Origin of the sequence: Paenibacillus sp. BGI2013 (assembly GCF_002843485.1) — a bacterium.
GTDB lineage: Bacteria > Bacillota > Bacilli > Paenibacillales > Paenibacillaceae > Paenibacillus > Paenibacillus amylolyticus.
In genome coordinates this window covers 1-57,671 of record NZ_PJFA01000003.1, presented here as the reverse complement: position 1 = coordinate 57,671, position 57,671 = coordinate 1, and the positions used below count along the sequence as shown (strand labels likewise).

At 44.9% G+C, this 57,671-nt stretch carries 53 protein-coding genes and 1 tRNA gene (1 of these 54 running past the window's edge); 10 read left to right on the top strand and 44 right to left on the bottom strand.

Annotated features, from left to right (window positions below):
• Positions 1 to 3,094, top strand: partial view of a transglycosylase domain-containing protein gene (locus CXK86_RS07645; protein WP_101313585.1) — the 3' portion only. It extends 2 nt beyond the left edge of the window; only the last 3,094 of its 3,096 coding nucleotides appear in the window; only part of the start codon is in view: it crosses the left edge, with 1 base visible at position 1; its stop codon occupies positions 3,092 to 3,094.
• Between the two features lie 242 nt (positions 3,095 to 3,336).
• Here the strand turns inward: CXK86_RS07645 and acsA are convergent, their stop codons facing one another.
• On the bottom strand, positions 3,337 to 5,061 hold the full coding sequence (acsA, locus tag CXK86_RS07640; RefSeq protein ID WP_101313584.1) for an acetate--CoA ligase: 1,725 nt from the start codon (positions 5,059 to 5,061) through the stop codon (positions 3,337 to 3,339).
• A 298-nt stretch (positions 5,062 to 5,359) separates the two neighbouring features.
• On the opposite strand from acsA, the gene CXK86_RS07635 reads away from it, so the two are divergent.
• Positions 5,360 to 5,992: a GNAT family N-acetyltransferase gene (locus CXK86_RS07635; protein ID WP_101313583.1), complete on the top strand. Its 633-nt coding sequence runs from the start codon at positions 5,360 to 5,362 to the stop codon at positions 5,990 to 5,992.
• A gap of 137 nt (positions 5,993 to 6,129) precedes the next feature.
• Here the strand turns inward: CXK86_RS07635 and CXK86_RS07630 are convergent, their stop codons facing one another.
• From CXK86_RS07630 to CXK86_RS07615, 4 genes are all read right to left on the bottom strand, one after another.
• Complete coding sequence (locus CXK86_RS07630) at positions 6,130 to 6,825, bottom strand: 5'-methylthioadenosine/adenosylhomocysteine nucleosidase (RefSeq protein ID WP_100527101.1); 696 nt, start codon at positions 6,823 to 6,825, stop codon at positions 6,130 to 6,132.
• A 119-nt stretch (positions 6,826 to 6,944) separates the two neighbouring features.
• Positions 6,945 to 7,958 carry a catabolite control protein A gene (gene ccpA, locus CXK86_RS07625; protein ID WP_036674877.1) on the bottom strand — a complete coding sequence of 338 codons (1,014 nt, stop codon included), beginning with the start codon at positions 7,956 to 7,958 and terminating at the stop codon, positions 6,945 to 6,947.
• 92 nt (positions 7,959 to 8,050) lie between these two features.
• Positions 8,051 to 8,398, bottom strand: a complete 348-nt coding sequence (gene ytxJ, locus CXK86_RS07620; protein WP_036674876.1) for a bacillithiol system redox-active protein YtxJ — start codon at positions 8,396 to 8,398, stop codon at positions 8,051 to 8,053.
• Positions 8,399 to 8,520: 122 nt separating this feature from the next.
• A complete protein-coding gene (locus CXK86_RS07615; protein WP_179086481.1) occupies positions 8,521 to 9,024 on the bottom strand; it encodes a hypothetical protein in 504 nt (167 codons plus the stop codon).
• Between the two features lie 186 nt (positions 9,025 to 9,210).
• On the opposite strand from CXK86_RS07615, the gene CXK86_RS07610 reads away from it, so the two are divergent.
• On the top strand, positions 9,211 to 9,735 hold the full coding sequence (locus CXK86_RS07610) for a type 1 glutamine amidotransferase domain-containing protein (protein WP_036674874.1): 525 nt from the start codon (positions 9,211 to 9,213) through the stop codon (positions 9,733 to 9,735).
• Between the two features lie 120 nt (positions 9,736 to 9,855).
• On the opposite strand, the gene ptsP is transcribed toward CXK86_RS07610, so the two are convergent.
• From ptsP to aroA, 5 genes are all read right to left on the bottom strand, one after another.
• Positions 9,856 to 11,616: a phosphoenolpyruvate--protein phosphotransferase gene (ptsP, locus tag CXK86_RS07605; protein ID WP_036674873.1), complete on the bottom strand. Its 1,761-nt coding sequence runs from the start codon at positions 11,614 to 11,616 to the stop codon at positions 9,856 to 9,858.
• Positions 11,613 to 13,493 (bottom strand): glucose PTS transporter subunit IIA, encoded by a 1,881-nt coding sequence (locus CXK86_RS07600; protein WP_036674872.1) that lies wholly within the window; start codon positions 13,491 to 13,493, stop codon positions 11,613 to 11,615. The genes ptsP and CXK86_RS07600 overlap by 4 nt, the downstream gene beginning before the upstream one ends.
• A gap of 218 nt (positions 13,494 to 13,711) precedes the next feature.
• The gene (locus tag CXK86_RS07595; protein ID WP_165789853.1) at positions 13,712 to 14,992 is read right to left on the bottom strand and encodes a hypothetical protein; all 1,281 of its coding nucleotides are present in this window, start codon (positions 14,990 to 14,992) and stop codon (positions 13,712 to 13,714) included.
• Positions 14,993 to 15,149: 157 nt separating this feature from the next.
• The gene (locus tag CXK86_RS07590; protein WP_017687409.1) at positions 15,150 to 15,584 is read right to left on the bottom strand and encodes a CoA-binding protein; all 435 of its coding nucleotides are present in this window, start codon (positions 15,582 to 15,584) and stop codon (positions 15,150 to 15,152) included.
• A 60-nt stretch (positions 15,585 to 15,644) separates the two neighbouring features.
• Entirely contained in the window at positions 15,645 to 16,940 is a 1,296-nt protein-coding gene (gene aroA, locus CXK86_RS07585; protein ID WP_047843705.1) for a 3-phosphoshikimate 1-carboxyvinyltransferase, read from the bottom strand.
• A 105-nt stretch (positions 16,941 to 17,045) separates the two neighbouring features.
• Here aroA and CXK86_RS07580 point away from each other — a divergent pair, with 105 nt between their 5' ends.
• Complete coding sequence (locus CXK86_RS07580) at positions 17,046 to 17,351, top strand: rhodanese-like domain-containing protein (protein WP_017687407.1); 306 nt, start codon at positions 17,046 to 17,048, stop codon at positions 17,349 to 17,351.
• Positions 17,352 to 17,487: 136 nt separating this feature from the next.
• On the opposite strand, the gene CXK86_RS07575 is transcribed toward CXK86_RS07580, so the two are convergent.
• The 4 genes from CXK86_RS07575 to CXK86_RS07560 form a co-directional block, all read right to left on the bottom strand.
• Entirely contained in the window at positions 17,488 to 17,997 is a 510-nt protein-coding gene (locus CXK86_RS07575) for a shikimate kinase (RefSeq protein WP_036614703.1), read from the bottom strand.
• Positions 17,998 to 18,593: 596 nt separating this feature from the next.
• Positions 18,594 to 20,003, bottom strand: a complete 1,410-nt coding sequence (gene gndA, locus CXK86_RS07570; protein ID WP_036614715.1) for an NADP-dependent phosphogluconate dehydrogenase — start codon at positions 20,001 to 20,003, stop codon at positions 18,594 to 18,596.
• 172 nt (positions 20,004 to 20,175) lie between these two features.
• Positions 20,176 to 20,775: a hypothetical protein gene (locus CXK86_RS07565; RefSeq protein WP_036614719.1), complete on the bottom strand. Its 600-nt coding sequence runs from the start codon at positions 20,773 to 20,775 to the stop codon at positions 20,176 to 20,178.
• 253 nt (positions 20,776 to 21,028) lie between these two features.
• Positions 21,029 to 22,321 (bottom strand): MFS transporter, encoded by a 1,293-nt coding sequence (locus CXK86_RS07560; RefSeq protein WP_101313582.1) that lies wholly within the window; start codon positions 22,319 to 22,321, stop codon positions 21,029 to 21,031.
• A 176-nt stretch (positions 22,322 to 22,497) separates the two neighbouring features.
• Here CXK86_RS07560 and CXK86_RS07555 point away from each other — a divergent pair, with 176 nt between their 5' ends.
• On the top strand, positions 22,498 to 23,973 hold the full coding sequence (locus CXK86_RS07555; RefSeq protein WP_036675042.1) for an aminotransferase class I/II-fold pyridoxal phosphate-dependent enzyme: 1,476 nt from the start codon (positions 22,498 to 22,500) through the stop codon (positions 23,971 to 23,973).
• A gap of 207 nt (positions 23,974 to 24,180) precedes the next feature.
• Here CXK86_RS07555 and CXK86_RS07550 read toward each other — a convergent pair whose 3' ends face one another.
• The 9 genes from CXK86_RS07550 to CXK86_RS07505 all read right to left on the bottom strand — a co-directional run bounded on the left by CXK86_RS07550 (position 24,181) and on the right by CXK86_RS07505 (position 31,386).
• The gene (locus CXK86_RS07550; RefSeq protein WP_036614722.1) at positions 24,181 to 24,498 is read right to left on the bottom strand and encodes a DUF1292 domain-containing protein; all 318 of its coding nucleotides are present in this window, start codon (positions 24,496 to 24,498) and stop codon (positions 24,181 to 24,183) included.
• Positions 24,499 to 24,595: 97 nt separating this feature from the next.
• The gene (locus CXK86_RS07545) at positions 24,596 to 25,150 is read right to left on the bottom strand and encodes a stalk domain-containing protein (RefSeq protein WP_036614723.1); all 555 of its coding nucleotides are present in this window, start codon (positions 25,148 to 25,150) and stop codon (positions 24,596 to 24,598) included.
• Between the two features lie 475 nt (positions 25,151 to 25,625).
• Entirely contained in the window at positions 25,626 to 25,805 is a 180-nt protein-coding gene (locus tag CXK86_RS07535; RefSeq protein WP_036614724.1) for a hypothetical protein, read from the bottom strand.
• A gap of 142 nt (positions 25,806 to 25,947) precedes the next feature.
• Complete coding sequence (locus tag CXK86_RS07530) at positions 25,948 to 26,367, bottom strand: organic hydroperoxide resistance protein (RefSeq protein ID WP_017687397.1); 420 nt, start codon at positions 26,365 to 26,367, stop codon at positions 25,948 to 25,950.
• A 416-nt stretch (positions 26,368 to 26,783) separates the two neighbouring features.
• On the bottom strand, positions 26,784 to 27,470 hold the full coding sequence (locus CXK86_RS07525; protein WP_047843708.1) for a hypothetical protein: 687 nt from the start codon (positions 27,468 to 27,470) through the stop codon (positions 26,784 to 26,786).
• Between the two features lie 2 nt (positions 27,471 to 27,472).
• Positions 27,473 to 28,471: a glycoside hydrolase family protein gene (locus CXK86_RS07520; protein ID WP_101313581.1), complete on the bottom strand. Its 999-nt coding sequence runs from the start codon at positions 28,469 to 28,471 to the stop codon at positions 27,473 to 27,475.
• The gene (locus CXK86_RS07515; protein ID WP_101313580.1) at positions 28,458 to 28,730 is read right to left on the bottom strand and encodes a hypothetical protein; all 273 of its coding nucleotides are present in this window, start codon (positions 28,728 to 28,730) and stop codon (positions 28,458 to 28,460) included. The genes CXK86_RS07520 and CXK86_RS07515 overlap by 14 nt, the downstream gene beginning before the upstream one ends.
• Positions 28,731 to 28,912: 182 nt before the next feature.
• Positions 28,913 to 31,123 carry a M1 family metallopeptidase gene (locus CXK86_RS07510; RefSeq protein WP_101313579.1) on the bottom strand — a complete coding sequence of 737 codons (2,211 nt, stop codon included), beginning with the start codon at positions 31,121 to 31,123 and terminating at the stop codon, positions 28,913 to 28,915.
• Positions 31,124 to 31,313: 190 nt separating this feature from the next.
• A tRNA-Val gene (locus tag CXK86_RS07505) sits at positions 31,314 to 31,386 on the bottom strand.
• Positions 31,387 to 31,605: 219 nt separating this feature from the next.
• Here CXK86_RS07505 and CXK86_RS31820 point away from each other — a divergent pair.
• The 3 genes from CXK86_RS31820 to CXK86_RS07495 all read left to right on the top strand — a co-directional run bounded on the left by CXK86_RS31820 (position 31,606) and on the right by CXK86_RS07495 (position 32,819).
• The gene (locus CXK86_RS31820; protein WP_143781238.1) at positions 31,606 to 31,788 is read left to right on the top strand and encodes a hypothetical protein; all 183 of its coding nucleotides are present in this window, start codon (positions 31,606 to 31,608) and stop codon (positions 31,786 to 31,788) included.
• Positions 31,789 to 32,026: 238 nt separating this feature from the next.
• Positions 32,027 to 32,470 carry a GNAT family N-acetyltransferase gene (locus tag CXK86_RS07500; protein ID WP_076251207.1) on the top strand — a complete coding sequence of 148 codons (444 nt, stop codon included), beginning with the start codon at positions 32,027 to 32,029 and terminating at the stop codon, positions 32,468 to 32,470.
• 112 nt (positions 32,471 to 32,582) lie between these two features.
• Positions 32,583 to 32,819 (top strand): DUF3892 domain-containing protein, encoded by a 237-nt coding sequence (locus CXK86_RS07495; protein ID WP_017687389.1) that lies wholly within the window; start codon positions 32,583 to 32,585, stop codon positions 32,817 to 32,819.
• Between the two features lie 77 nt (positions 32,820 to 32,896).
• Here the strand turns inward: CXK86_RS07495 and CXK86_RS07490 are convergent, their stop codons facing one another.
• From CXK86_RS07490 to CXK86_RS07475, 4 genes are all read right to left on the bottom strand, one after another.
• The gene (locus tag CXK86_RS07490; protein WP_076250828.1) at positions 32,897 to 33,178 is read right to left on the bottom strand and encodes a hypothetical protein; all 282 of its coding nucleotides are present in this window, start codon (positions 33,176 to 33,178) and stop codon (positions 32,897 to 32,899) included.
• Positions 33,162 to 33,383 (bottom strand): hypothetical protein, encoded by a 222-nt coding sequence (locus CXK86_RS07485; RefSeq protein WP_017687387.1) that lies wholly within the window; start codon positions 33,381 to 33,383, stop codon positions 33,162 to 33,164. Before CXK86_RS07485 ends, CXK86_RS07490 begins: the two co-directional genes overlap by 17 nt.
• Before the next feature lie 146 nt (positions 33,384 to 33,529).
• Entirely contained in the window at positions 33,530 to 33,850 is a 321-nt protein-coding gene (locus CXK86_RS07480; RefSeq protein WP_076250826.1) for a DUF3889 domain-containing protein, read from the bottom strand.
• A 56-nt stretch (positions 33,851 to 33,906) separates the two neighbouring features.
• Positions 33,907 to 34,215, bottom strand: a complete 309-nt coding sequence (locus CXK86_RS07475) for a hypothetical protein (RefSeq protein WP_036614747.1) — start codon at positions 34,213 to 34,215, stop codon at positions 33,907 to 33,909.
• Positions 34,216 to 34,476: 261 nt separating this feature from the next.
• Here CXK86_RS07475 and CXK86_RS07470 point away from each other — a divergent pair, with 261 nt between their 5' ends.
• Entirely contained in the window at positions 34,477 to 35,379 is a 903-nt protein-coding gene (locus CXK86_RS07470) for a manganese catalase family protein (protein ID WP_036614750.1), read from the top strand.
• 218 nt (positions 35,380 to 35,597) lie between these two features.
• Here CXK86_RS07470 and CXK86_RS07465 read toward each other — a convergent pair whose 3' ends face one another.
• From CXK86_RS07465 to CXK86_RS07410, 12 genes are all read right to left on the bottom strand, one after another.
• Positions 35,598 to 35,891 carry a DUF6809 family protein gene (locus tag CXK86_RS07465; protein ID WP_101313578.1) on the bottom strand — a complete coding sequence of 98 codons (294 nt, stop codon included), beginning with the start codon at positions 35,889 to 35,891 and terminating at the stop codon, positions 35,598 to 35,600.
• Positions 35,892 to 36,031: 140 nt separating this feature from the next.
• Positions 36,032 to 36,211 carry a ribbon-helix-helix domain-containing protein gene (locus tag CXK86_RS07460; RefSeq protein ID WP_047843716.1) on the bottom strand — a complete coding sequence of 60 codons (180 nt, stop codon included), beginning with the start codon at positions 36,209 to 36,211 and terminating at the stop codon, positions 36,032 to 36,034.
• Between the two features lie 686 nt (positions 36,212 to 36,897).
• Complete coding sequence (locus tag CXK86_RS07455) at positions 36,898 to 37,224, bottom strand: hypothetical protein (protein WP_076250824.1); 327 nt, start codon at positions 37,222 to 37,224, stop codon at positions 36,898 to 36,900.
• Positions 37,225 to 37,268: 44 nt separating this feature from the next.
• Positions 37,269 to 43,718, bottom strand: coding sequence for a polymorphic toxin-type HINT domain-containing protein (locus CXK86_RS07450; RefSeq protein ID WP_076250822.1), 6,450 nt, complete (start codon positions 43,716 to 43,718; stop codon positions 37,269 to 37,271).
• Positions 43,719 to 43,772: 54 nt separating this feature from the next.
• A complete protein-coding gene (locus CXK86_RS07445; protein WP_076250820.1) occupies positions 43,773 to 45,281 on the bottom strand; it encodes an RCC1 domain-containing protein in 1,509 nt (502 codons plus the stop codon).
• A gap of 713 nt (positions 45,282 to 45,994) precedes the next feature.
• On the bottom strand, positions 45,995 to 46,270 hold the full coding sequence (locus CXK86_RS07440; RefSeq protein ID WP_083684413.1) for a DUF5071 domain-containing protein: 276 nt from the start codon (positions 46,268 to 46,270) through the stop codon (positions 45,995 to 45,997).
• A 44-nt stretch (positions 46,271 to 46,314) separates the two neighbouring features.
• Entirely contained in the window at positions 46,315 to 46,884 is a 570-nt protein-coding gene (locus CXK86_RS07435; RefSeq protein ID WP_076250818.1) for a DUF3221 domain-containing protein, read from the bottom strand.
• A gap of 124 nt (positions 46,885 to 47,008) precedes the next feature.
• On the bottom strand, positions 47,009 to 47,338 hold the full coding sequence (locus CXK86_RS07430) for a hypothetical protein (RefSeq protein ID WP_076250816.1): 330 nt from the start codon (positions 47,336 to 47,338) through the stop codon (positions 47,009 to 47,011).
• A 231-nt stretch (positions 47,339 to 47,569) separates the two neighbouring features.
• Positions 47,570 to 49,285 carry an ABC transporter ATP-binding protein gene (locus CXK86_RS07425; RefSeq protein WP_076250814.1) on the bottom strand — a complete coding sequence of 572 codons (1,716 nt, stop codon included), beginning with the start codon at positions 49,283 to 49,285 and terminating at the stop codon, positions 47,570 to 47,572.
• Positions 49,286 to 49,329: 44 nt separating this feature from the next.
• Positions 49,330 to 50,361, bottom strand: coding sequence for a FecCD family ABC transporter permease (locus tag CXK86_RS07420; RefSeq protein WP_076250813.1), 1,032 nt, complete (start codon positions 50,359 to 50,361; stop codon positions 49,330 to 49,332).
• A 2-nt stretch (positions 50,362 to 50,363) separates the two neighbouring features.
• A complete protein-coding gene (locus CXK86_RS07415; RefSeq protein WP_036614761.1) occupies positions 50,364 to 51,419 on the bottom strand; it encodes a FecCD family ABC transporter permease in 1,056 nt (351 codons plus the stop codon).
• Between the two features lie 272 nt (positions 51,420 to 51,691).
• On the bottom strand, positions 51,692 to 52,429 hold the full coding sequence (locus tag CXK86_RS07410) for a glycerophosphodiester phosphodiesterase (protein WP_076250811.1): 738 nt from the start codon (positions 52,427 to 52,429) through the stop codon (positions 51,692 to 51,694).
• A gap of 231 nt (positions 52,430 to 52,660) precedes the next feature.
• Between CXK86_RS07410 and CXK86_RS07405 the strand changes: the two genes are divergently transcribed.
• The gene (locus CXK86_RS07405; protein ID WP_036674861.1) at positions 52,661 to 52,927 is read left to right on the top strand and encodes a hypothetical protein; all 267 of its coding nucleotides are present in this window, start codon (positions 52,661 to 52,663) and stop codon (positions 52,925 to 52,927) included.
• A gap of 217 nt (positions 52,928 to 53,144) precedes the next feature.
• Here the strand turns inward: CXK86_RS07405 and CXK86_RS32600 are convergent, their stop codons facing one another.
• The 5 genes from CXK86_RS32600 to ltrA form a co-directional block, all read right to left on the bottom strand.
• Entirely contained in the window at positions 53,145 to 53,273 is a 129-nt protein-coding gene (locus CXK86_RS32600) for a hypothetical protein (RefSeq protein WP_255319930.1), read from the bottom strand.
• Positions 53,274 to 53,393: 120 nt separating this feature from the next.
• Positions 53,394 to 53,978, bottom strand: a complete 585-nt coding sequence (locus tag CXK86_RS07400; RefSeq protein WP_076250810.1) for an LOG family protein — start codon at positions 53,976 to 53,978, stop codon at positions 53,394 to 53,396.
• Positions 53,979 to 54,438: 460 nt separating this feature from the next.
• Positions 54,439 to 54,858 (bottom strand): hypothetical protein, encoded by a 420-nt coding sequence (locus CXK86_RS07395; protein WP_017687369.1) that lies wholly within the window; start codon positions 54,856 to 54,858, stop codon positions 54,439 to 54,441.
• A gap of 19 nt (positions 54,859 to 54,877) precedes the next feature.
• Entirely contained in the window at positions 54,878 to 55,546 is a 669-nt protein-coding gene (ung, locus tag CXK86_RS07390) for a uracil-DNA glycosylase (protein ID WP_076250808.1), read from the bottom strand.
• A gap of 297 nt (positions 55,547 to 55,843) precedes the next feature.
• Entirely contained in the window at positions 55,844 to 57,136 is a 1,293-nt protein-coding gene (ltrA, locus tag CXK86_RS07385; protein WP_076250806.1) for a group II intron reverse transcriptase/maturase, read from the bottom strand.
• Positions 57,137 to 57,671 lie beyond the last annotated feature (535 nt).

Below are 57,671 nucleotides of genomic sequence, written 5' to 3'. Positions count from 1 at the left end.
GGTTGATGTTAATAAGAAAAAGCCCGATGAACAGCCTGTACGCAAGCGTAGCTTTGCCCGCAGACTGGGAAGTTTCGTCAAATGGATGGTTGTCCTTGGCTTTATGGGGGCACTATTTGTAGGCGGTGCTTTGATGGGATACGTCAGTTCCATTGTGAAAGACGAGCCTGTCCGTTCAAGGGCCCTGATTGAACAAAAAGTCAGCGAAAACTCCATCACAGGCTTTGCTTACTTTGCCGACGGCAGTCCGATCGGTCAATTACGTACGGAAGAAGACAGGCGTCCGGTCACTACGGACCAGATCCCACAAAAGGTTATTGATGCTGTCGTTTCAATTGAAGACAATCATTTTTACGAACATAAAGGTGTAGACATGAGTGGAACCCTACGTGCCGTGAAACAGAAAGTGCTGAAAGAATCAGTACAAACCGGCGGTAGTACACTGACTCAGCAATTGGCGCGTCGTGTGTTTTTGAATCTGGATCGCACGGAAGATCGGAAAGTGAAAGAAATTTTGCTCTCACTCCGACTCGAACGTTTCCTGACCAAAGACGAGATCATGACTGCCTATCTGAACAAAGTTCCTTTTGGTAATGGTTCCAGCGGATACAACGTTTACGGAATCAAAGCAGCCGCCAAAGGATTGTTCAATATTAACGATCTGGAAAAAATCAACATCGCTCAAGCTGCTTATCTTGCTGGATTGCCACAACTCCCCTCCTCTTACTCCGCTTTTAACGGTAAAGGTGATTTTGTAGAGGAGAATTTTGACCGCGCAATCAACCGTCAGCATCTGGTACTGCGCCGTATGCTTGAATTGGGCAAAATCAATCAGTCCGAGTATGACAAAGCTCTTGCTTTTGATATCAAAAGCGCACTCGCTCCGAAAACCATCAAGGCTTACAACACTTATCCATATCTTATGATGGAAACGGAACGACAAGCTGCACAGATTTTGATGAAACAGTTGAATTCCGACACAGCTGAATCTGCAGACAAAGCTACGGATGCAGCCACACCTCAGAAGGAAAGCAGTGCATTATTAGAGGAAGCTCAGACGCAACTGCGGACAGGTGGATATCGTATATACACGACCATCAACAAAAGCATCTACAAAACGATGCGTACCATTGCGGAAGATGACAGCAATTTCTCAGCAGATGATCCTGTCAAAGGAAAAGAACAAACTGCTGCTATGCTGATTAATCACAAAACCGGTGCAATTCTAGGGATGATTGAGGGACGGGATTTCCAAGATGAACAGATGAACTACGCAACGCAGATGATACGTCAGCCAGGTTCAACGATGAAACCTATAGCCGCTTATCTTCCTGCGCTAGATGAAGGTCTTGTTCAGCCAGCTTCAATTATTGATGATTCACCGATCATTCTCAAAAATGGTCCGAGCGGATACCACATTGCCAAGAATGCCAACAACCGGTATCAGGGACTAGTCACTGCCCGCAGAGCACTGAATTATTCTCTCAATATACCAGCTCTGAAGTTGTTTAATGAAGAAGTGGGGATCGAGAAGGCTTGGACCTTCGCCAAGAAACTGGGGATTACCACCATTCAGAAGGAAGACTATCAGGCTCAGACTGGTGTTCTCGGAGGTCTCCAATACGGTGTAACGGTTGAAGAATTAACCAGTGCCTATGGTGCTATCGCCAATAAGGGTGTATATAACGATTCTTACATGATTAGCAAAATTGTAGATTCCAAAGGAAACATCGTTTATAAACACGATACTGAACCTGTCCAAGCCTTCTCGGAGCAGACAGCATACCTGATGACCGATATGCTGCGGACCGTTATTACAGAAGGAACGGCAGATAAAGTACGTGAAAATTACAAATATTCCAAGAGTGTGCCAATCGTAGGTAAAACGGGTTCCACTCAAAACTACGCAGATGTGTGGTTTGAAGGTTATACACCAGATGTCACACTTGGTGTGTGGGTTGGATACAAACAGCCCGTGAATACGCTGGAAAGTAAATCACAGAGAAAACGTGCGCAGCAACTATGGTCGAAAATCCTGAACGAAGTGATCGATACGCAAAAAGATCTGTTCGTTACGGATTCGTTCAAAAAACCGTCTGGCATCGAAACGCGCACGGTGTCTGCATACAGTGGCAAGTTGCCAACATCCATGACTGATAAATTTGTTACGGATATTTTCAACAGCAAGTTTGTTCCGAAGGATAGCGATGACGGTGTAGCCAAAGCCAAGTACATTACTTACAATGGTGTAAACTATATTCCGCGTGACGGAACACCTTCGGACATGTTGAAGGAAAAAACAGTAATCAAGCGTAAAAAACCAATCTCGGATCTCATCAAAGAATTGCAAAATGCATTCTCACGTATGAGTCGACATGAGTCACTTGCTTATTATCTTCCTGAAGATGCTGGTGCAGACATGCCAACACAGATTGATCCAAGGACAGATAACGGAAAAGCTCCTGATGCACCAAGCAACGTACGCATCTCAACCTCAGGTGACAGAGCTGTCATTACATTTAATGCCACACCTGAAAATGATGTCGTGGGTTATCGTCTGTACCGTTCTGTAAACGGTGGAGGATTCCAGAACCAGGGTCAGGTTGTCCTGACTGGTGAATCCAGATCATTCTCTGCATATGCAGCGCAAGGCGGTAACTTCGCCTTCTATGTAACGGCAGTGGATGTTGCCGGCAGAGAATCTGCTCCTAGCGCTACAGTAAATAGTGCTGGTGTAGCTCCCCCTGTGGAAGAAGAGATTGATGAACCGATTGAAGTTCCTGGTACAGTCGTTACGCCGGGAGAAACGCAGACCGATAATACAACAACGACAGCCCCAGGCACACCTGGTCAAGTCAGCGTATCTGCCCTCACTCAAGGACTGCGTATTCAATGGGCGTCCAGTCCAAACGCAGAGAGTTATACTGTATATTACAGTGAAACAGGCTCGGCTCCTTATACCAAAATTGGAACAACAGCGGGAAATACCATGGATTATGGAGTACCCGCATCGACCAGTGGATGGTTCAAGGTATCTGCCAGCAACAGTGCGGGTGAATCCGAACCTTCTGCAGCCATACATTTTCAACCCTGATTCAGGCATAGCGTTCCAAAACAAGCCGCATCCTCAGACTGTATCTGAGTGTGCGGCTTTTTATTTGTATTTACAGTAGTCAAAAAGCCTGCTTCATGCCATTGGCATAAAGCAGGCTTTTACAATCCATTTTTTTAAATGGGTAGAGTCACTGTATTTGGCTTCGTAGAGTATTAACTTCTCCCCACTACTCAATGTATCGGTATCGATAGCACCACATTGATGATCCTAGCATTGTCGCGTTAGTCTTCAATGGTGGATAGATCTCCTGTTGGCAGATCAAGCTCCCAGGCTTTCAGGACACGGCGCATGATCTTGCCGGAACGTGTCTTGGGCAGTTTATCCTTAAACTCAATCTCACGCGGAGCAGCGTGGGCAGATAGGCCCTCTTTGACAAAACGATAGATCTCTTCTTTCAGCTCCGGTGTCGCCTCATATCCTTCACGAAGCGCCACAAAGGCCTTGATGATCTCCCCACGTGTCACATCCGGCTTACCGATTACACCCGCCTCAGCTACCGCAGGATGCTCCACGAGCTTGCTCTCCACCTCAAAGGGGCCGATACGCTCGCCTGACGAATTAATCACATCATCAATACGTCCCTGGAACCAGAAATATCCTTCTTCATCCATATAAGCGGAGTCACCGGATACATACCAGCCCGTAAGCCTGAAATACTCCTCGTATTTCACAGGGTTATTCCAGATCTTCGCCATCATGGATGGCCAAGGTGCCCGTATGGCCAGATTACCCATACTGTACGGCGGTAATTCCTGCCCGCGATCATCAATAATCGCTGCTTCGATTCCAGGCAACGGACGTCCCATGGAGCCAGGCTTAATCGGCATTCCGGGATAGTTACAGATTAGCTGTGCACCTGTTTCCGTCATCCACCATGTATCATGAATCCGCTGACCATAGGCTTTCCATCCCCAACGAACAACCTCCGGATTGAGCGGTTCACCAACAGACATGACATGACGCAGACTGCTCAGATCATGCTGGGCAATGGTCTCTTCTCCCGCTCCCATCAGCATACGAAAGGCCGTTGGTGCACTGTACCAGATCGTGACTTTGTTCTTCTGGATGGTGCTGTACCAATCTTGAGGACTGAAACGACCACCCCGTATCACATTGGTCACTCCGTTGAGCCATGGAGCAAAGATACCGTAAGAAGTGCCTGTCACCCAACCAGGGTCAGCAGTGCACCAGTATACATCATCCTCGCGTAAATCCAAGACAACCTTACCTGTATAATAGTGCTGAATCATGGCATTTTGAACATGGTACACCCCTTTGGGTTTACCCGTAGAGCCTGAGGTATAGTGAATAAGCAAACCATCCTCACGATTCAGCCACTCTACTTCCATCTCATCCGAAGCGGCTGACATCTCTGCATCAAAATCGATGAGTCCTTCCTCAGTCTGCGCGCCCCCACCCACAATAAATATATGTTTGAGCTCGGGCAATTCGGAACGTTTGATGCGCTTCAGTAATTCCGGAGTGGTGACGAGTGCTACTGCTCCGCTATCCTCCAGCCGATCCTTCACAGCCGTTTCCATAAAAGCTTCGAACAACGGGCCCGCGATGGCTCCAGCTTTCAATATACCCAAGAGACTAAAATACAGCTCAGGACTTCGAGGCATAAAAATAAACACCCGTTCCCCTTTGGCTATGCCATATTTGCGGAGAACGTTCCCAAACCGACTCGACTGTTCACTCAGATCAGCAAAAGTATAGGACTCTTCACGTGAAGCATCGCTATACAATAAAGCGGTTTTCCCGCCCCTTCCTTCCAGTACATGACGATCAATCGCTTCATGCGCCATGTTAACTTTTCCGCTGGCGTGCCACGTAAAGTGCCTTTCCACCGATTCCCAATCGAACCGGCTTCTCGCCTCCGTGTAATCGCCCAGATTAGATTCAGACACAACCGTTTGCAGCATCTCACCATGTGCTTGACTCATGCTTGCCAGCCTCCTTCAACTCGACATTTCGATTCCCGTTAGGGGTCACTTCTCATTGCCTTTGTGTTGACTGAACTTCCAGTTAGCGCTTACATTAGTAGAGAGAACTTCTCATCATGTACTTGCTCGGCCAAACAGATGTTAACTATACTGTATTGAATTGTGAACATTTTTTGTCTACGCAATTATAGCAAATCTTTTCAATTGTCGTCTATGGCTTTTCAATTTTTTGGATTTTTGCTATAGCGTTCTTTTTGAAGAACAACCTCTATAAGTAGGAAAGAGAGGAGCATGAACCATGGAACATATCAAAGAACATCATATGCGTTCCATCTTCAAGTCCGGCCACCGAATTACTGTTGAAGGCCCCGTGCAGGCCGAGGAGATAACCCGTCTTGCCTTCCATCCGGATCTGGATGCCTTTCGGCGCCCAACGGAGCAGCAAGAAGCTTTGGCCGAGATCGCAGCACTACCTGAAGGGCGAATTATCATTGCACATGAAAATGAAACGATTATCGGCTATGTAACCTTTCACTATGCGGATGATTGTGAACGCTGGTCCGAGGGCAATATGACTGATCTGATAGAGCTTGGGGCAATCGAGGTTGCGGACGACTATCGCTCGCTTGGCATTGGACGTGAGATGTTGCTTACCGCTCTGGAAGATAAATACATGGAGAACTACATTATTTTCACCACAGAATATTATTGGCATTGGGATCTGAAGGGCAGCGGACTAAACGTATGGGATTATCGCAAAATGATGGAGAGGCTGATGGAAACGATCGACATGACCTGGTATGCAACAGACGACCCCGAAATCTGTTCACATCCTGCGAACTGTTTGATGGTACGTATCGGAAGTCAGGTGCCCATCACATCGGAAGAACAGTTTGATCGTGTACGCTTCCGCCATCGGTTCATGTACTAATTCAATGATCTGTTCGAAAAACGATATACATAACAAAAACCGCCTCTCACAGCGTTGCTCCATACTTCATGGAACAGCTAATCGAAGGGCGGTTTTTCATGGATTTCGGATGGGTATTGCAATATAAGCTTATGTCATTACATATTTTCTAACATATGCTCCACAATACGATGTGAACGCTGCGAAGATTCCACGGTAAATTCAGCAAAGTTAACATGCGCCGAACCATCCGCTTTATCTGACATCCCACGCAGGACAACAAATGGTACACGATTCATGTAACAGACCTGAGCAACTGCTGCCCCTTCCATCTCGGCACAAGCACCGTCCATTTCATTATATAACATGTTAACCGTATCTTTGTTCGCAATAAATTGGTCTCCAGATAACACTTTACCGATCAGGTAATTGGCTCCCTGTGCTTTACACGCTTCTTCAGCCAGTGTAATAAGCGAAGCCTCGGCAGGGAATGCAGATGTCTCCTGGTAAGGAATAACCCCGCGTGCGAACCCCAGTGGCGTTACATCCATGTCGTGCTGAACACATACAGACGATATAACCATATCTCCGATGTTCAGATCGGGGTTAACTGCACCCGCAACACCTGTAAAGATAATGCGATTAACTTGAAAACGATCAATCAAGATCTGCGTTGTAACCGCTGCATTTACTTTACCTACGCCGGATTTGCACACGACAATTTGCTTGCCCAGCCACTCGCCTGCAACGTATGTAATGCCGGTTTGTTTGACCGTCTCAAGCTGCTTCATACCTGCCAGCAAAAGCTCGACTTCCTCATCCATCGCTCCGATAATACCAATCGTTTCACTCATCTTCTGATACCCCCTGTTTTCATTTTTAAACTAATTCAGCACAAAAGCTCCGTCTCCGGAGCTTTCGCATATCCACTATGTAGAGAGAATGACTTCTCCCTTACTGTATATAATCCCGATTAAACTACATCTGCGTGACTTACAGACAGACGAAGAATCGTTTCATGCGGCAAAATAACCCGTGGGTTCTCCACATTTTCTTTCTTCATCAACTTGGTCAGCAAACGCATCGCTACTGCGCCAAGGTCGTACATTGGCTGAGCCACTGTTGTCAACTGAGGACGCACCATGGAAGCCATACGGATGTTATCCACACTAATAATGGAGAAGTCATCCGGTACTTTCAGACCGTCATCCTGAATGCTGTGAATGGCACCAATGGCCATTTCATCTGTAGCAGCAAAGATAGCTGATGGTTTTTTCTTGAGTCCAAGGAAATATTTCATTGCTTCCACACCGGATTCATATCGATAGTTACCAATTCGAACAAGATCCTCCTGGTATTCAATCCCCGCTGCTTCCAGTGCTTTTTTGTATCCTTGGAAACGGGCATATCCATTCGCCGGATCTTGCAGTGTACCACTGATCATCGCAATTTCCTTGTGTCCATGACGAATCAGAGTGTTTACCGCATCAAACGCAGCCGACTCATGGTCAATATCCACCGAAGGGAATGTGCCCTTCTCATCACTTGTTGCACAAAGTACAATCGGCACAGCCGCAGACTGGAACGCCTGAATGTGTTCGTCCGTTACTGTTCCGCCCATGAAGAGCAGTCCGTCTACTTGTTTTTCGAGCAACGTGTTGATAACACGAATTTCTTTTTCTTTCTTCTTATCTGCATTACACAAAATAATATTGTAGTGATACATATTCGCAATATCTTCAATTCCGCGGGCAATCTCCGCGAAGGTTGAGTTCGAAATATCCGGAATAACAACCCCGACCGTGGTTGTCTTCTTGCTTGCCAGACCTCTGGCTACCGCATTCGGACGATATCCCAACCGCTCGATGGCTTCATATACTTTTTTCCGCGTTTGCGGTTTGACATTAGGGTTATTATTAACTACCCGTGATACCGTTGCCATAGACACTCCAGCTTCACGTGCCACATCATAAATGGTTACCGTCACAGTACTTCTCTCCATTACCAGTAAATTTTCATACCATTTTCATTAAGATTTATATTACGACAAATTTTTGCATTAATCAATTAAAATAGGCTTTAGGACTCACTCAAAACATTCGTAAGTGTGGTTCTAGTAATATCTGAATGGGAAGTATGCCATACAGGAATTCCCTTTTTAATCAGGATCGCCTGTGGAGATTCGTGCTTAACACCCAGCTTGTCTGCTGCTTCATTGGATACCGGGCGATCTTCCACAACATAGATAATGCCATATTTCACTTGTTCATTGGCATTGTTAAGCAAATAATCGTTCATCTCCTGATAAGCGTTTGAGCTGATCGGACAGCGCGTGCTATGCTTAAACAGAAGTAAGGGTTGATCCTTGGTAGCCTCCACTGCGGAGTTTAGCTGTTCAATACTTGTCATTTTAGTCATGTCAGCCATTAGATATACATCCCCCTTTACCAGGAATACCGCTATGTTGAGCGTTTTCACTCTTCGATATCTTAACAAAAAGTGCGCGAAAAAGCCAATTTTCATGAAAACAAGCATTTTACACGTCAAAATTAGACAGCATTTGAGAAGTACTCCTGCCACACAAATCCGGATAATTGACTTAATCTACGCTCCGTGGTCTCCATCCACGCTGCATCACCAGACTTCGTTGCGTAACCCATAATGTCCAGCAGCAGATTGATACGCTCCTCCACTGCTTGCTGCATACGATGTTCCATCTCCCGATCCGTCGCATCCGGCCAGGCCAACAGTAACTCATGAAACAGGTCTGCCAGTTCATTACGTTCACCAAAAGATACGTCTTGCTTCACGGGCTGTTCACCCAATGTGTTAATGCATTCTGTTAAGTCCGGCTTGACCGGCGGAAGCACTTCATATGATACACAGTCTGTACACGCAAATACGGGTACGTTTCGAATCTCCACTTTTTTGGCGTACACCACTGTTCTTAATTCCAACTCCATTACATGTCCACATCTGCACGACTTGCGCACCACCATCACCTCATTCGTTCTATACTCTATATAAGTACCATTCGACCTATTTCGGCTCAAATCCTGCTATAAACGAAAGGTTGCACAAATTACCACTCCCTCCAGATGAAGGTTGTCGAATGCAGGCAGTTACTGACTTGTAATCGCTTCCTCCAAACTGAATATGCACTTCCATGAAGTCCCTTGGAGAATCTGTTACAATTAAAGACGCAACAGACCTAATCACCACAAAAAGGAGAGATGGACATGAGATTAACCGGCAAAAAAGTCATCGCTCTGGTCGATGAAGAATTCGAAGATTTAGAATTGTGGTACCCTGTACATCGGGTTCGTGAAGAAGGTGCAGAAGTGCATCTTGCTGGAGAGAAAAAAGGAAAAACCTATATTGGCAAATATGGTGTGCCTGCTGAAGCCGAATACAGTTTCGATGAACTCGACAGTTCAGATTACGATGGCATTCTCGTGCCAGGCGGCTGGGCACCAGACAAGCTGCGTCGTTATCCCAAAGTACTTGAGCTTGTGAAGGAAATGAATGCAGACCGAAAACCGATTGGACAGATCTGTCATGCGGGCTGGGTGCTGATTTCTGCCAAAATTCTGGACGGGGTTACAGTAACCTCTACACCAGGCATTCGGGATGACATGGAAAATGCAGGTGCGATCTGGAAAGATGAAGCCGTTGTTGTTGATGGACATATCATCTCAGCTCGTCGCCCGCCTGACCTTCCACCTTATGGCAAGGCATTCTGTGATGCACTCGCTGACAAGTAAAAATAACCCCATTGTGCTCTCATGCACAGTGGGGTTATTTTATATAACAAGGTTTCCAACAAATAATTATCACAAATGTAAATATATTAACTTAAAGGTATTTATATCCAGTTATCCTAATTACGATGCGTTCGAACCACTTTGTTCATCCGGACTTCCCGTGGAGTCATTAAAGACTTGCAGTCGCTCCTCAATATCTCCGCTGGTCCGTAAGGCGAAGCACTTTCGCGCTTCTTCTTTGGCGGTCGATGCTGTTGTGTTCAGCACTCTGTGCTTCACACGTAACAAGGATTGTGGAGACATACTCAAGTGGCGAATGCCAAGCTCCAACCAAAGCGGAATAGCACGTTCGTCCCCTGCCATCTCTCCGCACACACTGACATCAATTCCAGCCGTATGAGCCGCATCTGCTGTCGCACGAAGCATCCGCAGAACAGCCGGATGATAGGGGTGATACATATGAGCAATCTGCTCATTCATTCGATCTACTGCCAGTACATATTGAACCAGGTCGTTCGTACCAATACTGAAGAAATCAGCTTCCTCTGCGAGCAGATCAGCAATCATCACCGCTGCAGGAACTTCGATCATAATTCCCACCTGAATGTGAGGATCGTATGATAATCCCCGCTCGTCCAGATCGGACATTGCCTCACGAAGAATCTCATTGGCCTGTTGAAGTTCTTCCACCGAAGAGATCATCGGGTACATGATTTTGACATTTCCGGCCGCACTGGCACGCAAGATGGCTGTAAGCTGTGTTTTGAACAGATCCTTGCGGTCGAGACTAATCCGAATTGCACGGTAACCCAGAAACGGATTGTCTTCCTCCGGCAATTCAAAATAATCGAGTTGCTTGTCACCACCGATATCCAGTGTACGAATAACAACGGATTGTCCTGCTGTTTTCTCTGCCACAAGACGGTACACCTCATACTGTTCTTGCTCACCCGGGAACGTAGCACGGTCCATATACAAAAACTCTGTTCGGAACAAGCCCACACCTTTGGCTCCTTGTTTCAAAGCAAGGTCCAATTCCTTCACCGAACTGATATTGGAAGCCAAGTGCAAAACGGCCCCATCTTTGGTTACGGCATCCACGGTAGCAAGGACTTGAAGTTGTTCCTTTTTCTTCAGTTGTTTGCTGCGAAGCATGGTATACCGTTCAATGGTCTTGCGATCCGGGTCTGTAAATACCAAGCCATTGTCACCATCCACCACAAGCATATCCCCTGTCTCTACCGGCATACCAAGACTCGCTTCCAGACCGGAAACGAGAGGAATGCCAAGGGCACGAGCCATAATCGCGGAATGTGATGTTTTCCCGCCAATCAAGGTCACAATGCCTAGCACATGGGTGGGATTCAGATGCGCCAGTTGAGATGGCGACAGTTCTTTGGCAACGAGTACATACGGCTGGGTATCCGAAGGAAGTGTAATCTCCGGTGCACCGAGCAAATGCTTGAGCAGACGGTTACCCACATCCTTGATGTCAATGGCCCGCTCCTTCATATACTCGTCTTCCAGCAAGTCAAACATCGTGACAAAATGGTCTATGGCTTCTTTGACCGCCACTTCTGCTGCCTTATATTGACGCTCTATAATGCCGCGAATTTCGTTCATGAATACCGGATCTTCCAGGATTGCCAGATGTGCATCAAAGATACTGGACTCCTCTGGACCAACAACTTCCTTGAACTCATTTTTGATATATTCGATCTCATCTTTTGATGTCCGTATGCCCTCATACAGCCGTTCGAACTCTTGAGCGAGATCCACCGAATCCATCTTCTGATCCGGCAGATCCCATTCCCAACTGGGCAGGACAAATGCTTTGCCGATGGCTATGCCTGCAGCTCCGTTGATGCCTTGTATCTTCATTCTACCCCTCCAACGTTCCTGTCATAGAGCACCACGGACATAACGGATGCCTGACCTTTCTTAACTTGCTTAAATGGAGCAAAACTCCATGATTTTACACGATCTGGATTCGTAATTACCATTGGTGTTGTTAGTGACGCCGCTTGCTCGCGGAGTACTGCCAGATCAAACTTGATCAACAACTGCCCCGGCTCCACCGTATCGCCCTCCTGAACAAAAGCTTCAAAATGGCCTTTCAACTGAGAGGTATCGATGCCGATATGCAGCAACACTTCAAGCCCCTCACGGGTAGATATACCCAAGGCATGCATGGTCGGGTACAAGTGCATAATCGTTCCGTACACGGGTGAGACCAGCTCTCCCTTTTCCGGGACAAAGGCTACACCATCACCGACAAGCTTGGCTGCAAAGATCTGATCCGGCACCTCTTCAATCGGGAGCATTTTGCCCTGAACGGGGGCACAGAACAGAACCTGTTGCAGATCTCTTTCCAGCAGCTTCGCGATTTCTTCCCGAATCAATTCCGAGTAGGTCCCGAATACCACCTGTACGTTACCGCCACCCAGCTTGATAAGTCCAGCGGACCCCATACTCTTCATGGCACCCGTGTCGATCAGACGGTCATCATGCACAGTCAGGCGAAGACGTGTAATACAAGCTTCAACCTGTACAATGTTACTCTTCCCACCCAATGCTTCGAGGATTAAAGGTGCCTGATAAGGAATGTTACCTACCCAATCTTCCAGCATGGAGCCCTCTTCACGTCCTGGTGTTGGAATCTTGAACGTACGAATTGCCCATCGGAACAGGAAGTAGTAAACCAGCCCATATAGTATGCCAATCGGAATGAGCTTCCAAGCATTCTCCGATAGATGGAAATTGAGTATGTAATCAATAATACCTGCGGAGTAAGAAAATCCATGCCGGATATCAAGCCAGTAACTAATCCACATGGCAACGCCGGACATCACTGCATGCACGATGAACAGATATGGTGCCGCGAACAAAAAAGCAAACTCAATCTGTTCCGATACCCCGGTTAGAAAACAAACGAGTGCCGATGTCAGAAAAGTTTTCTTGATTTTTGGTTTCAGATCTTCCCTGGCTTCCTGAATAATAGCAAAGGCTATTGCCGGAATGGCAAACATCATGATGGGAAACAAACCCGCCATAAAGAATCCTGCTGTTGGATCACCTGCAAAAAATCGGGGCAAATCCCCTTGCACAATGTTACCATCAGGCGTTTCAAACGTCCCTAACTGGAACCAAAACACATTGTTAAGCAGGTGATGAAGCCCAAAAGCAACCAGCACCCTGTATAACACTCCGTAGATGAACAGTCCAAAACCCCCGAGACTGTATTCCCAGGTAGCAATGCCGTTCAATCCATGCTGTAGGATCGGAGCGAGCCATAACATAAAACAGGAGAACAATGCCGAACAGAGTCCGACGATGAGCAAAACAAACCTTGAACCTCCAAAAAATTGTAAAATTTCAGGCAGTTTAATGCTTTTAAACCGATTATGCATCCCACCGGCAAGCGCGCCGAGTATGATTCCGATTAAGGAAGCGGGCTGAACGGTGCCATCCCCGAAGTTCCGAGTTACCTGATCATATATCACGATACCAGCCAGAGCAGCAAGTCCCGCTTGTCCGGCCTGGTTGGAGAGTCCCAGTGCTACACCGACAGCGAACAGATACGGTAAGAAATAAAAAATACCGTGTCCGGCCACGGTAGACACTTCACCGACAATATCCAATCCCCAGGCGTCCCAAGGCAGACTGCCAACACTAAGCAAAATTGCGGCGGCGGGCAGGACCATTGTAGGCAGCATTACCGCTCGTCCGAGCTGCTGCAAGGATCCGAGCCAATTCATGGCGACCTCTCCTTTCTATCCTAGATGGTAAGCTTTACGCAACGTTTTGTCAAAGCAAAACAGTAACCAATTCGTTAAGCATTCATGCTGTACAGTAAACAATAAAAAGACCGCATCTTCATGCGGCCTTGGTTCTGAATTATACTATACACAGAACGATTAGTTAACATTTTTTTGAAATATTTCACTCATTGACCATAAAACTATAAATGGCTTTTCTAATTTTTTTTACCAATAGCAACCAGTTTGGTTCCTGCAACATAAATGGTTCCATCATTAGAAATAACCCATTGGTCGTTAATGTCATGATTAACTGACATTTTCCAATTAATCTTGGCTGTATCCAGTTTCATGGATACGAGATAGTTTTTATTTTCTGCATAGTTTTTATAATGATAAATAAGATTCCCATTACGATCAATGATGGGTTCACTGGTGAAATAAGTTCTGTCCTCATTGTTAAATGTTGTTACTTTCTTGTTCTGTGCATGATAAATGTTTCTCCCAAACACCACGTCACCTTGTTTGCTTATTGAAGGACCGTGTGAGTTACTTGTACTTTGAAATCCCCCCCTAATAGTCTTCTTCAGCTTACCCTTGGTATCAAATATGTGAAGATTATCGCCACCGATAACATAAATTTGATGGTTATCGTAGATCGGACTCAGAAGATTCTCCCCGGTGTACCTCGTACTCGATATCTTCTTCCCCTCTTGGTTATACTGAATCAATTCACCCGATTTCACCCTGCCGCTCTGTCTGATATCATCTTGGGATGATATGGTTAAAAAGATTCGGTCCTTAACAAAGATAGGATCGGAGACAATAAAAAAGGGTTTAGAATTAATCTCTGTGCCCATGAGAATGTTAAACTTTTCGCTGCCATCCTTACGAATTCCAAGTAGTCTTTTCTCCTCTTTTATATCTTCTCCCTCACTAACAGGTTTATTATTATGTATAACTTGTACATACGAAGCAGTAACAATAATTACTCCATCCTTATTGACATCAACGTTATTACCAGTCGTGTAATCCCTGTACCTTTTTTCCCAAATCTGTTTGCCGTCTAGTGTATAACTCGATATACTCGCTGTTCCAAAGTCCTCTGATCCTCTTCCTCCTTCAGGGATATCATCCCCAACAATAACCAGGGAACTATCCTTGTAGAGATACATATCGGATATAGCATTAATATGTTCTAGTTTACTCGACCACAACATTTTCCCTTTAGGCGTGACAGCCGTCAGTTGTGGGTGACCAAAATTATCATGAGAAATAAGATATATTATCCCTTTGGAATCCACAACAACATGTCTTACATAATTTTTCAAATCTAATGCCCATTTAATTTCTGGTCTTTTAGCAGGTGCAACGTAAGGGGACTGTCTGGTCCACACATCACTCTGATGAATGGCTGCATTGGCAGCATAAGCGGTAGTTTCTCTTGGCAGGGCTACTACGGCCAAAGCAACGAGCAGCATGACTGCTATTTTTTTCAAAGAACATCTCATTCTCACTTCATCCTCCTTTTATTTCATTCCATAATACTATGATAAACAGAAAAAATCCCGTCAACTTCAAGTTAACGGGATTCATCCTATAATCATTCAATTGGTTCAGATCAGGAGATCATTCGATCACAGGTGAACGAGCCTATCAGCCGCGTCCAGCGCCGCGCAGAACGATGGAATCCTCTACCTTGATACAACGATTCGTTACCGCTGTCATGCCGTTCTCTGCAGCAATCTGGACCGCTTCATCACTATGGATGCCAAGTTGCAGCCACAGCACATTTGCTTTGATGGCAGCGGCGTCACGAGCGACATCCGCGCAAAACTCTTCGCGACGAAACACATTGACAATGTCTACCGGCTCTGGGATATCCGCGAGTGTAGCATATACCGTCTCTCCCAGGATTTCACCTTGCACCTGTGGATTAACCGGGATGATGCGATAACCTCTGCTCTGCATGGCTTCTGCCACCATATAGGAAGTGCGATCTGATTTGTCTGATAAGCCGACGACTGCGATGTTGCCTGCCTTGCGCAAAAGTTGTCCAATTTCTTCACGAGTAGGGTTGTTAAATTCCATGTTCAAGCACCATCCTTTTCTGAATTAAAGTGCGTGTTCAAAAAACAGGTTTTCAGTTATTTACTCTTTTACCCATTGAACCGAGGCGCCAAGCGCCTGCAAATGATCGAAATATTGCGGATAAGACTTGGCTACATGGTGTGCATCCCGAATACGAAGCGGCTCCTTGGAACGCAGACCAACGACAGTGAGCGCCATAATTACGCGATGATCGTAGTGAGCGTTAATCTCAACGCCGCCTTCAACGCCTTCTGGACGTCCATGAACGATAATCTCAGCTTGACGCTCTTCAACGTTCGCTCCTGCCTTCCGCAGTTCGTTCAAATAATCGGTGATTCGGTCACATTCCTTGTAACGCAGGTTCTCTACATTATAGAACCGTGAGGTGCCTTCCGCAAACACAGCTGCGGCTACCATAGCCAAAACGGCGTCCGTCGCGGCATCCCCGTCGAATTCGATCGCTTTCAGTCTGCCATTACCTTGAACGTGTACAACATCGTTCTCATGTGTCAATGGCACTTCCATCATGCGCAGCACGTCAACGATGGCACGTTCACCCTGTTTGCTCTGCTCCATCAGGCGCAGAATCTTCACATCAGACTGTGTAACCGCTGCTGCGGCAAGAACGGCTGCCGAGCCCGGGTAGTCCCCTTGAACCGTGTAGGTTGTCGGCTGGTAAGCCTGTCCACCTGGTACACGGAAGGACATGTAATCATCACTTGCATGGATAACGATGCCTGCCTGCTCCAGCACTTCCAGCGTCTGTCCGATAACAACCTTGGACTTCAGGTCATTCAGTACTTCGATGGTGCTGTCTTCTGCAAGCAACGGAGTTACAAACAACAACGCACTCAGATATTGGGAGCTGACGGAGCCGGATACACGAATGTGTCCACCCTTGGCATTGCCACCCTTGATTGTAATCGGCAGGCGTCCTTGTTCATGCTGTACATCTACACCCAATTGACCAAGCGCATCGATCAGGTCATCATGTGGACGTTTGCCCAGTGAATCCGGGTACGTATTCACAAATGTAACGTCAGGGCAGAGCGCTGTAACACCCATCAGGAAACGAAGTACAGCACCCGCATTCCCTACATTCAATTCACGCACATCACGGGGATGACTGCCAAAACCCTGGATCACAATCTTGCTGTCGTCTTCTTCAAGTACTGCCCCCAGATCACGAATACATCTGCGCATGGCGTCACTGTCTTCACTGTGTGCCGGGAAATGGATGGTACTTGTGCCTTCCGCCAGCGCAGCAGCCAGCAAATAGCGAGTCGTGTAGTTTTTAGAGGACAGAGCCCCGATTTCCCCGTTCAGAGTGGGGGTTGGTTTAACAATAACGTCCATGGATGAAATTCTCCTTCATTGATTATATTGTGGCCAAATTGACATTCCGTGCATCGCTTGGGTATCATTATAGCGTTAAGTCCATACAGAAAAGAGGACCTGAATATGACACAAATAGCTGAAATTGAAACGTCTGAGCTGCGCCGCCGTTTACAGGCGGGAGAGAAGTTGCAGATGATAGACGTCCGTGAGGACGATGAAGTCGCGCAAGGCATGATCGAAGGAGCCAAGCATATTCCGCTTGGACAGATTCCGGACCGTCTGTCTGAGATTGAGAAATCAGGCGAGATCGTGATCATCTGTCGTAGCGGTTACCGCAGTGAGCGTGCATGTGAATATCTGCAGCAACTGGGATATGAAGGCTGTACAAACATGGTCGGCGGTATGCTTCAGTGGCAACAGGAAGACTAGAGAAGCTCGGAGAGAAGCGAAGTCATTTGTAACCTTGTGACCTCAGCTCTGCTCCACTCCTAGAAACGGGCCTATATGGCCCGTTTTGTTATATCTGCCACCACCTATCACCCATCAAACTTCGATGATAACAAGCTTAGACGCGGTAATGCGCTAAAATTAAACGAGTCACTTCAGCAGCGGATAACTCGGTTGTATCCACCGTATAATGTGCGAACCGATATGCGTCTTTCCGTTCTTCCATAATTGCCTGAATGCGTTCCTCTGCATTGCCTGCGAGGAGTGGGCGATTGTCACAGCCACTAACACGCTCTACAATCACTGCCGGATCAGCAGTCAAGGCAACAACCCAACCATTCTTCAACATCACGTCACAATTATCCGAACGCAGCACCACGCCACCTCCGGTCGCTATGACCTGTGACTTCTTCTCCAGCACCGAGCATAACATGCGGCTCTCGGCATCACGGAAATACGTCTCTCCCTTGCCAGTGAACAATTCCGGAATCGTACAGCCTTCCTCTTTTTCCACCGCGGCGTCTACATCAATCAATCGATAACCAAGCTCGCGTGCAAGCATGTCAGCGACGGTTGATTTGCCGGTTCCCATCATACCGATGAGAATAATATTGTTAGACTTGCTCAAGGTGTACACTCCTTTAATTCAAGCAATTCGTGAGCACTTTTGTCCTATCATAACACAGCCCTGCGGACTGGGAAAGACCATCTCCTCACTGACTTCCTTTCGACCATCCGCAAGTACTTCCAAGACAGATTAAGTAACTCCCGGCATCTAAGCCTACGGCAGATCACCCTTAAGCAGTTTTGAGCCCCCAAACGTTTTCAATCAGTGACCAACTAGTAACTTAACGAACAGCAATGAGCTTATTTACGTAAAATAGGAGCAGATAAACTTCTAACGAATCTCAGTAAACTTATTTCAAAAAAATCACCGTCAAAACAGCGAAATCTCGCTGCAAATTATTGAAATAGGGCCTATTGAGTTCGTTAAAAAATAGAACCGGCTCATTTTGCCAAAATAGAGTGTCTCATGTTCATTAGGTCTAGAACCAGCAACATATCTTCTCCATCAACACTATTACTGTATAACACAGTAAAAAAAGAGGCCTAGCGTTAACCGGCAATCACCGGAACGCCAAACCTCTTTTGAGCTCCTTAGCAGGCCAAACCTGCCACTTAAAGGGGCACTAGCCAAATCATAATAGAATTGTATATGTGGTACTACTCCATCCAGTTGTGGTGGAAGCTGCCTTCTTTGTCCACACGTTTGAACGTGTGAGCACCGAAGTAGTCACGTTGAGCTTGCAGCAAGTTTGCTGGCAAACGCTCTGTACGGTAGCTGTCGTAGTAAGAAAGAGCGCTGGAGAAGCCAGGTACCGGAACACCTTGTTTTACAGCAGCCGCTACAACTTCACGCCACGCGCCTTGATAAGACTCAACGATGTTTTGGAAGTAAGGATCCAAGAGCAGGTTTTTCAGTGCTGCGTCTTTATCATAAGCTTCTTTGATGTTTTGCAGGAACTGTGAACGGATGATGCAGCCACCACGGAAGATCATGGCAATGTTGCCGTATTTCAGATCCCAGCCATACTCGTCGGAAGCTGCACGCATTTGTGCAAATCCTTGTGCGTAGGATACGATTTTACTTGCAAACAATGCTTTACGAACGCTCTCGATGAACGCTTTTTTGTCGCCGGAGAACGCTTCAGTCGCTGGTCCATTCAGGATTTTGCTAGCTGCTACACGCTCGTCCTTCATGGCAGACAGGAAACGGGAGAATACGGATTCTGTAATCATGGACAATGGAACGCCGAGATCCAGCGCACTTTGGCTTGTCCATTTACCTGTTCCTTTTTGTCCAGCAGCGTCCAGAATAACGTCAACCATTGGTTTGCCGGTTTCCGGATCGTATTTAGAGAAGATATCTGCCGTGATTTCGATCAGGTAGCTATCCAGCTCTCCTTGATTCCATTCCGTAAAGATCGCATGCAGCTCTTCAACGGAAACGTTCAATACGGATTTGAGCAAGTGGTACGCTTCACCAATCAACTGCATATCTCCGTACTCGATACCGTTATGCACCATTTTCACATAGTGTCCGGCACCGTCTGGTCCAATATATGTACAACATGGATCGTCACCGACTTTGGCCGAGATTGCCGTCAGGATCGGTTCAACCAGTTTATAAGCACTTTCCTGTCCACCTGGCATGATGGAAGGGCCTTTCAGTGCGCCTTCTTCACCACCGGATACACCTGTACCGATGAAACGAATGCCTTTGTCTTCCAACTCTTTGCTGCGACGTTGCGTGTCAGGGAAGTATGCGTTCCCTCCATCAATGATGATGTCGCCCTCATCCAGGTGAGGAAGCAGTTGTTCAATGGTAGCGTCGGTCGCTTTACCAGCTTGTACCATGATCAAAATTTTGCGCGGGGATTCCAGGGATGCTACGAACTCTTCAATGGAGAATGAGCCTGTCAGGTTTTTACCTTCAGCTTCTTTCAGAAGATCATTGGTTTTCTCCGGGGAACGGTTAAATACCGATACTGAGAAACCTTTGCTTTCAATGTTAAGGGCCAAATTTTTGCCCATGACAGCCAGGCCAATTACGCCAATTTGTTGTTTTGTCATCTGGTCCTCCATCCTTTGCTCCAATTAATTTTATTGAAATAAATTCTCAACAATACTCCCATTTTAACGGTTTTATGTATAGAAGTGAACCCCGTGGCACAGCTACGCAACGAGAAAACACCCCAATCTGCTGAGGTGTTCATCGTATTTTCATAAATACGGCCTTATCTTGTCATCCTTCCAACATTAACAGATGTCCAGACAACTGTTTTAAGACTTGACGGCAAGCATTTGCTTTTTCGATATTATCCATCTGCATGGCCGTGTAGAGGCGCTCCAGTTCATCGTCTACTTCCATGCGCAACAACATGAGCCTTTCCTCGCCTTCACGCGAGAGGAACATTTCTTCCATCTCTTCCGCCGTCGGCGCAGGTTCCTTTTGAAAAATGACACGCTGTTTGAACCCAGACACTTCCACGAGCCGAATGACTTCACCGAATAAAATATTCTCCACGGTCATCTGCTGATCCTTAAATCGCTTCACAACCGCATGCCCGCGTGTATCTCCAATTAGCTTCTCCAGCCACTCTGCAAGTTTTGCATCCTTAATGATATAATCTCCAGTCATCTTGTAGTTCCCCGTGCGCGTCTGTTGAAAGCGGAGCTTTACCAGCTTGCGGCCGGTCCGGACTGACAGGATAAAAAAGGATTCGTCCTCGCTCCAATATAGTGAATATCCCTCACGAATAAGGTCTCTGATCAAATTTTGGATATGCCGACGGTTGAACCGCAGCTCCAGATTGCAATATTCAACTTCATAACTCTTATTCACGGCACTCCCTCCATCTGTACCGGATCAACTCCGGCCCTCGTCTTCAATCGCTTCTACTCAATCGGCTTACCCTATTTTATACTTCATTTTATGTAAGGGTACTTGGTTATTTGACTATTTTTCACCGAAAGGACCGCCGGATTGCAGCTTTCCGCAGACGCACAGGGGCAAGCCCCCGATTATCGTGATATATTGGACGCGAAAAAGGGAGCCCCACAACCAATACAGTTGGTGGAACTCCCTTTTCTTTTGCTTATTTGGCCGGAGCGGTGCGAAACGGATTGCGGGATAACACAAAGTGCACAACGGCAAGTCCTGCCATGACGATGGCACTGCCGATGAATGGAGCCGGATGGCTCACGTGGTCCCACAGCAGTCCGGAAACAATGGGGCCTACAACCATGCCTGATCCCTGCAATGTAAGGAAGAATCCCCAGATCGCACCCCGCTCCCCTTTGGGAATCAGCGTGGCTACAAAAGCATTCCAGGCGGGCAAAATCATGGCATAACTGATGCCCACCAGCATGACAACACCAAACACCACCGGAATGGATGTTATGGAGGAGAATGCAAACAGACTTGCCGCCGCCATCAAAAAACCAACATTCAGGAACGGTTTCGTCCCAAACCTGTCTACCATTTTACCAACAGGCAGCAAGGCAATAACGGTTATTCCACCACCCGCAATCAGCAACAAACTGTATAGATTCGGTGAGATGTGCAGGTCTGTGCGTGTATATAGCGTGATTACTGGACTGAGCAGCCCGATGACAAACGACTGCATAAACAGGGCAGGATAAACCAGTGGATTAACATTAAGTGTGCTGCGTACCCGTTGCAGTGTGTCCTTCACACTCTTTTGCAGCCGGATGAACGGCGTGAGCAGATTTGGTTTGGCTGGATATTTCACATCACTATTCTTCGCTGCTTGCTCGGCATGCTCTCCTTCAACAATGACACGTCCAGGAAGAATCATGGCCACCAGAATAACGAGAATGGCACAACCCATCAGCACGAGGAATATGGTGCGATAATCATGATGCGTGCGCTCCAGTAGCCAGTTCATGCCTATAGGTCCAAGCCCCGTTCCGCCGAGAGCAGCCATCTCCAGCGCCCCCATTGCTGTACCATTTTTGTTCTGTGGGCCTGACATCGCCGTCACGCCTGTCATGGCGCAAGGCCAGAGTGGTGACGTACCAATGCCAAGAATCAGACAGGCCATGGCCAGTCCAACGGCACTTTTGAGAAAAAGGATCATAATAACAGCGATTAAGGTACAGATTAATGCTGTAACCATCGTTGCGCGGAACCCGATCCGTTCTGCTGCCCAGCCGGAAGGCGCCCGAAACAGATTATCTCCCAAATATTGAAGAGCAAATGCCACACCAATGACGCCTGCAGACAGACCCAGTATATTGTCCATATACACCGGCAGAACTGCTACCAACAGGGCCCCTTTGATAATTTCAACTAGAAAAAGTGTCAGCCACATCGCGATAAAAAATGGTGATCGCAAAATTTTGGCTGGTTTTGTATCGGTTTGCATTCTTTTTCCCCTTTCGGCGTTCATTTGCCTATTCCCTATCCTTAGTGTAACCGTGGGGAATGTGTCCAAATCTCGGCAATTCAAAAAATTGTCGATTATACTGTTGCATTCGGTTCTTAATTTGCTATACTCATCTTTGTTTACCAATTTTATTAGGAAGGGTTGTGACAGCACTGATGAATCACCACCGTACGCCGCTGTTTACCGCTTTAAAAAATCATGCGGCACTCAATCCGGTACAGTTTCATATTCCGGGCCATAAAAAAGGATTGGGAGCGGATACCGAATTCCGTGAATTTATTGGCGATAATGCCTTCTCCATAGATTTGATTAACATCGCACCGTTGGATGACCTGCATCAGCCAACCGGTGTCATTCAGGAAGCACAGATTTTGGCAGCAGATGCCTTCGGAGCCGATTATACCTATTTTAGTGTACAAGGCACAAGCAGTGCCATTATGACCATGATTCTGTCTGTATGCTCACCGGGTGACAAAATTATTGTGCCCCGTAATGTGCATAAATCGGTTCTGTCCGCGATTATTTTCTCAGGCGCCAAACCCGTATTTGTTTCTCCTTCACAAGATCCCAATCTGGGCATTGACCACGGAGTGACCACACAGTCTATCCGTCGCGCACTTGAGCGTCATCCAGATGCCAAGGCATTGCTTGTAATTAACCCGACCTATTACGGCGTGGTTACAGATCTGAAAGAGATTGTTGAGCTGGCACACAGCTATCAAGTCCCTGTCCTTGTTGATGAAGCACACGGTGTACTCATTCATTTCCATGAGGATCTGCCGTTGTCTGCGATGGCAGCAGGTGCCGATATGGCTGCAACCAGTGTTCACAAGCTTGGTGGCTCCATGACACAGAGTTCCGTACTCAACCTGAACACGAAGAATGGGTTCGTGAATCCACAGCGTGTACAGACGATCCTGAGTCTGCTCACCTCAACATCAACTTCATACATTTTGCTTGCTTCACTCGATACATCAAGACGTAACCTGGCACTCCACGGTCGTGAGATTGCACAGAAGGCGATTGAACTAGCTGAGTTTGCCAGACGTTCGATTAACGATATGGATGGCCTGTATTGCTTCGGCAGAGAGCTGCTGGGTACAGAAGCGACTTTCAACTATGATCCAACCAAAGTAACGATCCATGTTCGCCATCTGGGTATTACAGGGTATGAGACAGAGAACTGGCTGCGTGAACATTACAACATCGAGGTTGAACTTAGTGATATGTACAATATTCTGTGTCTCATTACGCCAGGAGATACGGATAATAGTGTGGATATCTTGCTGAACGCTTTGCAGGATCTCTCCCGTACCTATTATCAAGTGAACCCGGCCCATGAACTGGTCGTAAAAGTTCCGGATATTCCACAGTTGATGCTGACTCCACGTGATGCATTCTACGGTGATACCGAAGTGATTCCGTTTAAGGAATCCGCAGGACGTATTATCTCGGAATTCATCTATGTCTATCCGCCAGGAATTCCGATCCTGTTGCCGGGTGAGGTTATCACCCAGGAAAATATCGACTACATCATCGATCATGTTGAAGTTGGATTACCCGTCAAAGGACCCGAAGATCGCAGCGTAACCAACGTTAAAGTGATCGTGGAAGCCGATGCCATTTTCTAGAACAATCTCCTTGCGCTGTGCAGGGGATAAACTTAAAGGACCAAGCCCTAGCTTGGTCCGTTTTTATTTTATGGGACAAGCGAGTTTGCATTTTCCCGTCTATTTCGTAGTTCAAACCGGTGGTGTAAATGCTCGTATACCTCTTGAAAAACAAACAAAAGGCCCCCTGAGATCAAGGAGCCTTCATGTTATGTTCCAAAAGAATGACTATTCTTGTGATGCAACGAGTTCGTTGTAAGCCGCTTCAACGCGGTTCCACTCTTCTTCGTCTTCAATATTGTAGAGCACCATTTCCTCGTCTTCTTCTTCCATACGCAGGATGATGCCGTCAGCTTCAGGATTGTTACGTTCCAGCAGGAGCGCATAAACATGCTTCTCCACGTCAAACGTCTCCACCAAAACCATCTCCACGTCTTGGCCGTTCTCGTCTGTTAATGTGAGAAGGACTTCTTCATGCTCGTGGTCGTGGTCGTGGTCTTGCCCGCATCCGCAGCCATCGCCGTGTTCATGTGTGTGATCGCTCATTGAAATACCTCGCTTTATAAATAGAAATTGTGTAACCCTGCATATCGTAACATGTTCAATGACACAGGTCAATTTAACTCACAGGGTTATTTTCGCTTCAATCGTTCAGCGCTGTAATGATTTTCTCCGCTACCAGGACGTAGCTGCTGTTTGCATTTTCTTTAATATGAAAGCCGACCTGATATTTGCCGGCACGACTGAAATCATACGTAAAATCATATGTGCGGAACCAGAAGTTATCCTTCTGGGTTGTAAGCTCCTGTGACTGGATATCCTTCACCTGACCGCTTGGATTGGTAATCGTTACTTTCACCGCAGCTACATCTGCTGTCAGACTGTCCACTTGTGAAAATACATTGAATTTCAGCTTACCTACGTTAACGTTGCCAAATACAGTGTCTCCCTTGAAGAGAAAAATATGTACATTCGGTTTGATCACCGTTACTCTCTTGTTACTGCTGTCCCATTTGACGACGCCTCCGGCTTCCCTGACAGGTACATAGGTCGTTCCATCAATGAGATAACCTCCATCAGCTGCTTCCTTGCCGTTAATGAGAACACGAATCTTCTCGTTCACCGAATCTGCAAACAATAAAGACCCGCCGAGCAAGGAGAATACCGTGACACAAAGCAATATTCGTTTCCATTTCATCCCGTCAATATTCCCTCCCCTGCTGCTAGCTGTTGTACATTTATACTGCAGATTCATCCACAAAGTTGCGCTGTTTTTCATCATTTTTCATTTTTTATCCAGAATTTTTTCCACCCCTTGGAATGCACAAAAAGAGGCGATCCTCATTAAAGGATGCCCCTGATCTATAATTGTTATATATACGGGATTATACGAAGAGTTTATGAAGAAGTATGGCGGGTCAATATACAGGGAACGCCCTTGCCTAAAGCCCCTTCAATTCTCATACGTGCAGCGTAATCCATACCTCGTGTACATGGTGTCTTACATCTCTCGCATACATCCGATGTGACCAACTTCATGGATACACGTATTTTATCACTCTTTAATGCGGGAGCTTTCTTACCTTTTGCCTTTGCCATCCCGGATTCCCCATTTCCCCAAGTGCTTACTGATGTAATGCATCATATGGGGATTCGCCCGGTTGTGTGTCTATTTAGAAAACGTATTTAAATAATAAAAATATGACAAGGAGGATACCTCCGAGAATGAGCCAGTTGCTGATTTCATACCAAATACCCTTGCCTCCGGACAGGTATTTCTGTTCATTCTCCTGATGACGCTGACGGTGGGTATCGGTCTCAGAGCCATGGGGTGGTTTGCTAAAATCCATCATAAGTACATTCCCCTTTCAGCAGTTTTGTGTAAACTTACTACCATTATAACCCACAATTGAGTGCGAAATTGATTTTTATGCATAAAAAACCAAAAAACCTCCGATTTCTCGGAGGCTTCTTATCAACAAATAGTATCAGTGATTACGCGAGTTCCACGTTAACATTCACGTTCCCTTTGATTCCTTTGGAATATGGGCAGTAGTCATGGGCAAGTTTCACAAACTTCTGTGCTGTTTCTTCATCTAGACCAAGGATTTTAACTTCCAAATCGACTTGAAGCTTCACGCCGTTATCCTCAGAGTCCGTCACCAACATTACGGTTGCAGCTACCGTACTTCTTTCAATCTCAACTTTGTGTTTCTTCAATTGAAACTCCAGTGCGGAGTTAAAACAAGCACTATATCCTGCTGCAAACAACTGCTCCGGATTGGTAGCTGTCGTCACTTGTCCTCCGAGTTCAGGCGGTGCAGCAACATCCAACATAAACACGTTATCTGGGGATTGTACGATGCCTTGACGTCCACCTGTATTGATTACTGTAGTTTCATATAATGTTTTCATTTGTGAAAACTCCTTTAGTTAATTAGATTTATTTTGACTAAAATTTGATCTCATTTGTATCACCAACAATTACATTGTACACAATTTAATTGTGTATGTAAATAGTTAATATAAAAAATAATATAGTTTAAAACACGTTTGGAGAATAATTCTTTTCTAACCCCGGACAAGCCCAAGCCTAAAGTCAGTGCACTTTCTGAGTTGTTCGCTGTATCCACCAAACTTGGCCTGACTTCATTCTCTAAATAAAAATGGTACCCAAACACTGCACTTCATTTTCAAAGCGTCCGTGTTTAGGTACCAAATTACTGCACGTATATCTTTTTACCGATCCATACAGATAATCTATTTATTCTCATAGTCATTCCAATTCAAATCATGCACCTTATTCATCTTCAGATGTCTTCCCAGTTTGATTAATTACTCCAGATATCCACTTTCATCTGTGCACATTTGAAATACTTGGCCTCGGCCTTACTTGTAGTCAGCTTCAAAAGACATTGCAGTTCTCCATGTTGGAACAACCCACCGCTAAGGTCAGCAGCAACACCGCCATATTGATCATCCGCACCAAGCCATACCGACGGTCTCTCGAACCCAGCTGAGAACTGTAATCCGGTACAGAGCAACACAGTGAGATTCTTACGGTTCTGTGCTTCATCTCCTGCTACGCCATGTGTGGTGAAGAACACCATGTTTTGATTAAAATCCGTGTACGTTCCATCTGCTTTATAGGCACGGACCATACCATATTTCTGATTTACGTTTTGAAAAAAAGTGATTCCGGCCTTGCTATCCTTCGATTTAATGCCAACCTGAACTGAGATTCCAATGTTCCCGTTTAATTGTAGCGCTTCCAAAGTGATTGCAATTGCTGTTACTTTCGAGCTGTCAATCAGATGTTTCATTTTTAACTCTGCCGTGGCTCCTGCCGTTGTCGGAGTTGTAACGGTAATGGTCCCTCTGTCGGGCAAAGGCTCAAACGTAGGGGTGCCCACCACCTCCACCCAATCCGGTAACGTTCCGTAAAGAAAATCGGCCACAAGCTGTTTGTGAACCTTTCCAAAGGGCACAATCTGACCCGCTGCATCACGTATAACCATCTCTACACCCCCACCGAATAGGCTACACCGATATTATGATCGGTATTGTAATACACGTACACTACACCGTCCATAACGGACACCATCAAGGACTGCATGTTGGTCGTTTCCCAATCCAATGCCGGAAAATATATATCTGTAGGTTTGTCCAGCAGTTGACGAAAGTCTGCACTGATCTTGGCAATGGCAGGCCGAGCTACCGTCGTAACCCCACCGGAAGCATAAGCTGATAACATACCCAGCCACCACATGCTCCCTTTGTACATAAATACACCAGCATTGGGTCTCGAAATGTTTTCTCCTGCACTTAAAGTGGCATCATTCCCACCCATTAATGGTCTTGGATCAGCTAACCAGCTACGTCCGTCATGTGAATGCCAGATACATTTACGGCCAAAGTCACCACCGCCCATCACCGAGAAACCGATCCATTTGCCGCCATTTCTGAAACACGAGAAGTAACCGGTATGACCATCACCTGGGAACCCGGGAGGTTTGTCCAAAATCAAACCCACTCTTGTCCAGTTGATCATGTCTACAGAGGTCGCAAGTGCCGTCGATTGATTGATCCCCAGTCCGTTTTGTTGATAATACATAAAGAACAATTGTTCTTCATCGTTCCAGATCACAAATGGAGTTTCCGTCGAATTCCCAACCACAGTATCGAGATACACCTGTCCGTGTTTGGTCCATGGTCCTGTCGGGCTGTTCGAGTAGGCTAGTCCAATTCCTCCGATGTGATTATGATTGGTAGAATACGTAGCATAATAATCTGCTTTTGCATCAGGGATAAGCCCCTTCACCTTGATCGCCCGAAACCAATAGATCGATTGAAGACCCGCCATTGCAGCAGTATACATAGGATTGTCCATTTTTTTATCAAATTGAGGCGTGTACATCCGTCTGGTTTCTGCATCACAATAATCATAAGGCGCAACGGCCCTGCTTGCCTTCATCGCTGCGTCGAGTGCTGTCTGAGCAATATTTTCAGTCATAGACATGGGAACTCAACTCCTTCGTGAGCAGGGTATTACCATTTACCGGTCGCGAATATAAAACATCCGAAGTGTCCTTTAATAGGATTGAAAAATCAACAACATTATCCTCATTCGTAGCGGGCTCCAGAGTAATACAAATGATAGGACAAATTCTAGCATTATATGAATACGCTTTCATCTTGTTCATTCCTTTATTTCCTTTACAGTTGTAATCAGCAACTGTCCCTTTCATTGGTACGCCCGGATAATGTTGATCCTTCATATTAATCCCTCCTATTGTTTTCTCCCGATAAGTATATTCATGAAGTTGCCTTTGTGTTAAAGCATTATGCCCATCTTGCAGCCTATTATTCTAAGACTGGTTCTCATATAAAACATAAACAGGCTAACCAATACAAATTGGCTAACCTGTTTGAACGAAGAAACTGCAAAACCGATTCCTTATTACTCCGCAAAAAGTGAAGATATGGGATTCGCAACTTTTTTATTGGATTTCTCCTTGCCTTGGTTATCCATTACATAGTACTGGTAAAAGTCGTTAGTGAATCCGGTAGACTCCTGTATTTTCAGCTTAAAAGCTTCAAATGCCACATCACTCAGATGATCCTCATTCCAGAAATAATGAAGCATCAATCGATTCTGGTTATAGGGATGTTTGATAACGTATGCACCCGCGGCGAGAGGTTGATTCATGGTATTTTTCCAAGGAAAACCCGTCTGTTTCGTTCGATCAATAATGTTGAATTTTAAAGCCTGCACCAATCCGTTTGACTTGGCATTGCCAATGACAATAAGGTTGCTGTTGCCGATCTCTTTTTTCATCTTTTGCTTCAGTTCCTTGCGATCCCTTATAATGTCGTATTTCATACCAGTCATATCAAGGAATCCGGTCAACTGATTAACCATATCTTCCTGCTGTTTAGTTGCAAGCTTACTCACCTGATCGCTGAGCACAATGGTTAATTCCTCGCCTTGAAGGGCTTTGTCCATCAATCGATTCATCACTTCATATGGCAGATTAGGAACCATACCCATGACAGCCTGATATTGCACTTGTAAGACATCATGCACATAGGCGGCGGTCTCTTCCTGTGATAATTGGTATTCCGGCTTTAAGACAAAATCAGGCTGATATAGGGCCATCTGCATTTCTGAACGTATTTCTTTACCAAGCACATCTTCAATGGTTTGAAGCAGCCCCTCTACCGTTGCATTTTGGTACACGTAGCGTTTGAAATATGTCCTCATCAACTCGTCAAATTTCTCTTCACCGACGGAACGGTAAAGCTGATAGATCGCTTGTCGCCCCTTCTGATAATATACCAAACTTGCCAAATCCCCAGCTTCATCGTTTGTTGACGCAATCGCCATATCTACGGGTGCAGTATCAAACTGTATGGATCTGAACCCATTTAGCTTGTCTCCCTGTTTCTCGGCAAAATACACCATGGAGAAATCGGCAAAGCCTTCATCCAGGAAGGATTCTGTCTCCGAGTTATTACCGATCAATGCATGGAACCACTGATGCGCTATTTCATGAACAAATGTGGTGTCTTCTTCTGGAATAGCACCATTTTGAATCTGTCCCATCTGGATGAGCCTCGCGTACTCCACGGCAACGCCTTGTACATACGTCTCGACAATTCGGAACTCTGGATAGGGATACTTGCCATATTTCTCACTATAAAAATCGATGACCTTGAATGCCTGATTAATGTACCGGTCAACTATCTTTTTCTTGGATGGATCATCGTTATAATAGTAGTATTCCACCGTCAGACCGTTACGGGTAACACTCTCCAATTGAAGGTTTGGACTAGCAAAGAATACAAACTCCCTTGTATTCTCGGCCACAGCAGACACAATCTTACGACCATGTTCTGTACTGTCTTGAGTGGTGATCGTGCCCGGCATGGCTACCTGATACTCATCAGGAACATTGAATTGAACTTCAAAGTCCGATGAGGTGTAATAATCGCTCTCAAATGTTCGACTATACGGCGCCTTGTTCCATTGATGCTTAACCTCGTCATATACAGACATCACCGAGAACCAGTGTGCACCATTGATCATGTCCTTGTAGTAGGAAACTCGCTGTGAGCCATAGGGTATATTCAACTGAAACTCCAGTTGGAATGATACAGATTCGCCTGGTTGAACGGGCTCTTTCAACTGCACGGTCAACGCTTGGTTTTCCTTATGGAAATCCAGCGATTGGCTATTTGCTGTTACAGCCTGAATATCGATGCCACCCAGAAAGTCCGCCGCTGTCTTCTCCGGATGTTCTTCACTAATCTTCTCATTATGCTGTTGGTACATGCTCGCCTGTGTAGACTTGGAGAGGTTTGCGTCAGCATATGTATGAAGGACCAGCTGCTGGAGTGCATCCTTGCTTGTGTTGCGATACGTTACCTTCTCGCTCCCCTGGATCGTCATTTCCTTCTCATTTAATCGAGCCTGAATCTGGTATTGAATTGGCGTCTGCTCTAAAGAGTCTTTAGGTGTGTTATATATCTTCGTAGATACAGGTGCTGGGCCTGCTTCCGCGGCAACAACCCCCATGTTGGCAAGTGGGCTTGCTGCCAGTATTAAAGCCAGTGTACCCGCAATCCCTACTCTGGCTAACTTTGATGTAAATGGACTTGAATAATTCATAAGTTCTCTCCCTCTTCTGTTCTATATTGACCTCAGAACCAAGTATAGAAGACGAACCTTACGCTGAATTTATGTTTTATTTAAGTTTTGTTTAAAAAGAGGAAGAGAAACTGAAACTATCGCAAATCGCATTCATGTTTGTATGTAAAAAAAAAGAAAAGAAGCCTTACAATGTAAGGCTTCTTATGTATGATCTGTAGTGGGCTCGAACCACTGACCCCTACCCTGTCAAGATAGTGCTCTCCCAGCTGAGCTAACAGATCATGATATATAATTGTTTCCCAATCAAGTAACAGTATCATATCAAGTAACCGTGTTCATTGTCAATGATTTATTTGGTTATAATTCACCCGAAATGGTGCACAATAAAGGAAAGATTACCATTTCTACAACGAGGTGAATTCCCTATCAGAAACATAACAAAACGGTCAAAATCCAATAAATATACATTTACCAAATGCTTCTTTCTCTTTGCTGGGCTTATGATTCTCATTACTACCGTTACGGGTTGCGGCTTGGAGAAGGATGAACATACGGTACAATTCCAACAATTACAACAGCCCAATGAAAATAGTGAGTCTCTGCCCGTCTGGCTGGACGTATACTCCAAATCTGTAATTCAAGATGTGTATTCTCCGCGAGGAAGCAGTGAAGTCTTGCCGTGAAGGTTAACAGGTGAATTACTCATCTTCATCCCACTTGCGTGAGTATGCTTTCTTCGTAACGTAATACAACAGAGTAATCATTCCCGCCGACATTAACAATGTAATTACCATGATGCCTGTCATGCCCATCACTACCCCCTCCTCTCCCAATATGTTCCAGACTTCACTATACAGGAAAAACATTTTTTTGTATAATTCAGTCTGATATGTCGCGCAAGAGCAGAAAGAAGGAATGGAATTGGCAGCTGAGATTAGTTATGTATCGACAGAAGAACAACTGGAGCAAGCCCTGGGAATTCGCCATCACGTTTTTGTGATCGAGCAACAGGTGCCTGCCGAGATTGAGATTGATCAATATGATGTCATCAGCCCGGATGTGCATCATGTATTGTTAAGTACGGATGGCCAAGCTGTAGCCACAGGACGTCTGATCTATTACAGCAAGGATACGGCCAAAATGCAGCGGATCGCAGTGCTTGAATCTCATCGTTCATTTGGTTATGGACGTGTGCTTCTGCTCGCGATGGAGGAGCTGGCACGTGAACTCGGCTTATCCTATTCTGTACTGGATGCACAGTGTCAGGCACAGAAATTCTATGAAAAACTGGGTTATGAAGTGATTTCAGAAGAACCTTTTTATGATGCAGATATTCTGCATGTTCATATGAGAAAGAGCTTGTAAAACCTCGACGTTGGCAGCTCTTATCAGCATATGATGCATACTTCCGAGGAAATCGGATAGGCTAATCAGGTAGACAGATTCCTATCTCGTCATATAAGGAGAGTGTGACATCATGGATCAAACGACACGCGAGAGTTTCACAGCCGTACAGAAAAATGGTGACGGTGACCTGACAGCTTTTCAAACTTCAGCAGGACGTGTACTGGATTATCAGCAGGCACTTGCAGAAGTAAAAGCTGGCGCTATTGCCGGTGTGAATGTATTTAAAGGCAAGGATGGCGAAATGTACATTCGCGGAGATGCTGACGGTGACCCAACCAACAACCTGGACCAACTTCCCCATTTCTAAAATAGATGCACATGTCGTACATGTGTGACACAGTAAGCGCCGATCCGGTTATCCGGGTTGGCGTTTTCTTATTATGATTAGTAGTCCGTAAAATATTTTACGGAATCACCGGAAGGTTGGCTTTTGCGAATCGGCTGTTGTACCTGTTCCCATGCCTGTAAAATCTGTATCCCCTCGAGATTAGACCGGTTCTCCCAGGCGATGTGCCCGGTGCGTTCAAGCTCCAGCAAAGACTCATGAATGTAAGCTCTGCTTCGTCCCGTCTTGTTCTCCAGTTCATCCATACGCGGCAGCCTGCGCCGTTGTCCTGCATAGTTCACCATAATACGCAAAATCTTGCGTTCAAAGTCGTTCAGCATACTTTACCTCCCCATTCAGATCGGTAACAGGACGCCATGCCAGAATACCTTGCTCCAGAAATGTTCGGGGTGAGCCTTCTTTTCCCGCTGATGCTCTAATCATCCCGCCACGTACACTGTTAATTCGAATCTGTCGCTGCGTAATCTGCCCTGCACGATCCATGTAGACAAGCTCCACCATCTGGCCAATATATTTCCCTAGCATAATCATCCCTCCGATAAGAACGTTTGTTTGTATTTCATATTATATGCGAACATAAGTTCTTTATTCAATAGTAAAAAAAGGATTTTGTAAAATAAAAAAAACCAGACTTTCACCTTAATGATTAAGGCAGTCTGGTTCATAACGGATCAGTGCCGATCCGATTCGGAAAATTGTACTTTCTTTAATTGCTGTGTAAACGGATTAAAATCAACATTCACATAGACTGCGAATTGTTTGCCGTCTTTCGCACGAACCCATAGCTTGAACTGTTCCCGTGATTGATCTGCTGTTAGAGAGGTGCGACCGATATGCTTATAGTCCAAAATATCCACATTATACTTGGTCTGTGTTTCTTTGACCGCAATAATTCCCCACTTCGCATAATCAGGGATGGCGGCGCCTGTGCCTGATGTAATTCCGGCTAAACTCAGAACTACCGACATGACGGTAACGATGAGCATTCTCATTTCACTCACTCCTTGGGACAATATGTTTCTGTTATATTGCCCGTCCGGGTTTCATTTTACACGAATAAACGAAAGATCCAGGCCAGTGGCCGTAGGGAAAAAGGAACCACATGAACAAGTCGGTCAAACGAATCAGGAGGCTCCGTCCGGAAACTCATTCCCCAGTCACCCGAGAAAAAGTGTTGTTGTGTCTTCGGCTCCTCAGGACGATCCAACCCGTATTTCTTTTCAAGTAACTGCCGTGTTTCTTCATCCACCTGAACCTCATTCGTAACGACATATGCTGTGGCAGGCTCGCTGCTTATGTACATCTGAATCATTAGAAACATCACAATCCCAACTATTTGTATCCAACGCTTGTTCATCTCTTACTCCTTTATGGATTCATGACTCTCTTCTCTTGTACGTGAAGACTCGTTTGAATGTTTGATTATACATAAATTTGACCGTATTGGAAATAACAAATGGGAGAAGAGTTGGGGCATGCGTTATGCGATGCTTAAGTCCCATTTGGTTGATTTTTTGTTTAAAAAACCCAATAGACGTGTAATAGGCCATGACAGAGTGACTCCACGATCTGAAACCCTACACGATCTGCAATACTAATTTGAGGAGGTTACACCCGAATGTTCAAACGCTTGGATGAAATCCTGATTGAGATTCCCAATGTCGAGAAGCCAGATCCGAATGCTGCGGCAGCTATACAAGAATTACTCGGCGGCAAATTCGGAGAAATGTCAACGTTGAACAACTACCTCTATCAATCATTTAATTTTCGATCCAAAGAAAAGCTGAAGCCCTTCTATGACCTCGTCATGAGCATTACGGCCGAAGAATTGGGTCATGTTGAACTCGTGTCTCATGGCATTAACAAATGCCTCCGAGGTTCAACCGAGTACAAAGAACCCGACGATACACCGCTAGGTTCCGTGAAAGATGCTCGTCTGTCGTATCACTACCTGGCAGGTGCACAAGGCGCAATGCCTTTTGACTCTATGGGTAATCCCTGGACGGGAGCAAACGTCTTCAACAGTGGTAACCTGGTCGAGGATCTGCTGCATAACTTCTTCCTTGAATGTGGCGCTCGTACCCATAAAATGAAAGTATATGAGATGACGGATCACCCGGCAGCCCGGGAAGTGGTTGGTTTCCTGCTGGTACGTGGCGGTGTGCATGTTGTCGCATATGCAAAAGCACTTGAGATTGCAACTGGCGTAAATGTGACCAAGCTGGTTCCTATCCCTTCACTGAACAACAAAGCCTTCAACGAGGCTCGCAAATATGAAGAAAAAGGGGTACACACCAAACTGTACACCTATAGTGATAAAGATTTCAACACGATCGGCCAGATCTGGAAAGGAACCCACCCCGAAGATGGACAACCTCTTGAAGTCATCCAAGGGATACCTGAAGGATTCCCGATTCCAGAAGCTCCTGCGGTCGAGGAAGAATTTGCACCGGGCATCTCACAAGAAGACTTTAAGGAAATTGCACGTCGTCTGAAAATGGCAGGGAATATTGCGGATTAAGGAACAATTTGTTTAACAATTTCTTTCCCTATATATTGTTAACTCTATGTTTATGTGAAGCCCTCGAACACTGCTGCTGAATGCAGAGAGGATTTGAGGGCTTTGTTACAATCAATTTTTGATACCATTTTATGATGCAAAATAAGTATTTTGTATGCCGTCATTTTCTGAGAATTTAGCTGTAAAAGTAAACCGGATCTCTGCTCACATCGTTAAACTTAGTTAAACTCCAACACCGATTCCTCCCGCTGACTCATGACTTCAATTAGCATGTTGGCACCCAGACGAAAACCTTGTGCAAACGCTGCTTCCGTATGCATGCCCTCACATCTGCCACACAAGTCAAATAACTGTTCAAGCTCACGGAATTCTTCCTCGCTCAATCGATTCTTCCACTGCTCTGTCAGAGCTGCAATCTGCCGTCCTAACGCTTGGTATTCAGGATGTGTCGGCATCATCATCTCAGCCGGTCGAAGTCGTCCATTATATAATGCTTCTAATATCGAATTCATGTGCATCCTCCTGTATATCAATTCGCACCTCACTTGAATGAACGTTCTGCACATGGTAGGATATTTATGCAGTCGCTCATTTAAGTGATTGCGGGATAGGAAGCAGCGTGTTCTTCGTGGGACTCAAGCTGCTTCCTTTTTTATTTTTGGAGCTCGTCGTAAATCTTCTCAATCCCTTTGCGAACGATGTCTGATCGATTCGTATTCAGCTTCTCAGCCGAAATATCGAGCTTGTTCATAATTTCCTCGTCGACACGTATATCAATCGTTCTGCTTTTGGGTTTGTCAGATTTAGGCCGCCCCATCTTTTTGGCGGACATTGCTTCACCTCTTTTTTTGTCCTGACAACAATATATTATTGTCAGGACAAAAAGTCAATGTAATTGTAAAACATGCTTTCTTTTCTTATGGATTGCAGACTTTTAGACAGAGTTATATCATCATTTGTAGGCTTGACTAAATTCATACCTCTGAATTTAATCAGTCTGTTGACAAAAAAACAACCTTGAAAGGTATGAAGCCCTCCAAGGTTGTTAGAGTACAATTATATTGTTGTACCAACTCTTTTTCTGAATACATCCTATCTCAATCCATTTTTTCTAGGGGTCAGTTCACCCTGTCTTAGATCCCACCAATTTGATTGCTAATAATATATTATTTTTGCCCAAAAAATCAGGAGACTCATGGAAAATCATATCGTATTCTGATGTATAATTCATTGCCCTACCAAAAAGAATTGATTCTGAGAAATGTTTCTTTCTCTGAAATATCGAATAAGTTAATTAATTGTTGTACGATGTCCAAATAGTAAATTTCCGTATTCAAACAAGTAGGAAAAAGAATTTGGTGTTACAGCATTTTTTCACTCCATATTTAATATTTTCAGTCTATTCCTCCAAGATCCAATACGATAAGAATTAAGTTTTTAGATGTCGCACACGATTCGTTCGGCAATGGATAGGTAAATGAATGACCTTGAGTATTGGTGCCCTCAAGGCCAAAATTACTAAGTTTTGATGAATTTCCTTTTTTCTTTAGACCAAACTTTAATTATAACCCCATCATTCCTTACTAATTGACCATTCTCCCATTCTTTAATAATATACCTCCAAAGATTATTTTGAAGAATTTCCTCTACAGACAAATCTATCGCATGCCAATCCACTTCGATTTTTAAAACTTTTTTGGTATTAATATCCTCATAATTTTTGTACTCATTAAGGCACTCCGAACATCTAAAATGAATATTATGGCTAAGACTGTTTCTTTTAACCTCAATCCATCCTTGATTACATGCATCGCACCAATCAACCTTATGTTTATTTTTTTCCACTAGATAACATACAACTCCCTAAAATAATTAAGTGTAAAGTTATTTCATTTGGGGAACGCAGTAATTATTCGATTATCAGAAGCATTATTTACAATAATTCTGACTTTGTTTAAACTACTTCCATCGCCATATTTCCCACCTGAAATTCCTGCATTATTATAAATAACTTCATAATACCAATTCTTCTGATTAGAGTCATATTTAGCTCGAATTTTTTTATCTTTTATTTTTTCCCAAGCGCCTTCAACAATCTTTACAGCATCACCAGAAAAAACTCCATGCGATGGTTTTGTTAAGTCGTTAATTTCATGTTTTTTAACATGGGCTACTGCCTTGCTCCAATCTAAGCAACCACCAATGTTATGCACCCAAATTCCTAAACTACTTACAAAGTATGTGTGGAACTCTGCCACAGTAAAGTTATAAACCTTTACTTTTTTATCGTGCTGTACAATTTCGATATTGTCAATTTTCAGATGATTCCGGTTACTTTGTACTAGTTTATCGTTTACCTTGAGATCAACAGCAAGTACCCATCCTTTACTTTCAACCCAGAATGGATGATTATCGGTAGTTTCAATAATTTGGTTACCCACTGTCAATTTATATGTCGTATCTTTCTCATTTCGATGAAGAGCAGTAACTTCCTTATAAGCCTGTTCTCCAGTCTCTTCATCTTTGGAAAGAACCTTATCTCCGACTTCAATGTCTTCAATATTTTTCTCTCCACCGTCTATTTGTACCTTAGTTCCAGCGGTGAAACAATTACAGGCTTTAACTACTTTAGTTGTTGTTGTAGTAGCTTTATTGATGACTTTACCTTCTTTATTTGCCCATTTAACAATAAGCTTTCCGCCTTTAAAGACTTTTCCTACGGGCAGGAATCCTGCGACAGCCATGCCTCGATCAAATAAAGACGACTTCGGATCTATAAACGTCTTAAGGTCATCTAAAATAAGGAAGTTGGCCGTAGCAACGCCAGCTTTCTTAACAACTTTCCAACTGTCACCTACCCATTTCCAAACATTACCACTTGGATCTACATAGATGAGCGCATTATTACCCGCATAGACATATCCATTTTGGGTCATAGGATTCTGGAGATCACCTTCAAAGGTATCTTCCGTAATAAACCTTCCTAACGAAGGATCATACCATCTCGCTCGCAAATATTGCAATTCCGTTGTATCATCCCACAGCTCGCCCGAATAACGGAATGGGTTGTGTACTTTCTCTTCTTTGGAAACAATATTCCCCCAGAGATCATACTGATACTTGTTCAACAACTCACCATTTGCATTTCTTAATTCTGTAATATCCCCATGGCCATTCGTTTGTACATAAGCTTTGCTGCCATCAGGATACGCGATGGCTTCCAGCTTGGTTCCCCGGATATAGTTTGCCTTCAGTTCAGGCGTCCCGTTCCGGACTTCAGCTTCCGCTATAATCTGCGCGTCATCATCATAGTAATAGCGTGTAACTGCACCATTTTCCGTTCGTTCTACAAGTAAGTTATCACCATTATACTGATAACCTACCTTCTTCGCGTCTTTGGTGACCTGAGTTAGACGGTTGCGGGTATCATATTGATACTCGCTTTCACTGACATTAAGGTCTTTGTCAGACTGCATTGTCAGTCGATTTCCTTGTTTATCATAAGTGTATTGCTCATTATTCGGACTGGAAGACAGAATGCGATCCAGCTTGTCATACGTAAATGTATCCTGAGAACCTTCCTGAACACGATTAATCATATTTTTATTGTTGTCATAACTATAATTGTAGGTACTCAGTGCAGATTGATCTCGGATCTGATCCATATAGACTAGATCCAAACCATTGTAGGTTTTCCGATCGTTCACACCATTTTGAGATTGAGATTCTTTAAAGAGTCCATTCAAGTAGTAACTATACTGTGCATCGGGAGTATCTTTGGTTGTTCCCACCGATAACATACGTTGCATGGAATCATATGCAAAATACACTGTGTTACCAAAAGGACCTTTCATTTCAGTACGGTTACCATTCAAATCATAACTGAATTCTGTAGAAAGACCATCCGGATAGGTCATCCGTGCTAACTGTTCCGTCGATGGATCATATTGATACGTGGTAGTCCCCGTACGATCCGTCATGCTGGTTCGTTTACCCAGAGCATCCACCGTAAAGTTGATCGTCTCATCTGGACTTGTTTTACGAATCAAGATACCACGCACATCATAATCATACGTCAATGCATTGCCATTGCGATCGACGTGTTTCGTCAGGTTACCATTAGGACTGTAATAGCTTCTGGTCACATTTCCCGACTTGTCCAATGTCTGGATTCTGCGTCCCATCTGATCATAACGATTTTCTTTGATATTTCCATTAGCATCAATAGTTTTGGTCAGATTTCCCATCATATCATACACATATTTGGTCTGTTCACCATTAGCATTGATAACCATACGAAGTTGTCCCATCACATCATACGTAAATGAAGTAACATTACCATTACCATCGATTTGTTCCATTGTATTGCCACTGATGGTATCGTATTTATTTTTCTCCAGCGTTCGTAATCCCGTATCCTGCTGTGTCTTCTCTTCCGTTTTCAGCACTTTCCCCCACTTATCGTAGGTTTCAATCTGCATGTACCCTTCAGCATCTGTACTTGTCGCCGTTCGAGCCACATCATTATACTTCATCGTAGTGGAGGAACCGTCCGGACCTGTGGCCGAAATGACCCGGCTCCAGTTGTCATAGAAGTTACTAGTACGATTACCTAATGCATCTTCTGACCAAAAAGCTCGACCATATGGATCATATCCCGTTCGTTTGGATACAAGATAAGTACCGTTTGAGAAATATCCTTTCTCGATTTCCTGCCCCAACGAGTTCCACTTTGTCACCTGTTGTTGACCGCTCTCATCCGTAACCGTGATCGTATTTGTCATGTCATCATAACTGGCATTTAGAACCTTACCATCTGGTTGTACCACTTTAACCGTACGACCTAATGCATCCAGTTGGTATTTCGTTGTATGATTTTCTCCATCGGTAGAGGATAGCATATCACCAGTGACCGGATCATACTCTACGAAAGTACTGACTATCGTTTGTTTGCCGTCAACATCACTCACAACCATACTTTGCTTGGTTGGGAAAGCATTCTGATAACGACTATCATATTCCAACGTAGCGGACCTTTCCTGAGAGCCATCCGAAATACGCTGGGTCAGTAAATTTCCGTATGCATCATACGTATAGTCTGCTTGTTGAAGCAATTCACCACTTGTACTATCTTTTCGATTAATGATTTGCGTAATATTGCCTTCATTATTTCGCTTGATGAGTGTGTACTTCTTGTTTGTTGAATCTACCATGTCTATCATACTAGTCAACCAATGTCTTGTGTCATCGTATGTGCTTGTAACGGTACGTCCTGTTTCATCTGTCATCGATGTAATATTTCCGTAATCATCCAGTTGAACCGTTGTAGTTAATACATCCTTGGCCTGATTATCGGTTTCAGAGGTGATGGTAGGCGTAGGTGCAGCGTAACCACGTCCCTTGACCGTTTTTCCATAGGTGTACGATATCGTTTGTGTTTTTCCTTCCGCACTAACGATTGCTCGATCCAGATAAAACTGTGTTGGAGTATCGACATTGATGTAATCTTTGCGATAGTTGTATTGCGTATTGGTTAATCCGTTATTAATCGCTGTTGTAAATGTTACATCCTGTCCATAAGTCTCCCCCAGATCTGAAGTGTAACTCAATGTCTGACGGTTAAAATCCTCTGTCGAGCCATTTTCATAGGTTAACTGGTCTCTACGAGACAATACACGATACGCTTCGTTAAAAGAATCCTCACCAATATATCGTTTAACAGGGCTATTTTCATACTCGTAGAACGTTTTGGCACCTGTATTATGCTGCACGGATGTGAGCAACGCATATGGATTCAATACCGCACGTTCCGGGCTAAACCCAAGTAAGTTAAACTTAGCATCGGCCAGCTTGTATGAGTAAGTGGTTTTTCTACCCAATGGGTCGATGACGGAATCGAGCAGCTCCATGCCGTTTTTCGTTTGTTTGTTGTAGGTAACCGTGCGGTTCCCCTGAACAATTGTTACGGCTGAGGCCGTATAACTGATGCGAATCGTATTGCCTATAGCATCCTTTACTTGAGTCAACAACTTGCTGTTATATATTGTGTTGTTCTCATAATAGAATTGAACATCATTTTTCTGTCCATCTGAAATCTGAAGCAGACGTCCATCCGTAGAGAAATATTGCTTTGTTAATCCATCTGCAGATATCATGACCAGTGCAGAAGTTTCGCCATTTACAGCAGCAGACGTATCCGGATTCACCGTAATACCTTCCCAGTCGTATCCCTTTAGTGTATTGCCGACGATCTCGTATCGCCCACCATCAGCAAATACTACTTCTTTCTTATTGTTCTTCGTCTCGATGGATGGCAGTTTCCAAGACCATCCTTTACCGAGTGGATAGGTTTTATCCAGAGGATTTGGAACGGTTTTATTATAATAGGTCACATCCGTGCCATTGCCTACCTGATAAGCACGAATTTCTGCATTAGGCTTGGAAGCCATGTAGTAGTTATAGCCATCATCGACTCCGTTTTGGAACGCGGCATTGGGATAGTTATTAATTTCGTTTTTGAGATCGCTCGCTTCGGACCAATAGTCTGTGCCATCCGTCGCCTGAGTGGTCGATTCTGCCGCTCCCTCGGTAATCTCAGTTTCTACCCACGGGAGCTCATTCACGTTATATGCTTTACGTTGCTTGCCTCCGCCTCCAAGAGACACCCAGTTATCATATCGTCTGGACGAGTAAGCGCCTGGCTTGGTGACGGTGCCGGCATAGGTCTGTGAATAACTACGTGTATCCGATGCCGGAATGGTTACAGAACCATCATATTTGGCTTCCCATGTCTTGGTACACACGTAGTTTGCCACCGATTTATTCGGTGATGGACAAGCCTTCGTATTCGTTACAGACGAACGAGTCAATGTAATGGTCTGACCCTGTACTGTAGCCGTTTTAGTTTGCGGGCAAGGGCTCTCAGATCCCGTTTGTACCCAAACCCCCTTGGCATCGTATTTACCAGGAATGGAATTCACACAGGACTGAGTAGGCGCTGTAATGGTACGGGCTGGTTTATATTCACCGGAAACTACCGTTGGTCCGCCCTGCTTGTTCAATGTACCACTGAAACCTCCACTGTTGTAATCCACACTTGACGGAAGGTTACTCGTGCTCGCAGCATACTTTATGGTTTGCTCTGTGCGTGATTCAGGAGCTGTGTAGTAAACTATACGCTGACTTGCGACTTGCTTGGCCTCTGCTTCTGTCGTATACGTGCCCTTCGGCATGATTTTGGTTTCCTGAATCGAGGTTTCAGTATCTACTGTACCATCCCCGTTATTGTCTAACTGGTACCACATGCTTTCACGATACTTTACGTGGTATTTAGGAATTTTCTTTTTTCTAACCGCACTATACGTGACAAAATATTTGTAAATTGGATAATCATATGTGTTATAGCCCACATCCATATCGTAAAACTGTGCGGATGCCGAGTTATACTGTCTTTCCAAGGAAAACCCCATGCCATTGCGGCCCGGAAGCGTAGCATCCACATGCTCCAGCATCAACCCACCACTCATGTTAGAAATGGCTTCACCGTTTTCTCCCACCGTATAGGGTGCTTCATTAAACGAATTTTTGTTAAACACCGGTGCTTTCTCGGTAATATGCTTCCCAGGATCGGGCACGCTGGTTGACGCTGCTAAGGGTTGGATGACGTCAGCAGTATCTGTGCTATCTTGCTTTTCATCATCCGGTACATCACTTTGACCTTGATCTGTGGTTTCAGATTCTGGGATGTTCGTCGATCCCGTTTGCTCGTTATTATCCTGAGCTGGCTCCTCGACAGCGGGCTGCTCTGTCTCAGTTGTCCCACTCTCAGGATCTGTTACAGGCTGTTCGATTTCTTCAGAATTTTCTTCTTCCTCTTCTTCATTCTTTGACTCGCCGAGATCAGACTCCCCATAGACCTCCGCAGTCACGGCAAACGTGTCATATCGTTGCATGATGCTGGACTGATCCGCACCAACACTGACAATCGATATATCGTTGTTAAGAGAATATTCTGAATATACGTCACTTGTAACGCTTTGAGATTCATTGATTTCATTTGGATAAAGTACACTTAGTGCTTCGTCAAACCCAATCTGACTCTCTCTCATTTTAAAGAAGGCTGACAGGATCTGATTCAGATTGTATCCTTGATCCAGATAGCCCTGAATAAAGCCTTCCGTCGTACCAAATTCGTCAATCAGAATCTGAATCAATTCATTGGAATTGCCCTGTTCTTCCTCCGCATATGTAGTCGCCGGAATCCAGTTTGCGAAAAGTCCTGATAATACTGAAAATATAAGGATAATAGAAATAAATTTCTTCATTTTAGAATGTTTCAACTATGTTTCTCTCCATTCAAATGTAAATAAGCTACAACTAATTAGCTAATGAGACTACGGATTTACTACAGTCGTTTTTTTCAAATTCCCATTTTTATCGTATTCATAACTAATCTTCTTGCCAGATCCGAAAAGGATGCCAGTAAGTTGTCCTGCAGAATTATAACTGTAAGAATACTTTTCAATTCCTCTCTTCTTTACACTATTGCTTGCTTCGGATTCATTTCCTAATATGCCTTTTGTAGTGACAAAGAGATTATATTCTTTAGTAGGATCGATATTATTAATAGTGATGATTTTATCTTTGGTAGTTTCAATAATCTGATTATTCAGATAAATATTATATTTATTCCAATCATTACTACGTTCTTTAGTCTGATCCCAAGACAATTGAACAGAATTGACACTTGTAACTTTAAGTTTTAGATCTGTAGGCTTTTCGATTGGCAAAACTTCACTCGGCTGATCATCAATAGATATACGTTTGGGACTGGTTATTGAGCCAAGCATGTGAAAACTTCCCCAAATGTACACGTCAGAGGAATCACTCACAGCACCACTCATTCTGTCTCCAGCATCAATGCTGTATATATCCGTTAACCCAGGCACTGGTTCAGGAGATGTGCGTTCAACGTTCGTACCATCTCCAAGTTGTCCACCCGAATTTTTCCCCCATGCGAGCACTGTACCATCATCTTTCAAAGCAAGTGCATGATCTTTCCCTAATGCAAGCTGTTTGACTGATTTGATACCTTGGTCTAATACTGGTTCACCATAAACTGATGATTTTACTTTAGAAGGATAATCTTTTCCCCACCACCAAACAGAGTTATTTTCATCAATAGCCGCACCGTAAACAAATGTATTACCCTTACTTTGATATATGTGTTTTATCTTTACAGGTATATTGATTCGTGTAGGAACCAAAGACTTATCCCCGTTTGTACCAAGTTGATAATTACCATTACTCCCCCATCCCCATACTGAACCATCCCTTTTAAGTGCATATACTGTGCCGGATGTGGGGCTGCTTGCGATTTCTATAACTTCTTCCAAGTTTGGAATTAACGTTGGTTCAGAACGATCATTGCTATCGCCTATTCCTAACTGTCCAACATAATTTCCTCCCCATGTCCAAACTCTTCCTTCTTCAGTTAGAACTACACAATAATTTATTCCTGTCGCAAGAGTTTTAACCTTCTTAACAGAATCGAAGATTACTGTTGGAAAATAACCGTTCCAACGAAATATAGCTCCTTCTTGCGTAACTCCATAGCTGTGTAAATTTGCTGAAATACTAACTATATTTTTAGCAGAAGGTATGACCCTTAGTTCCCCCTTATTCCCACTTCCACTCCATCCAAGTCCTCCATATGGATTAAAGCCTGCCGCCCATACCGAGCCGTCCCTTCCTAAAACATGATAACTCTGGAACCCGATATAAATTTGATTAATTTGATTTGTAACTTCTTTTTTTTCATTTGCTTCTACTCTTTCAGAAAAACATATTCCTAGAATAAAACTTAAAGTAATTAATAAGGTTAATAGTTTTTTACTTTTCATTTCTCGAATAATCCATCCTTAAATTGTATTTTTATTCATTCTAAGTTTCAAGAACATACACTCTACATATAATAAGCTTCACTCCACCCCTATGACATCTACTGAATAGCTTTATTATTATCATCTATTCAACACTTTAAGGAAATAGGTTTATTTTGTAATATTGTGTCCTATTTTGTCGAATAAAAACCTGATATATTATATAAAAGTTTTAATATGTATAATCTTCTAGTCAACTGAGAGTTTATTGTATAAGCACATATTACTAAAAGAACAAAAAATAATTCACTTAGATACAGCGATTGTAGAAACAAGAAAAAAACACCCATACAAGTCATTTAACATTTATCAATTATTTATAGTAATTAGTAGATTAAGAGAAAAAGATTCCTTATACAGGAGTATACTAGTAAAAAAACATAGAACTACAACCTTTACTATATAAGCCTATTTTATGGTATTATATATTATTCAATAACAATCTATCCCCCTTGCTTTTTTATCAAATTATAGATCTACATGTCTACCATCCTCAGCTCTTTCTCATCAAATCAAGCAGCAGTTTCTATGTATCCAAACTCCCATTTCCTCTTACCTCTCGTTGGTATCCTTCATCTTTTCCAAAAGTTCCATTATAACCTCATCCAACCCCTCTAGTATCTCATCATGTGTAGGAGACTCCAGTATTCTTACCAAATCCGACCGTAACATACTTAGATGAAATACAGACAATCGATCAATCCTACCAAAATGAAATATTCCCACTGTGGATCTTGGGTTTGTAATACATCCTTAATATGAGGAACTAAGTCCTCCCCCAGTCTCAATAGTAGATCCTCTATCGGTTTAGAGATAGGCCAATTCCCGTCTTGTAACCACTCCATCAGCTCTGGGATGATAACTTTCAACTCTTCATTTCTAAATTCATTTAACTTGTTAACCGCTTCAAAGTCATGTTTGTCGCGGGGAAGACACGCCCTAATATCCATTTAGACTTCCTCATCTCTATGTGCAAAATCATATACTCCCTCTGTTATTCTACTGGCTCTACATCCTCTACTCTGATCTCAATCTCATCTTGATTCTTCGTCGTTGACATCGCATCTCTCATGCGAATCGTCCACATTCCTGCATCCTGATAAAAGTGTACATCTTCAATCACAGGAACACGTAATTTTTCTCCATCTGGTGAGTATAGCCCACCCCGAATTGCGTCCTCCTCACTTAGATGAGCACCATCTGGAGTATTTGGACAAGATACCGCTATCGTTTCTGCTCTGGCCTCCCCAGAATAGGGTTGATTTTCCGGGCCTCCATCCGTCCAGACTTCAACATAGGAGCCGATCTGCGGATCAGGCGCATTGGAGAACCATTTTGCCGGATAATACCGATTTCCTCCTCCGTTCGCACTGAAATCTTCATATGCAGGATCAACCACAAGAATGGAATTGTCTTTGCGTTCAACCACATAACCAGTGAAACCATCTTCACTTGGTGCATTCGCTTGAGTCTGCACAGAGTTGCACTCGATATGTCCTGAACATCCCGTAAGGCATACGATTAGGATTGAGAGCAATATGAGGACTCGACGAAGATTGGACATATCTAAATCCCCCTTAATAACACCTCTTTCTAAATTTAACGTTCCATATCAGTTTATTGTTACAAATACAGCTGTCAGCTCACCCTTAACTTCCTGACGGGCTCAACACGATCAACCCAAATATTCACTTCTTTATATCCCTTTTGTACACGTACCTTCCCCATACCACCAACGCCGCACACAACAAGATCACACAATAAGCCCATACAAAAAACATGGCAAGCCCCAACCCGATGTTGGCATCCAGGCTCTTATCAAAGATCTCTGTGTATAGCGAAAAACCGAGTGGCACGGCGCCAACAACAAAAAGTCCAATGGACCATCCACCCCAGCGTTGTAAACCGGACCCCGCACGAGTACTGGAAAGTTTGCGAATCCCTTGAGTCAGTAGCCACCAAATCAGAATAAATAATAGACAGGTTATAAGAATTTTCAGCATATCGTTCAACTGCATATCGTGTACCTCCTATATCTTGCAAGATGATGAACATATCTTACACGTTAAGTGTTCTCTTTACTATATTACCCGTTTCCACATCCATGATCACAGGCAGATATGAGCACAGTACCCCTGACCCACAATTGATTATGAAAAAGAAAAAAACGCCAACGTCCTGACTCCTTCCAAGTCAAGAACGATGGCGTTACTTCTCGTATTTACATTGTTACATCCACATCGAATAGGTTACGCGCCAAACTGCGCATAGTGAAGGCGGCTGTACACCCCACCTGCTGCGAGTAATTCTTCATGGCGTCCCTGCTCCGTAATGCCTTGTTCAGCAACGACAATAATGCGGTCTGCATTTTTGATCGTAGCCAATCGGTGAGCAATAACCAGTGTGGTCCGGCCCTCGGACAGCTCAGCAAGGGATTGCTGAATCGCCGCTTCCGTTTCTGTATCCAGAGCAGATGTTGCTTCGTCCAGGATCAGAATTGGCGGGTTTTTCAGGAACATACGGGCAATCGATAAGCGCTGTTTCTGTCCACCGGACAGCTTCACGCCGCGTTCACCAATTAACGTATCCAATCCTTCCGGCATCGATTGAATCAAAGGTTCCATCTGTGCACGTCTGGCAGCCATCCAAATTTCTTCTTCAGATGCATCCAGCTTGCCGTAGGCAATGTTCTCCCGAATGCTTCCATCGAAGAGGAACACGTCCTGTTGTACAATTCCGATATGACTACGCAAGGAGTCCAGTGTCATATCCTGTATCTCCTGCCCATCGATCGTGATGCGACCTTCCAGCACATCATAGAATCGTGGCAGCAGACTGCACAACGTTGTTTTTCCTGCACCCGATGGACCGACAAGCGCTACGGTTTCACCTGCACGTACGTTTAGATCAATACCTTTGAGCACAGGCTCCTGATCTGAATAACCAAAGGTGACTTGCTCATAACGAATATCTCCACGCAAATGGGATACCGTAACGGCTCCTGGACGATCTTCCACATCCGGTTCCATATCAAGCAGCTCCGTATAACGTTTAAAGCCTGCAATCCCTTTTGGATACGTCTCAATAACCGAGTTGATCTTCTGGATCGGTGTCAGGAACACATTGGACAACATAATAAATGCAATGAACTGACCGTAGGTCATACTGCCTTGAATGACAAACCACGTTCCGCATACCAGGACAAAGAGGGATACCAGCTTCATCAGCATATAACTGACAGAGGAGTTCCAGGCCATGATTTTGTATGCGATTAGTTTGGTCTGACGGAAACGACCGTTGTTCACAGCGAATTGTGCTTTTTCATGCTCTTCATTAGCAAAAGCCTGAACAACACGGATACCTGTGATATTGTTCTCTACACGAGCGTTGAAGTCCGCGATATCTCCAAACATTCGGCTGAATGCCTTGGACATTTTGCTACCAAAGTAGAGCGACAGATAAATAATCAGTGGAACGATGATAAAGGTTAAAACTGCCAGATTCCCGTTAATGCTCATCATGATGCTGAATGCACCAATTAGCGTCATGACCGCGATAAATACATCCTCCGGACCATGATGGGCAATCTCACCGATATCCATCAGATCGTTAGTCATACGGGACACGAGGTGTCCTGTTTTTGTATTATCGAAGAAACGGAACGATAACTTCTGCACATGATTAAACAGACTTTTACGCATATCCGTCTCGATGTTAATACCTAGCTTGTGTCCCCAATAGGTGACCACGAAGTTCAAAAATGAATTCAATAAGTAGATGCCCAGCAATGCCAGACACGCCCATAGAATCCAGTCCCAGCGGCCGCCTGGCAGCAGATCGTCGACTACCCGGTTGACTGCCAGTGGAAATGCCAGCTCCAGCAGGGCGACTAAAATCGCACAACTGAAGTCAAGAATAAAGAGCTTTTTGTAAGGCCTATAATAGGCAAAGAAACGGCGAAGCATGGACTGAAGTCCTCCTTATGCAATCACACAATGATGATTACGTTTTATTTCGTCTTGCTTAAGAGGTACAGGAAGTATGGTGCACCAATAATGGCAACTAGGATCCCCGCAGGAATCTCCGAAGGCTGCAGGATGACACGACCCAGCGTATCTGCAACCAGTACAAGCAATGAACCGATCAGTGCAGATGCGGGTAACAGGAATTGATGTTTTGGACCCACCAGACGACGTGCCAAATGCGGTCCGATCAGACCTACAAAACCGATCCCCCCACTCACAGATACACATGAGCCGGCAAGTCCTACAGCAGCCGCAAGCAAAATCAGTCGCTCACGCTCAACCGGAGTCCCGAGTCCACTCGCAGTCTGGTCCCCCAGATTCAGTACGTTCAATACACGTGCCTTATACAGGACAAGCGGGACAAGAATGATCAGAAACGGCAGTAATGCCGTTACAAATTTCCAGTTCGAACCCCAGATGCTGCCTGCCATCCAGGTAGCTACAAATTGATACTTTTCCGGACTAAGCCTTAACGTAAGCACGATCATGGCAGAACTGATTCCCGCTGCTACCCCGATCCCTGTAAGCAACATACGAGTAGGCATAATGCCCTCTCCTTTTTTGTAAGAGAGAATGTAGATCAGAAATGCAGCAAAACCGGAACCGATCAGGGCCAGAATTGGCAAAAGAAATACCGGCGCTGCTGTCGTTGTCGGGAAAAAGGAAACAAATAACATGACGACCAGACCAGCACCTGCATTAATCCCGAGGATCCCCGGATCTGCCAACGCATTCCGAGATACTCCCTGCAAAATACAACCAGATAACGCAAGTCCGGCCCCGACCAGCACCGAAATCACAATACGTGGCAGACGGAATTCAAACAGGATCAATTCCTGTTTCGCCGTGCCTCCACCAAACAGGGTTCGCAACACCTCAAGCGGCGAAAGCTTGGTAAAACCTGTGTTCATGCTCACCACAAAAGCCGTAATAATTAATAGGGCAAGCACAATGAGGACAATCGTACTCTTGGTTCTCTTCTTGCGCTCTGCTCCAACTATTGTTGAGGATTCCATCGTTACAGAGTCCTCCTTTCTTTACGCGCCAGATACAGGAAGAATGGTACCCCGATGAGGGCAACCAATGCGCCAATTGGCGTCTCGTACGGCGGGTTAATCATACGTGCAGCCAGATCCGCAAATACAAGCAGCAAACTGCCCATCACAGCGGAACATGGAATAATCCAGCGATAATCGACCCCAACCAGCTTCCGCGTGAGATGGGGAATAATGAGTCCAACAAAACCGACCGCACCCACCACGGATACAGCCGTACCCGCGAGAATCAGTACAACAATCAGGCCTATGAGCTTGATCAGCCCAGTACGTTGCCCCAAGCCCACCGCAATATCTTCTCCGAGACTAAGCAGAGTAATGGAACGGGAGATGAGAAGACCTGCGATCAGTGCCGCGAGTACCCATGGGAACATGACCTCAAGTTGAGACCACTTCGTTCCGGCTACACCACCCGCTGTCCAGAAAGCCAGATCTTGTCCAATCCTGAAATATAATGCAATCCCTTCACTGAGTGCCGACAACATCGCTGATACAGCCGCACCTGCAAGCACAAGGCGTAGTGGTGTAAGACCCGATTTGGAAGCTGCACCAAAACCATACACCAACAGGACACCAAGCCCTGCTCCAAGGAAGGAATACATGATGATATACATAAATGGCAAGCCAGGGAAGAAGGCAAAACAAACTGCAAGTGCAAATCCAGCTCCTGCATTTAACCCAAGCAGACCTGAATCGGCCAGCGGGTTACGAGTCATGCCCTGCATGATCGCACCAGCTACAGCGAAACATGCACCTACCATTGCTCCTCCAAGGATACGTGGTAATCGAATCTCCCATATGATCTGATGTGGAGTCAACTCAGGATTGAAATCAAAGATAGCCTTCCAGACTACACTAAGCTTAATATCAGCAGCGCCAAAAGAAATGGACAACGCCATACCCAGAGCGAGTAGCAAAACTCCCCCTGTAAGAATAAGTGTGGCCGCCCACGGACGAGTGTGTATCTTCGCTGTGGGTGAATCCGGATTATGTTTTTCTGGTGAAGCTTGTGAACTCATACGCGCCCACCCTCGTTATGAGTGGAGCTGCTCAAACCTATGTACATAACAATCACCTCTCTATAAATACCAAACTTTAATGATATTGATTCTCATTCCCATAGACCATTGTAAGTGAATCCACCGGCTCTGGCAATGGACAAATAGGACATGTTTATTGCATATATGAATATTTGCACACAATTTCACACGCAAAAAGGCTGCGCAAGAGCCAAAAAGCTCGAACACAGCCTTATCATTGCATATGTAGAACATGTAAAATACAGACTCGTTTAACGGGCATGTACCGTAAGTAAGGATGCCAGGACATCCGGAACATCGGTAATTATCCCTTGCACACCCATATCAATCATGGCCTGCATCTCGGCAGGATCATTCACCGTAAATGGATAGGTAACAACGCCATGTGCCAGTGCAGCAGCAACATCTTCTTGTGTGACTGCCAGCTTGTAGGGATGAAGGCCGGTAGCTTCGAGTTTGGCGGCATAATCATAGGGACGATATAACTTTTCCATATATAGAAGTGCTGTACGAATCTCCGGGGCAAGACGTTTACATCTCACGAGCGAAGCATGATTGAAGCTCGACAGCACAACCTGTTGCTCCAGATTCCAATCCCGGATCGCCTGTATGACCTTCTCTTCCATCCCTTTATAACTCACAATACCATTTTTCAATTCCAGATTAAGCAGTGTTCCTTTCCCCTGTACCAGCTTGAATAATTCCTCCAGAGAAGGAATACGTTCCCCGGTAAAATCAGCATGGAACCAGGACCCCGCATCCCGTGTGCGCAATTGATCGTAAGTCGTATCCTTAACCCAGCCTTCTGCGCCGCCAGTTCGGCTTAACGTCTCATCATGAATCAGTACCAGTCTGCCATCACTCGTCATCTGCACATCGGTTTCAATGCCTGTTGCTCCAAGCTCCAGACTCCGTTCAAAAGCGCTCATCGTATTCTCCGGGCATACGGCAGATGCACCGCGATGGGCAATAATCTCCATGTTCCTCATTCCAGCGCCTCCTGTGTTCAAGCTTCACTCTATGATCCTTACTATAAACACCGTTTGTTAGACCTGTATTAACAGAGCGTATAATGGGTTACCTGCTTCGCTGATACTAGCGAACGGGTTCAACATCTAACGGGCTGGGGATTCACTCATTTTTGCGAACTCAATCTGAAAATCGACATAACATAGTATGAACGATGGAAGCACTGAACTCCGTTATAAGGAGGTTGACTATTGAATCCCTCAAAGAAAAAATCGATACCTACGCGTCCTCACACATCCCAGTTACAGTCGGCTTCCAGGCTTTCCAGAACATCTGTCCATATCAAAAACAAATCCGGTAAGACGGCTAATCAGCGTTCTCTTAACTCCAGTTCACCCAACACACTGGATCAGCTGGCTATTGTTGCAGCAATACTCTCCTTAATTGCAGCCGCCATCGGGCTATATATCGCCTGGAAATCGTTAAGTAATCCGGATCAAACTGCTGTTGTGGTGTAAGCTGCTTGTTGTGCAGCTAATGGCTCAGGAGGCTCTCTCCTGCTTCTGACCTTATTCAGGGGCAGGTTTTTGCTTTTTCAATTACTTAACGTATGCTGGAAACGTCAAAAAACCGTTCCCCTGAAACGCCGGGATATACCGGCGTCTCTTTGGAAAGGTCATTTTTTATTCGGGCGCTGCCTCTGCAGCATGATCCCCGTCCCGGGATTTGACCGAATTACAGAATGAATGTGCGAGAGATAATAACTAACAGAATGAACAATACCAGAATTGCACCTGTTGATGTCCATGCTCCACCACCGAAGCCTCCGCAATATCCGTAACCTGTACCTTTGAGTTCGCTCATCAGTGACACTCCCCTCTTCATCGAAGTACACTATAGACTATGTCCGATAGCGCAACTTGCTTGGGCAGATCGAAAATTCTCCCGAGGAACGAGTAGGTTCAGGCCCGTCTTCTTATGCACTCATTTCCCGTTGAGTTGTGACCACTTCTGAGTCAGCTCTGCAGGAATATAGGATGACATTTGTTTGATCAGTTCAGCCGGATCAGCTTCCAGACTCCATAGACTGAGATGGGAAGTATTGGAAAACCCTTCCTGTACGCTGTGTTCTACCATCTTCATCAGCGGTCCATAATACCCGTTGACATTCAATAAACCGACAGGCTTACGATGAATACCGATCTGTGCCCAGCACAGCACCTCGAATAGTTCTTCAAATGTACCCATACCTCCGGGAAGTGCAATGAATCCATCGGATAATTCAGCCATCGTAGCCTTCCGTTCATGCATGGTTCCCACTTCAATCAGTTGTGTGAGCCCTCCATGAACAACCTCGCCCCGGAACAATCCAGTAGGCATAACCCCGATTACCTCTCCCCCTTGCTCAAGAGCAGCATCGGCTACTGCACCCATCAAGCCCATGCAAGAACCACCATAGACCAGTGCATAACCACTATCAGCAATCTGTTTGCCCAGTTGAATAGCCTTCTCTGTATAATCGGGGTGATTTCCCGGATTGGAGCCTGCAAAAACAGCTATACGTTTCATTGGGTTTCACTCCTTCTCATGATCTTTTTAGATTGAACTAAAGAATATTTACACGTGCCACTTCGATGACAGAACAACCTTCCGATCGCTGTTATCCCCAGATTTTTTGATTCAATTTTACAAAGGTGAAAATCTTGGGATAGCGTATGCTTCCGATGTAGCTTTCTTTCAGAAAGCTTTTAGGCGAACGCTTCGCTTCTTCAGGTTATTTCTGCCCTCTACGTTCTCGTGTAAATGTTTAGTTCAATTTTCTATTTTAATAGTATACAACATGAATGTTATGGGTATGTACAACAGGTTAACAGAACCAATGGGCAAAAAAATACCCGACCGTTTGCAGCCGGTCGGGCTCCCATATCAATACACATCAATTTAGAAGGGGTTGTTATTACCTAATATACAGACCGAACATTAAATCCATATGATCTTTGCATGAAATGAATATTAAATCTTCGTATAACTAACGTATCCCACGGCGTGAACGTACGACAAACATATGCTTGTCTTTACGAAGAACCCGACCATCTGCAAGTTCAACCTGATCCTCGTCATGACGCAGAATCGTCGTGGATAACGCTACAATTTTGGCCCGGCGCCAGATCATCACCTGCGACTTGAAATAGATCGCATTTTCGAACTGAATCGCCTTTTTCATCACATATCCAACCTTGTGCACTTCAGAACGTGCTTTCTTTAAGGGAAGACTCTCTTCGGGAAGAGGTCTGATCATTGCGATATTGTCAAACGATACCTTAATCCGTTTCGGTCCGATCCGCACACATTCCGCTTCTTCATCCCACTCAACCAGCGTTCCCTTCAATGGCTCCCGTATGCCTGTTGCACGATATACCGCTACTTTTCGTCCTATCCAATGTCGCAATGTTCTCACCTCCATCTGTCTAGTTTTCAGGTATCTTCCAATCGATCGGTTCAATACCTTTGGAGGTCAAGAAGTCATTGGCTTTGGAAAAGGGACGACTGCCGAGGAATCCACGATGCGCAGCCAGCGGACTGGGATGTGTAGACTCCAGTACCAGGTGCTTGTCCCTGTTAATAAATGTACCTTTCTTCTGGGCATGGCTCCCCCACAGCATATATACCATCGGCTCTGAACGTTCATTCAACGCACGAATGACAGCATCCGTAAATGTCTGCCACCCTAGTGCCTGATGGGAGTTCGGCTGACCTTCACGAACCGTCAGAACAGCATTTAATAGCAGGACTCCCTGCTGTGCCCAATGAACGAGAGATCCATGATTCGGAATTGGTAGGTCCAGATCGGCATGAAGTTCCTTATATATATTTTTCAGAGAAGGCGGTACACGTACCCCCGGTCTAACCGAAAAACTTAATCCATGAGCCTGTCCCGCTCCGTGATAAGGATCCTGACCAATAATAACGGCCTTAACCTGATGATATGGCGTCAGCTTCAGTGCGGAGAACAGGTCTTCTTTGGGCGGAAAGACCGTCTGCGTTTTGTACTCGGCGGCGAGAGTGTAACGAATCTTGTTAAAATAGTCGGCTTCCGTCTCTTCCTGAAGCACCTTGTCCCAATCGTTTCCAAACATATGTATAGGCTCCTTTCCCCTGATGAGTGCAGTTTCGTTCAGCCCAACTACTGAGCTCTTCCTTCTGAGAGCCGCATGTCATGCAACTCATAGACTATCCACCATTTTAACATAACCGGGGACAGCAGACCAGAATTGCACATCAAGGTGTACGTTCGCCTCGAAATAAATCGTATTCTTGCTACAATCAGTATACTAGAGTAAAAGGCTGGCAAAACCCAGCCTCTCCTCATCAAACCGTACGTGAGGTTTTCCCTCATACGGCTTTCCGATGTTTGTCATTCATGGGCGTGCAGATTACAATAGCGTTTTTAATTCATATTGACTGGCGATGTACTTCACCTCGGCTATTGAACCGATCCATTTTCTGCGTTGTCTTTTCTTCGCGTACCACCGGGTTAACCGTTGCAACATATACCAGTCCAGCTTCGCTAATCTCTTTTGGCTGTAGCTCGTGTAGTAATAATTTCTCCACCCTTGAATCTTCGGATTGAGCCATTTCACCTGTTCCTCAAATGATCTGGATCGCATACTCGGTGGGGATAATCGCTCTTTAATGACTCCACGAATACGTTCTTCCGCCTTTTTGGTTAGCCATTGCTGCGTGGTGTAATATACCTTCCCTTGCGACGTTTCTGCTTTCGTTTTGCGGTGGTGCATTCCTAGAAAGTCGAATCCTTCGGCTCCTGTCCATAGACCGACAATCCGGGTTTTGGTCGGGTGTAACATGAGCTCCAGACGTTCCATGATTCTGCGTATAAGTTCAAATGCATGTTCCGCATCCTTTTTGGTTTTACAGACCACGACAAAGTCGTCTGCATACCTTGTCAGGTCTCCCAACCCACTTCCGTGTTTCTCCCATAGCCGGTCAAAGTAGTTCAGATAGATATTCGCTAGAAGCGGTGAAATCACGCCACCTTGCGGTGTTCCTAAATCGGATCGCCTCACCTTTCCTTCTTCCATCACTCCCGCCTGAAGCCACTTCCGTATTAATTTCAAGATTCGCCTGTCATTGATACGCATTTCTACCAGTTTCATGAGCTTCTCTTGATTTATATTGTCGAAGTAGCCTTGGATATCGACGTCGACTACCCAATTTCCTTTGCGGTTGCAGGCTTTCCGAATTCGCTCTAGCGCTCCTTTCGCACTTCGTTTCGGACGAAATCCGAAGGATACTTCCTCGAAATCTGCTTCAAAGATCGGTTCAATCACGAGTTTGGTTGCCATTTGTATGACTCGGTCGCGCACGGTGGGGATGCCTAACGGCCTTTGCTTCCCATCTTTCTTCGGGATATAGTGCCGCCTTACAGCCTGCGGATGATATTTGCCTTCTTTCAGTTCTCGCTCACATTCCGCAAGGAAGCGTGTCTCTCCTTGTTCCTCAATATGTGCGAACGTCACCTCATCTACTCCCGCAGCTCCCTTGTTCGCTTTCACCCGTTTCCAGGCTTCACACAGCACATCCCTGCGATAGACTTTGTCGTACAAAGCATGAAATTTACGCTTCTTGTTCTCCTTGGCCGCATGACCTAGCTTTTCTTGGAGTTCTTGAACTTTTTCCTTTGGTGTTGTTAGCCGGTTGGCATTCACTCACTCGTACCTCCTTCAAAAGCATAAACAAAGCAGGGCTCCTTTCCTCCCCAAGGTTATGTTGTCCTCAGGTTCTTCGGTACTATGAGCCCCTCGGACTCCCTTCCCACAAACGGTTCATTTCATCTTCTGGATTTATAGAGCGTCTCTTTACGGGGTTAAAAAAAAAAAAAAATCCCGTGTGGGGGAGGGTCTCCCCAGTTCACTGCATCCTCTTTCAGACCATGCCGTTCCCTTTACGCCGGAGGATTCTTCGCTGTCGCTCCAAGTTCCAAACAGCTTCCTTGGCCTTCGTCGATATGAGCGCGACTCGGCTTCCTCTTGTCCCTCTTGCGAGGCCTTTTTGACGACGCGGCAGAATTCACTTGATGTTACGGCCTGGCGTGTCGCTCGCCCTGTCTCTGACAGGTACTTTTGTCGATACGCTTTTACGCACAGATTTCGCCATACGCAAGTATCCTAGCTACGCAGGGGCTTGGCCCCTCCTGCGACCGGACTTTCACCGGCTAGAAGATGCGTGCTTTTCTGGGCACGC

Excerpts from the sequence above, each read along its gene's own strand:
- acsA (WP_101313584.1), bottom strand. The coding sequence starts at position 5,061 with ATGAGTCAAGCACATGGTGAGATGCTGCAAACGGTTGTGTCTGAATCT.
- CXK86_RS07635 (WP_101313583.1), top strand. The coding sequence starts at position 5,360 with ATGGAACATATCAAAGAACATCATATGCGTTCCATCTTCAAGTCCGGC.
- CXK86_RS07630 (WP_100527101.1), bottom strand. The coding sequence starts at position 6,825 with ATGAGTGAAACGATTGGTATTATCGGAGCGATGGATGAGGAAGTCGAG.
- ytxJ (WP_036674876.1), bottom strand. The coding sequence starts at position 8,398 with ATGGCTGACATGACTAAAATGACAAGTATTGAACAGCTAAACTCCGCA.
- CXK86_RS07610 (WP_036674874.1), top strand. The coding sequence starts at position 9,211 with ATGAGATTAACCGGCAAAAAAGTCATCGCTCTGGTCGATGAAGAATTC.
- ptsP (WP_036674873.1), bottom strand. The coding sequence starts at position 11,616 with ATGAAGATACAAGGCATCAACGGAGCTGCAGGCATAGCCATCGGCAAA.
- CXK86_RS07600 (WP_036674872.1), bottom strand. The coding sequence starts at position 13,493 with ATGAATTGGCTCGGATCCTTGCAGCAGCTCGGACGAGCGGTAATGCTG.
- CXK86_RS07590 (WP_017687409.1), bottom strand. The coding sequence starts at position 15,584 with ATGGAATTTAACAACCCTACTCGTGAAGAAATTGGACAACTTTTGCGC.
- aroA (WP_047843705.1), bottom strand. The coding sequence starts at position 16,940 with ATGGACGTTATTGTTAAACCAACCCCCACTCTGAACGGGGAAATCGGG.
- CXK86_RS07580 (WP_017687407.1), top strand. The coding sequence starts at position 17,046 with ATGACACAAATAGCTGAAATTGAAACGTCTGAGCTGCGCCGCCGTTTA.
- gndA (WP_036614715.1), bottom strand. The coding sequence starts at position 20,003 with ATGACAAAACAACAAATTGGCGTAATTGGCCTGGCTGTCATGGGCAAA.
- CXK86_RS07560 (WP_101313582.1), bottom strand. The coding sequence starts at position 22,321 with ATGCAAACCGATACAAAACCAGCCAAAATTTTGCGATCACCATTTTTT.
- CXK86_RS07555 (WP_036675042.1), top strand. The coding sequence starts at position 22,498 with ATGAATCACCACCGTACGCCGCTGTTTACCGCTTTAAAAAATCATGCG.
- CXK86_RS07550 (WP_036614722.1), bottom strand. The coding sequence starts at position 24,498 with ATGAGCGATCACACACATGAACACGGCGATGGCTGCGGATGCGGGCAA.
- CXK86_RS07545 (WP_036614723.1), bottom strand. The coding sequence starts at position 25,150 with ATGAAATGGAAACGAATATTGCTTTGTGTCACGGTATTCTCCTTGCTC.
- CXK86_RS07535 (WP_036614724.1), bottom strand. The coding sequence starts at position 25,805 with ATGATGGATTTTAGCAAACCACCCCATGGCTCTGAGACCGATACCCAC.
- CXK86_RS07530 (WP_017687397.1), bottom strand. The coding sequence starts at position 26,367 with ATGAAAACATTATATGAAACTACAGTAATCAATACAGGTGGACGTCAA.
- CXK86_RS07525 (WP_047843708.1), bottom strand. The coding sequence starts at position 27,470 with ATGGTTATACGTGATGCAGCGGGTCAGATTGTGCCCTTTGGAAAGGTT.
- CXK86_RS07520 (WP_101313581.1), bottom strand. The coding sequence starts at position 28,471 with ATGTCTATGACTGAAAATATTGCTCAGACAGCACTCGACGCAGCGATG.
- CXK86_RS07515 (WP_101313580.1), bottom strand. The coding sequence starts at position 28,730 with ATGAAGGATCAACATTATCCGGGCGTACCAATGAAAGGGACAGTTGCT.
- CXK86_RS07510 (WP_101313579.1), bottom strand. The coding sequence starts at position 31,123 with ATGAATTATTCAAGTCCATTTACATCAAAGTTAGCCAGAGTAGGGATT.
- CXK86_RS31820 (WP_143781238.1), top strand. The coding sequence starts at position 31,606 with ATGATTCTCATTACTACCGTTACGGGTTGCGGCTTGGAGAAGGATGAA.
- CXK86_RS07495 (WP_017687389.1), top strand. The coding sequence starts at position 32,583 with ATGGATCAAACGACACGCGAGAGTTTCACAGCCGTACAGAAAAATGGT.
- CXK86_RS07490 (WP_076250828.1), bottom strand. The coding sequence starts at position 33,178 with ATGCTGAACGACTTTGAACGCAAGATTTTGCGTATTATGGTGAACTAT.
- CXK86_RS07485 (WP_017687387.1), bottom strand. The coding sequence starts at position 33,383 with ATGCTAGGGAAATATATTGGCCAGATGGTGGAGCTTGTCTACATGGAT.
- CXK86_RS07480 (WP_076250826.1), bottom strand. The coding sequence starts at position 33,850 with ATGAGAATGCTCATCGTTACCGTCATGTCGGTAGTTCTGAGTTTAGCC.
- CXK86_RS07475 (WP_036614747.1), bottom strand. The coding sequence starts at position 34,215 with ATGAACAAGCGTTGGATACAAATAGTTGGGATTGTGATGTTTCTAATG.
- CXK86_RS07470 (WP_036614750.1), top strand. The coding sequence starts at position 34,477 with ATGTTCAAACGCTTGGATGAAATCCTGATTGAGATTCCCAATGTCGAG.
- CXK86_RS07465 (WP_101313578.1), bottom strand. The coding sequence starts at position 35,891 with ATGAATTCGATATTAGAAGCATTATATAATGGACGACTTCGACCGGCT.
- CXK86_RS07460 (WP_047843716.1), bottom strand. The coding sequence starts at position 36,211 with ATGTCCGCCAAAAAGATGGGGCGGCCTAAATCTGACAAACCCAAAAGC.
- CXK86_RS07445 (WP_076250820.1), bottom strand. The coding sequence starts at position 45,281 with ATGAAAAGTAAAAAACTATTAACCTTATTAATTACTTTAAGTTTTATT.
- CXK86_RS07440 (WP_083684413.1), bottom strand. The coding sequence starts at position 46,270 with ATGGATATTAGGGCGTGTCTTCCCCGCGACAAACATGACTTTGAAGCG.
- CXK86_RS07435 (WP_076250818.1), bottom strand. The coding sequence starts at position 46,884 with ATGTCCAATCTTCGTCGAGTCCTCATATTGCTCTCAATCCTAATCGTA.
- CXK86_RS07430 (WP_076250816.1), bottom strand. The coding sequence starts at position 47,338 with ATGCAGTTGAACGATATGCTGAAAATTCTTATAACCTGTCTATTATTT.
- CXK86_RS07425 (WP_076250814.1), bottom strand. The coding sequence starts at position 49,285 with ATGCTTCGCCGTTTCTTTGCCTATTATAGGCCTTACAAAAAGCTCTTT.
- CXK86_RS07420 (WP_076250813.1), bottom strand. The coding sequence starts at position 50,361 with ATGGAATCCTCAACAATAGTTGGAGCAGAGCGCAAGAAGAGAACCAAG.
- CXK86_RS07415 (WP_036614761.1), bottom strand. The coding sequence starts at position 51,419 with ATGAGTTCACAAGCTTCACCAGAAAAACATAATCCGGATTCACCCACA.
- CXK86_RS07410 (WP_076250811.1), bottom strand. The coding sequence starts at position 52,429 with ATGAGGAACATGGAGATTATTGCCCATCGCGGTGCATCTGCCGTATGC.
- CXK86_RS32600 (WP_255319930.1), bottom strand. The coding sequence starts at position 53,273 with ATGAGCGAACTCAAAGGTACAGGTTACGGATATTGCGGAGGCTTCGGT.
- CXK86_RS07400 (WP_076250810.1), bottom strand. The coding sequence starts at position 53,978 with ATGAAACGTATAGCTGTTTTTGCAGGCTCCAATCCGGGAAATCACCCC.
- ung (WP_076250808.1), bottom strand. The coding sequence starts at position 55,546 with ATGTTTGGAAACGATTGGGACAAGGTGCTTCAGGAAGAGACGGAAGCC.